The organism is Escherichia sp. MOD1-EC7011 (assembly GCF_002965005.1).
Classification (GTDB): Bacteria; Pseudomonadota; Gammaproteobacteria; order Enterobacterales; family Enterobacteriaceae; genus Escherichia; species Escherichia ruysiae.
Genome location: NZ_PTRD01000011.1, coordinates 1 through 53,138, shown reverse-complemented (window position 1 = coordinate 53,138; position 53,138 = coordinate 1). Strand labels below are relative to the sequence as shown.

The following is a 53,138-nucleotide window of genomic DNA, read 5'->3' as shown; positions in this document are numbered from 1 at the left end:
GCTACACGTTCTTGTTGGCTTTCATACATCGCCTGTTGCTGCGCCAGGCGGGTGGCGCGCTGCACTTCAAACGAGCTGTAGTTACCTGTGTACTCGAACATGCTTTGCTGTTCGATATGAATAATTTTATCGACGATCGGATCGAGGAAGTCGCGGTCGTGAGAGATCAGGATCAGCGTGCCCTGATAGCTCTTCAACCATTTTTCCAGCCAGATAACGGCATCGAGATCGAGGTGGTTAGTCGGTTCGTCGAGCAGCAGCAAATCTGAACGGCAAATCAGCGCCTGGGCGAGGTTAAGACGCATACGCCAGCCACCGGAGAAATCACTCACCGGGCGCTCCAGTTGTTCGTTGCTGAAACCGAGGCCGTGCAGCAGGCTGGCGGCGCGGGAGCGAATACTCCACGCGTCGATAGCATCCAGCTTGCCATGAATGGTGGCGATGGCGTGCCCGTCGTTACGTTCGTTGGCGTCGTGCAACTGCGCTTCCAGTTGGCGATATTCGCGGTCGCCATCAATGACATATTCCAGCGCAGGTTGCGGTAGCGCCGGCGTTTCCTGATTCACCCACGCCAGTTGCCAGTTACCAGGAAAGGTGTAGCTGCCGCCGTCGGCGCTGATTTCATTTTTCAGCAATGCCAGCAGGGTAGATTTACCACAGCCGTTTTTACCCACCAGGCCGACTTTCTGCCCTGGGTTGATGGTGGCGGTGGCATTATCCAGCAGGACGCGCACGCCGCGACGAATTTGTAACGAGGAGAAAACAATCATAAGGCGCCGTATGTTCAGACTATGTTAACTTATCATTATGATAATGTAATGTATGGGCGAGCTGCCGCACCGGGCGCAATGGTAGCCCAAAACAGCGACTATACACAAAAACCATACCGGGAGGGGGATGATGTCTCAGCCAGCGAAAGTTTTGCTGCTGTATGCCCATCCGGAATCTCAGGACTCGGTGGCAAACCGGGTACTGCTTAAACCGGCCACGCAGCTCAGCAATGTTACCGTGCACGACCTTTACGCGCACTATCCCGATTTTTTTATTGATATCCCCCGTGAGCAGGCATTACTGCGCGAGCACGAGGTGATTGTCTTTCAGCATCCTCTTTATACCTATAGCTGCCCGGCGCTACTGAAAGAGTGGCTGGACCGGGTATTAAGCCGTGGTTTTGCCAGCGGGCCGGGGGGAAACCAACTGGCGGGAAAGTACTGGCGTAGCGTGATCACCACTGGCGAGCCGGAAAGTGCTTACCGTTATGACGCGTTGAATCGCTACCCGATGAGCGATGTTCTGCGCCCCTTTGAACTGGCGGCGGGCATGTGCCGGATGCATTGGTTAAGCCCCATTATTATTTACTGGGCGAGACGGCAAAGCGCACAGGAGCTGGCGAGTCACGCCAGAGCCTACGGCGACTGGCTGGCAAATCCACTGCCCCCAGGAGGCCGCTGATGGAAGGTTCCGATTTTTTACTCGCGGGAGTGCTGTTTCTCTTCGCGGCGGTGGCTGCGGTGCCGCTGGCATCGCGGCTGGGTATTGGCGCTGTGTTGGGATATTTGCTGGCAGGGATTGCGATTGGCCCATGGGGGCTTGGGTTTATTAGCGACGTCGATGAGATCCTCCACTTTTCGGAACTCGGCGTGGTGTTCCTGATGTTTATCATTGGGCTGGAGTTGAATCCCTCCAAGCTTTGGCAATTGCGACGCTCGATTTTTGGCGTAGGCGCGGCACAGGTACTGTTAAGCGCGGCGTTGCTGGCGGGATTATTGATGCTGACGGATTTCGCCTGGCAGGCGGCGGTGGTGGGTGGCATTGGCCTTGCGATGTCCTCAACCGCAATGGCACTGCAACTGATGCGTGAGAAAGGGATGAATCGCAGCGAATCTGGCCAGTTAGGTTTCTCGGTACTGCTGTTTCAGGATCTGGCGGTGATCCCGGCACTGGCGTTAGTGCCGTTGTTGGCGGGGTCGGCAGACGAACATTTCGACTGGATGAAGATCGGCATGAAGGTGCTGGCGTTTGTCGGCATGCTGATTGGCGGGCGCTATTTACTGCGTCCGGTATTCCGTTTTATTGCAGCTTCTGGCGTGCGGGAAGTGTTCACCGCCGCGACGCTGCTGCTGGTGTTGGGTTCCGCATTGTTTATGGATGCGCTGGGGCTGTCGATGGCGCTCGGTACGTTTATTGCGGGCGTGCTGCTGGCGGAAAGTGAATATCGCCATGAACTGGAAACGGCTATCGATCCCTTCAAAGGCTTGCTGCTCGGTTTGTTCTTTATCTCTGTCGGCATGTCGCTCAACCTCGGGGTGCTTTATACCCATCTGTTGTGGGTAGTGATAAGCGTGGTTGTGCTGGTGGCGGTGAAAATTCTCGTGCTGTATCTGCTGGCGCGATTGTATGGCGTGCGTAGCTCAGAGCGGATGCAGTTTGCTGGCGTGTTGAGTCAGGGCGGTGAGTTTGCCTTTGTCCTCTTTTCTACCGCTTCTTCACAACGCTTATTCCAGGGCGACCAGATGGCGCTGTTACTGGTGACGGTCACGCTTTCCATGATGACCACGCCGCTGCTGATGAAGCTGGTGGATAAATGGCTATCCCGCCAGTTTAACGGAACGGAAGAAGAAGATGAAAAACCGTGGGTCAACGATGATAAACCGCAGGTCATTGTCGTGGGCTTTGGGCGTTTTGGTCAGGTGATTGGTCGTTTGTTGATGGCGAATAAAATGCGCATTACCGTGCTGGAGCGGGACATCAGCGCCGTGAACCTGATGCGCAAATATGGCTACAAAGTTTATTACGGCGACGCTACGCAGGTAGATCTTTTACGTTCTGCGGGTGCAGAGGCCGCTGAGTCTATCGTCATTACCTGTAACGAGCCGGAAGACACCATGAAGCTGGTGGAAATATGCCAGCAGCACTTCCCGCATTTGCATATTCTTGCGCGAGCGCGCGGACGTGTCGAAGCACATGAGTTATTACAAGCCGGGGTGACACAGTTTTCCCGTGAAACATTCTCCAGTGCGTTAGAGCTGGGGCGCAAGACGTTAGTGTCGCTAGGTATGCATCCACACCAGGCGCAGCGGGCGCAACTGCATTTTCGTCGCCTGGATATGCGAATGCTGCGGGAACTTATCCCGATGCACGCTGATACCGTACAAATTTCTCGCGCCAGGGAAGCCCGACGCGAACTGGAAGAGATTTTCCAGCGTGAAATGCAACAAGAACGACGCCAAATGGATGGCTGGGATGAATTTGAGTAGAGGGTGAAGATGGCAATCCGAAAACGTTTTATTGCTGGCGCGAAATGCCCGGCCTGTCAGGCACAGGATTCAATGGCGATGTGGCGCGAAAATAATATTGATATTGTTGAATGTGTTAAGTGCGGACATCAGATGCGTGAAGCCGATAAAGAAGCCCGCGATCACGTTCGCAAAGATGAGCAAGTGATTGGGATTTTTCATCCGGACTAGCGATATGCGCCGAGTTTTTTTAAGCTAGTGAGTACACGGCAGCAGAATTCCGATACAATCTGCGCCACTATTCTTCCCATGCTCAGGAGATATCATGAAAGTAGCAAAAGACCTGGTGGTCAGCCTGGCCTATCAGGTACGTACAGAAGACGGTGTGTTGGTTGATGAGTCTCCGGTGAGTGCGCCGCTGGACTACCTGCATGGTCACGGTTCCCTGATCTCTGGCCTGGAAACGGCGCTGGAAGGTCATGAAGTTGGCGACAAATTTGATGTAGCTGTTGGCGCGAACGACGCTTACGGCCAGTACGACGAAAACCTGGTGCAGCGCGTTCCTAAAGACGTATTTATGGGCGTTGATGAACTGCAGGTAGGTATGCGTTTCCTGGCTGAAACCGACCAGGGCCCGGTGCCGGTTGAGATCACTGCTGTTGAAGACGATCACGTCGTGGTTGATGGTAACCACATGCTGGCGGGTCAGAACCTGAAATTCAACGTTGAAGTTGTGGCGATTCGCGAAGCGACTGAAGAAGAACTGGCTCATGGTCACGTTCATGGCGCGCACGATCATCACCACGATCACGACGGTTGCTGCGGCGGTCATGGTCACGATCACGGTCATGAACACGGTGGCGAAGGCTGCTGTGGTGGTAAAGGTAACGGCGGTTGCGGTTGCCACTAATACCGTAACGGTATCAAAAAAGCGGGAATTACCCGCTTTTTTTTCGCCTCAGTAATGTGGCGGTGGCGTTTCTTCAGCCTGCGACGCGATGTTCGACGGCTGGCTGGCTTTTAACTTCTCAGTAAGCAGACGCAGATGATCGCGCAGTTTTGCCATCTCCATTTCATGAGCGGTCACCGTGACGTTCAGTTCTTCAATGGTGATTTCCTGAAAAGCCAGTCGGCTCTCCAGCTCTGCCAGGCGTGCTTCCATCGATAAATCCTGCATGGTTCACCTCTTTGGTCGAATGATCGCTGCGGATTCTACTTAACTTTGCTGCCAGAGACAGCACTCATTTCGCGACATCGAAACTAATTTAAACAAAAAGAGTCTGAAAATAGATGATAATAGGGCGTGTCTGTATGTAGATTTATCCGACAACGCTTTATAGTACCCTTCTGATAATAGTTAACCCTGGGGTGAGATGCCCCGAGCCTGGAGATATGGATGAAATCACTGTTTAAAGTAACGCTGCTGGCGACCACAATGGCCGTTGCCCTGCATACACCAATTACTTTTGCTGCCGAAGCGGCGAAACCTGCCACAACTGCTGACAGCAAAGCAGCGTTCAAAAATGACGATCAGAAATCAGCTTACGCACTGGGTGCTTCGCTGGGTCGTTACATGGAAAATTCTCTGCAAGAACAAGAAAAGTTGGGCATTAAGCTGGATAAAGATCAGCTGATCGCCGGTGTCCAGGATGCGTTTGCCGATAAGAGCAAACTTTCCGATCAAGAGATCGAACAGACTCTGCAAGCATTCGAAGCTCGCGTGAAGTCTTCTGCTCAGGCGAAGATGGAAAAAGACGCGGCTGATAACGAAGCTAAAGGCAAAGAGTACCGCGAGAAATTTGCTAAAGAGAAAGGTGTGAAAACCTCTTCGACTGGCCTGGTTTATCAGGTAGTAGAAGCCGGTAAAGGCGAAGCACCGAAAGACAGCGATACTGTTGTAGTGAACTACAAGGGTACGCTGATCGACGGTAAAGAGTTCGATAACTCTTACACCCGTGGTGAACCGCTCTCTTTCCGTCTGGACGGCGTTATCCCAGGCTGGACCGAAGGCCTGAAGAACATCAAGAAAGGTGGCAAGATCAAATTGGTTATTCCACCAGAGTTGGCTTACGGTAAAGCGGGTGTTCCGGGGATCCCACCAAACTCTACTCTGGTATTTGACGTAGAGTTGCTGGATGTGAAACCAGCGCCGAAGGCTGATGCGAAGCCAGAAGCCGATGCGAAAGCCGCAGATTCTGCTAAAAAATAAGCATTAAGAACCGCCGCCTGACCAGGCGGCGGTTTTTTTTATTACAGGCCGGATATAATTAGTGCTGGAAAGCGGAACCTCCGCTGTATTAATTTAGTTACCCGCATCATTAATGAGCCTGCCCTGAAAAGTTAACGACAGGCTCCTGAAAAGGAGTGTTTTTTTTCATGTCCAGGTCGCTTTTAACCAATGAAACCAGTGAGTTGGATTTACTGGATCAACGTCCTTTCGACCAGACCGATTTTGATATTCTGAAATCCTACGAAGCTGTGGTGGACGGGTTAGCGATGCTCATTGGCTCCCACTGTGAAATCGTTTTGCACTCTTTGCAGGATTTGAAATGTTCAGCCATTCGTATTGCCAACGGTGAACATACAGGCCGGAAGATTGGTTCGCCGATTACCGATCTGGCGCTGCGTATGCTGCACGATATGACGGGGGCGGATAGCAGCGTTTCTAAATGCTATTTTACTCGCGCCAAAAGCGGTGTATTAATGAAGTCCCTGACTATCGCCATTCGTAACCGCGAACAGCGTGTAATTGGTCTGCTGTGCATCAATATGAATCTTGATGTTCCCTTCTCGCAGATCATGAGTACCTTTGTGCCGCCAGAAACCCCGGATGTCGGTTCAAGCGTCAACTTTGCGTCTTCTGTCGAAGATCTGGTTACCCAAACGCTGGAGTTCACCATCGAAGAAGTGAATGCCGATCGCAATGTTGCCAATAACGCCAAAAATCGTCAGATCGTGCTGAATCTCTACGAGAAAGGGATCTTCGATATTAAAGACGCGATCAACCAGGTTGCAGATCGTCTGAACATCTCCAAGCACACTGTTTATCTCTATATCCGTCAGTTCAAGAGCGGTGATTTCCAGGGGCAAGAGAAGTGATGCGTTTTGCCATCGTGGTAACCGGGCCAGCATACGGTACGCAACAGGCGAGTAGTGCTTTTCAGTTTGCGCAGGCGCTGATAGCAGAAGGCCATGAGTTAAGCAGCGTCTTTTTCTATCGTGAAGGGGTCTATAACGCTAACCAATTGACCTCACCGGCAAGCGATGAATTTGACCTTGTGCGTGGCTGGCAACAACTGAATACACAACATGGTGTGGCGCTGAACATTTGCGTGGCGGCAGCATTACGTCGCGGTATCGTCGATGAAACTGAAGCTGGAAGACTCGGTCTGGAATCTGCAAATCTCCAGCCGGGCTTTACCTTAAGTGGTCTTGGCGCTCTGGCTGAAGCCTCGCTGACTTGCGACAGGGTGGTACAGTTCTGATGAAACGAATTGCGTTTGTTTTTTCTACTGCACCTCATGGTACAGCTGCTGGCCGTGAAGGATTAGATGCTTTATTGGCGACTTCCGCATTAACTGACGAGCTCGCCGTCTTCTTTATTGCCGATGGCGTTTTTCAGCTTCTGCCTGGGCAAAAGCCCGATGCGGTGCTGGCGCGTGATTATATCGCAACCTTTAAACTGCTGGGGCTGTATGATATTGAACAGTGCTGGGTTTGTGCGGTGTCACTACGTGAACGTGGGTTAGATCCGCAGATCCCCTTTGTTGTCGACGTCACTCCGCTCGAAGCAGAAGCATTACGTCGGGAACTCGGCAACTACGATGTTATTTTGAGATTTTGAGGCTTACATGCTGCATACATTACATCGCTCACCCTGGCTGACGGATTTTCCTGCGCTGCTGCGTCTGCTCAGCGAGGGGGATGAACTGCTGTTATTGCAGGATGGCGTAACTGCCGCAGCTGATGGTAACCGCTACCTTGAAAGTTTGCGTAATGCCCCCATTAAGGTCTATGCCCTGAACGAAGACCTCATCGCTCGTGGTTTGGTTGGTCGAATTTCGAACGATATCACTCCCATTGACTATACTGATTTCGTCAGACTTACGGTTAAGCACACCAGCCAGGTCGCCTGGTAACGGTGGGATCGTTGTATATTTCTTGACACCTTTTCGGCATCGCCCTAAAATTCGGCGTCCTCATATTGTGTGAGGACGTTTTATTACGTGTTTACGAAGCAAAAGCTAAAACCAGGAGCTATTTAATGGCAACAGTTAACCAGCTGGTACGCAAACCACGTGCTCGCAAAGTTGCGAAAAGCAACGTGCCTGCGCTGGAAGCATGCCCGCAAAAACGTGGCGTATGTACTCGTGTATATACTACCACTCCTAAAAAACCGAACTCCGCACTGCGTAAAGTATGCCGTGTTCGTCTGACTAACGGTTTCGAAGTGACTTCCTACATCGGTGGTGAAGGTCACAACCTGCAGGAGCACTCCGTGATCCTGATCCGTGGCGGTCGTGTTAAAGACCTCCCGGGTGTTCGTTACCACACCGTACGTGGTGCGCTTGACTGCTCCGGCGTTAAAGACCGTAAGCAGGCTCGTTCCAAGTATGGCGTGAAGCGTCCTAAGGCTTAATGGTTCTCCGTTAAGTAAGGCCAAACGTTTTAACTTAAATGTCAAACTAAACTCGTAGAGTTTTGGACAATCCTGAATTAACAACGGAGTATTTCCATGCCACGTCGTCGCGTCATTGGTCAGCGTAAAATTCTGCCGGATCCGAAGTTCGGATCAGAACTGCTGGCTAAATTTGTAAATATCCTGATGGTAGATGGTAAAAAATCTACTGCCGAATCTATCGTATACAGCGCGCTGGAGACCCTGGCTCAGCGTTCTGGTAAATCTGAACTGGAAGCATTCGAAGTAGCTCTCGAAAACGTGCGCCCGACTGTCGAAGTTAAGTCTCGCCGCGTTGGTGGTTCTACTTATCAGGTACCAGTTGAAGTCCGTCCGGTTCGTCGTAATGCTCTGGCAATGCGTTGGATCGTTGAAGCTGCTCGTAAACGCGGTGATAAATCCATGGCTCTGCGCCTGGCGAACGAACTTTCCGATGCTGCAGAAAACAAAGGTACTGCAGTTAAGAAACGTGAAGACGTTCACCGTATGGCCGAAGCCAACAAGGCGTTCGCACACTACCGTTGGTAATCCCTTCGGAGTTTTAGTCACCAGGCGGGCGCTTCCAGTAAGCAGCCCGCTTTGGGCTACTTAAATTGAACGCCTAAAAGATAAACGAGGAAACAAATGGCTCGTACAACACCCATCGCACGCTACCGTAACATCGGTATCAGTGCGCACATCGACGCCGGTAAAACCACTACTACCGAACGTATTCTGTTCTACACCGGTGTAAACCATAAAATCGGTGAAGTTCATGACGGCGCTGCAACCATGGACTGGATGGAGCAGGAGCAGGAACGTGGTATTACCATCACTTCCGCTGCGACTACTGCATTCTGGTCTGGTATGGCTAAGCAGTATGAGCCGCATCGCATCAACATCATCGACACCCCGGGGCACGTTGACTTCACAATCGAAGTAGAACGTTCCATGCGTGTTCTCGATGGTGCGGTAATGGTTTACTGCGCAGTTGGTGGTGTTCAGCCGCAGTCTGAAACCGTATGGCGTCAGGCAAACAAATATAAAGTTCCGCGCATTGCGTTCGTTAACAAAATGGACCGCATGGGTGCGAACTTCCTGAAAGTTGTTAACCAGATCAAAACCCGTCTGGGCGCGAACCCGGTTCCGCTGCAGCTGGCGATTGGTGCTGAAGAACATTTCACCGGTGTTGTTGACCTGGTGAAAATGAAAGCTATCAACTGGAACGACGCTGACCAGGGCGTAACCTTCGAATACGAAGATATCCCGGCAGACATGGTTGAACTGGCTAACGAATGGCACCAGAACCTGATCGAATCCGCAGCTGAAGCTTCTGAAGAGCTGATGGAAAAATACCTGGGTGGTGAAGAACTGACTGAAGCAGAAATCAAAGGTGCTCTGCGTCAGCGCGTTCTGAACAACGAAATCATCCTGGTAACCTGTGGTTCCGCGTTCAAGAACAAAGGTGTTCAGGCGATGCTGGATGCGGTAATTGATTACCTGCCATCCCCGGTTGACGTACCTGCGATCAACGGTATCCTGGACGACGGTAAAGACACTCCGGCTGAGCGTCACGCAAGTGATGACGAGCCGTTCTCTGCACTGGCGTTCAAAATCGCTACCGACCCGTTTGTTGGTAACCTGACCTTCTTCCGTGTGTACTCCGGTGTGGTTAACTCTGGTGATACCGTACTGAACTCCGTGAAAGCTGCACGTGAGCGTTTCGGTCGTATCGTTCAGATGCACGCTAACAAACGTGAAGAGATCAAAGAAGTTCGCGCGGGCGACATCGCTGCTGCAATCGGTCTGAAAGACGTAACTACGGGTGACACCCTGTGTGACCCGGATGCGCCGATCATTCTGGAACGTATGGAATTCCCTGAGCCGGTAATCTCCATCGCAGTTGAACCGAAAACCAAAGCTGACCAGGAAAAAATGGGTCTGGCTCTGGGCCGTCTGGCTAAAGAAGACCCGTCTTTCCGTGTATGGACTGACGAAGAATCTAACCAGACCATCATCGCGGGTATGGGTGAGCTGCACCTCGACATCATCGTTGACCGTATGAAGCGTGAATTCAACGTTGAAGCGAACGTAGGTAAACCGCAGGTTGCTTACCGTGAAACTATCCGCCAGAAAGTTACCGATGTTGAAGGTAAACACGCGAAACAGTCTGGTGGTCGTGGTCAGTATGGTCATGTTGTTATCGACATGTACCCGCTGGAGCCGGGTTCTAACCCGAAAGGCTACGAGTTCATCAACGACATTAAAGGTGGTGTAATCCCTGGCGAATACATCCCGGCCGTTGATAAAGGTATCCAGGAACAGCTGAAAGCAGGTCCGCTGGCAGGCTACCCGGTAGTAGACATGGGTATTCGTCTGCACTTCGGTTCTTACCATGACGTTGACTCCTCTGAACTGGCGTTTAAACTGGCTGCTTCTATCGCCTTTAAAGAAGGCTTTAAGAAAGCGAAACCAGTTCTGCTTGAGCCGATCATGAAGGTTGAAGTAGAAACTCCGGAAGAGAACACCGGTGACGTTATCGGTGACTTGAGCCGTCGTCGTGGTATGCTCAAAGGTCAGGAATCTGAAGTTACTGGCGTTAAGATCCACGCTGAAGTACCGCTGTCTGAAATGTTCGGATATGCAACTCAGCTGCGTTCTCTGACCAAAGGTCGCGCATCATACACTATGGAATTCCTGAAGTATGATGAAGCGCCGAGTAACGTTGCTCAGGCCGTAATTGAAGCCCGTGGTAAATAAGCCTCAGGGTTAATACCAAAGTCCCGTGCTCTCTCCTGAAGGGGAGAGCACTATAGTAAGGAATATAGCCGTGTCTAAAGAAAAATTTGAACGTACAAAACCGCACGTTAACGTTGGTACTATCGGCCACGTTGACCACGGTAAAACTACTCTGACCGCTGCAATCACCACCGTACTGGCTAAAACCTACGGCGGTGCTGCTCGTGCATTCGACCAGATCGATAACGCGCCGGAAGAAAAAGCTCGTGGTATCACCATCAACACTTCTCACGTTGAATACGACACCCCGACCCGTCACTACGCACACGTAGACTGCCCGGGGCACGCCGACTATGTTAAAAACATGATCACCGGTGCTGCGCAGATGGACGGCGCGATCCTGGTTGTTGCTGCGACTGACGGCCCGATGCCGCAGACTCGTGAGCACATCCTGCTGGGTCGTCAGGTAGGCGTTCCGTACATCATCGTGTTCCTGAACAAATGCGACATGGTTGATGACGAAGAGCTGCTGGAACTGGTTGAAATGGAAGTTCGTGAACTTCTGTCTCAGTACGACTTCCCGGGCGACGACACTCCGATCGTTCGTGGTTCTGCTCTGAAAGCGCTGGAAGGCGACGCAGAGTGGGAAGCGAAAATCCTGGAACTGGCTGGCTTCCTGGATTCTTACATTCCGGAACCAGAGCGTGCGATTGACAAGCCGTTCCTGCTGCCGATCGAAGACGTATTCTCCATCTCCGGTCGTGGTACTGTTGTTACCGGTCGTGTAGAACGCGGTATCATCAAAGTTGGTGAAGAAGTTGAAATCGTTGGTATCAAAGAGACTCAGAAGTCTACCTGTACTGGCGTTGAAATGTTCCGCAAACTGCTGGACGAAGGCCGTGCTGGTGAGAACGTAGGTGTTCTGCTGCGTGGTATCAAACGTGAAGAAATCGAACGTGGTCAGGTACTGGCTAAGCCGGGCACCATCAAGCCGCACACCAAGTTCGAATCTGAAGTGTATATTCTGTCCAAAGATGAAGGCGGCCGTCATACTCCGTTCTTCAAAGGCTACCGTCCGCAGTTCTACTTCCGTACTACTGACGTGACTGGTACTATCGAACTGCCGGAAGGCGTAGAGATGGTAATGCCGGGCGACAACATCAAAATGGTTGTTACCCTGATCCACCCGATCGCGATGGACGACGGTCTGCGTTTCGCAATCCGTGAAGGCGGCCGTACCGTTGGCGCGGGCGTTGTAGCTAAAGTTCTGAGCTAATTACTCGTTAATTAGTTTTGAATTGAAAAGGGCGCTTCGGCGCCCTTTTTGCATATGAAAGCTGGGACGCGAATATTCGTAATTTTATCTGTGCTAAATATCGAATTCATAAATATTACCAGATGCACATATTTTTAATGCAAATATATTAAATTCAATAAAACTTTATTTATTCAGGCTTTTTTCTGATTTTTATTTCTTTGTTTTATTCTATGTTGAAGCGTTCCATTAAAAAGTAAATAATTTCATTGAAGGACTTAATGTCTTGAAGTATTTTTTAATACGTCAAAAGGGATAATAATGAAATTAAATATATTTACCAAATCAATGATTGGTATGGGGTTGATTTGCTCCTCTTTACCAGCATTTGCTTTGGAAGCATGGAATAACCAACAAGGTGGAAGTAAATATCAGGTTATTTTCGATGGTAAGGTTTATGAAAATGCCTGGTGGGTTTCTTCTACAAATTGCCCCGGTAAAGCGAAAGCAAATGATGCAACTAACCCGTGGCGTTTAAAGCGTACGGCAACGGCTGCTGAAATTAGCCAGTTTGGCAATACGCTTTCCTGCGAAAAGAGCAGTAGCTCATCTTCTTCAACTTCAAATACGCCTGCATCCAATACGCCAACTAATGGTGGTTCAACTACACCAGCACAAGGTACTGTTCCATCAAATTCATCTGTAGTTGCCTGGAATAAACAGCAGGGCGGTCAGACCTGGTATGTCGTCTTTAATGGCGCGGTATATAAAAATGCCTGGTGGGTAGCTTCTTCTAACTGTCCGGGCGATGCGAAAGGCAATGATGCCAGCAATCCATGGCGTTATGTCCGTGCCGCTACGGCAACGGAAATCACGCAAACCAGTAATCCACAGTCCTGTACTTCAGCACCACAGCCTGCACCGGATGTGAAACCAGCACCGGACGTTAAACCGGCTCCTGATGTTCAGCCAGCCCCAGCTGATAAGCCAAACGACAACTATGCTGTCGTAGCCTGGAAAGGTCAGGAAGGTTCGTCTACATGGTACGTTATCTACAACGGCGGCATTTATAAGAACGCCTGGTGGGTAGGCGCGGCAAATTGCCCAGGCGATGCGAAAGAAAACGACGCCAGCAATCCATGGCGCTATGTTCGTGCGGCAACGGCAACAGAAATCACTCAGTATGGCAATCCAGGCTCCTGCTCTGTTAAGCCGGACAATGGTGGTGCTGTGACTCCGGTTGATCCAGCGCCGGTAACACCAGATACTCCAGTTACTCCAACTCCGGATAATAACGAGCCATCAACACCAGCGGATAGCAGTAACGATTACTCATTACAGGCATGGAGTGGTCAGGAAGGTAGCGAAATTTACCATGTTATCTTCAATGGTAATGTCTATCAGAATGCCTGGTGGGTTGGTTCTAAAGATTGCCCGCGTGGCACCAGCGCTGAGAACTCCAATAACCCATGGCGTCTCGTGCGTACAGCTACCGCTGCGGAAATGAGTCAGTACGGTAACCCGACTACCTGTGAAATTGATAACGGCGGCGTTATCGTTGCAGATGGCTTCCAGGCCAGTAAAGCGTACAGTGCGAACAGCATCGTAGATTATAATGATGCGCATTATAAAACGTCAGTGGATCAGGACGCGTGGGGCTTTGTTCCTGGCGGCGATAACCCGTGGAAGAAATACGAATCGGCAAAAGCGTGGTCTGCATCGACAGTCTACGTGAAAGGCGATCGTGTGGTGGTTGATGGTCAGGCATATGAAGCCTTGTTCTGGACACAAAATGATAACCCTGCGCTGGTTGCGAACCAGAACGCCACCGGTAGCAATAGCCGCCCGTGGAAGCCATTGGGTAAAGCACAGAGCTATAGCAGCGACGAGCTGAAAAATGCGCCAGAGTTTAATCCAGCGACGCTTTATGCCAGCGATACGCTGATTCGCTTCAATGGCGTGAACTATATTTCTCAAAGTAAAGTGCAGAAGGTTTCACCATCTGACAGCAACCCGTGGCGTGTCTTTGTTGACTGGACCGGAACCAAAGAGCGCGTAGGTACGCCGAAGAAAGCGTGGCCGAAACACGTATATGCACCGTATGTCGACTTTACGCTGAATACAATCCCGGATCTGGCTGCGCTGGCTAAGAATCATAACGTCAACCACTTCACGCTGGCGTTTGTGGTGAGTAAAGATGCGAACACCTGTCTGCCGACATGGGGTACTGCTTACGGTATGCAGAATTACGCTCAGTACAGCAAAATTAAAGCTCTGCGTGAAGCAGGCGGCGATGTGATGCTGTCTATCGGTGGTGCTAATAACGCTCCGCTGGCGGCTTCCTGTAAGAACGTTGACGATCTGATGCAGCATTATTATGACATCGTTGATAACCTGAATCTCAGAGTCCTGGACTTCGATATCGAAGGCACCTGGGTTGCGGATCAGGCATCTATTGAACGTCGTAACCTTGCCGTGAAGAAGGTGCAGGATAAATGGAAGTCAGAAGGCAAAGATATTGCTATCTGGTACACCTTGCCAATTCTGCCGACTGGCTTGACGCCGGAAGGGATGAACGTCCTGAGCGATGCCAAAGCGAAAGGTGTTGAGCTGGCGGGTGTGAACGTGATGACGATGGACTACGGTAACGCAATTTGTCAGTCTGCAAATACCGAAGGCCAGAACATCCACGGTAAGTGTGCAACGTCGGCGATTGCCAACCTGCATTCACAATTGAAAGGCCTCCATCCCAACAAGAGCGATGCAGAAATTGACGCCATGATGGGCACCACGCCGATGGTTGGCGTGAACGACGTTCAGGGTGAAGTTTTCTATCTCTCTGATGCTCGTCTGGTCATGCAGGATGCGCAAACTCGCAACCTCGGCATGGTGGGTATCTGGTCAATCGCGCGTGATCTGCCGGGCGGCACTAACCTGTCTCCGGAATTCCACGGTCTGACTAAAGAACAAGCTCCGAAGTACGCATTCAGTGCGATCTTCGCGCCGTTTACTAAGCAGTAAATTTGCTGGCGATACTTTCTGGTATCGCCGCATTTTTTGTCAATGGGCTACATTTTTGTAGCCCATTATTTTTATTCATATTTCTATTTTTTGATTAAAAAAGAGTCTTTTCGTAATTGAAATAAGAACTATTTTCATTTATTTTTGAAGAAAGTATACGGGAGTCTCTATGTACGTTTGTCTTTGTAATGGTATCAGTGATAAAAAAATTCGTCAGGCTGTGCGCCAGTTTTCTCCCCACTCGTTCCAGCAATTAAAAAAATTTATTCCGGTTGGAAACCAGTGCGGTAAATGTGTCAGAGCCGCACGTGAGGTGATGGAGGATGAATTAATGCAGCTGCCGGAGTTTAAGGAGTCCGCATAAAACGGAGTGTGTTTTTTGACTTACTCGTAAGCCGTTCTACGCTTCAAAGAGTGGAAGCGAAGGAGTCAAAAAATGAAAGGTGATACTAAAGTTATAAATTATCTCAACAAACTGTTGGGAAATGAGCTTGTCGCAATCAATCAATACTTTCTCCATGCCCGGATGTTTAAAAACTGGGGGCTCAAACGTCTCAATGATGTGGAGTACCATGAATCCATTGATGAGATGAAACACGCCGATCGTTATATAGAGCGCATTCTTTTTCTGGAAGGTCTTCCAAATTTACAGGATCTGGGAAAACTAAACATTGGTGAAGATGTTGAGGAAATGCTGCGTTCTGATCTGGCACTTGAGCTGGGTGGCGCGAAGAATTTGCGTGAGGCAATTGGTTATGCCGATAGCGTTCATGATTACGTCAGCCGCGATATGATGATAGAAATTCTGCGTGATGAAGAAGGCCATATTGACTGGCTGGAAACGGAACTTGATTTGATTCAGAAAATGGGCCTGCAAAATTATTTGCAAGCACAGATTCGCGAAGAAGGCTAAGCCATGTCGGGAGGGACATTCCTCCCGGTTAATAAGAGATCCAGACCAGATACGTCAGGTTTATCATACTACCGAGCGCAAGCCACGGGCCGAATGCAATTGTGGTGATGGTCTGACGCTGCCACAGTTGTGATGCGATGGCGTAAAAAATGCCTCCCAGCGAGGCAATAAGTAATATCATTGGTAGCGTTTGCCAACCACACCACGCCCCTGCTGCGGCCAGTAGCTTGAAATCACCGTAACCTAATCCCTCTTTGTGGCATACAAACCACACCCCCCAGAAAACACACCACAGTACCCCATATCCAGCTACCGCGCCGTAAATCGCATCATGTAAATCAACTAATCCAGACTGCGCATTAAATAACAAGCCAAGCCAGAGCAGTGGCAAGGTGAGTTTGTCGGGCAGGAGCTGGGTACGAAAATCAATAACACTGAGCGTGAGTGCGAAGCAGAAGTAGAGAAAGAGTGCGCCAGTCACGATCGGCATGAAAGGTGCCAGGGCGCAGGCGATTGCCGCAACCACGCAAAGTGCCATAGGCAACGTGTCATGCCAGACATATTTTTTTTGCCTGAAATGAACCAAAACCTGGCGAAAAGTTAACGCCGTTTTATCCTCCAAAGGCGAGAGGTGATAGGCCACGGCATTCACCAGGTAACCAGCAATAAAGCCAGCCAGAATGAAGAGCGGCAGTAGCATTGTCATTATTGTTGCCCTCTGAAGGATAAATGCCTGAGGGTGATCTCTTCGTTTCCGGCAAGGGTAAATTGAAGATCCTCAATAACAATACCGTATGTTATCTGTGCCGTAGTCAGCCAGCGGGAGACGTTTTCGAGGGGGAATGTGGCAGGATGAATTGTCAGCGTATCGTCCGGGCCATTCTCTAGCGTAATAGCTAAATTCTCACGCTTTGCTTCCTCAAGAAGGATATTTTTGACCGATTGTCTGAGCGTGGGATGGTCAAGTAACCCATGTGCACTCGCCTGGTCTTGCATCCATTTAATATCCTTTTTAATTTTTTGTATGCGGGATTGATGATCCGCAATGTAGTTATCGATAGGTTTTATTACCGCAAGCCAGCAGAAAACGCAGAGCGAGAGAATCGCCAGCCCCATAATAATTTGTTTTTCCGATGGGGATTTTTCAGCCCACCATAATTTAATCATTTCCCTGTGCTCCTTACTGTCCATACACCACTGACCGGATCTTTTTCTGTTTTTTCCATCGGAAGCCAGGACTGTGTTAACTCACAGAAACGATCAATATTGCCTTCGTTTTTCGAACTTATTTTCAAAATCAGTGATTTTTGCTTCTGACTGTAATTGGCTTCCATTAATTGCAGTTCAGGATGTTCCAGTAAGAGTGTTTGCAAATGATGGAGCAATGGCACCGCTTCAGGATATTGCTGGGCGAGTTGCTGCTTGAAGTAAAAACGAAAGTTGTGCGTTCGTTTGATCTGCGGGAAATATTGTTGCCAGGTTTCCTGCTGTTGTTGCTGAAGCTGGTCTTCAATCCCAAGCGTCTGCCATAGAACGATTCCCCGACTACCAGCAAAAGAGAGAATGGCAAAAATGAGACTGCTTACTGCCAGCCTGGCGAGCCATTTTCCCGATCTGCTGACAGTTTTCTGTTTGCGAAAAACACCATGCAGCATGTCGTAGTGCTGGAGAGAATGATTGGCAGAATAAAAACGTAATGCTGGAGATTCTGCATGTTGGATAAGCGAATCGACCGGCACGATATCTGGAGCCGCTGTGCCAAAACAGATGACATTTTCAGGAGAAAACTGGGTGGCAAGATGCTGTAACCAGCGTTCATCAAGCTCGTTGAAGGCATGTGCAGCACTGCGAATCAGCCAGCTCGTTTGCTGGTTAACCAGAGTCCAGGAGCCTTCTTTCCAGGGAAGGTAACAACCATCTGGCAAAACCCGCGTCACGTTTAGTCCGGCAGTGTGTAAACGGTCAAGATAACGACTGAGTTTTTCCGACTGGATACCTATCACTTCCACTCGGTCATTTTGTTTATCAACAACCGTCCAGTGCCAGTTTTGGCTGGCGTCGGGTAACGTCTCCTCCGCCAGCCACTGTAATGTTTGCGCGGTGAGTTTGTATTTGGCGTTGGGCAACGTGAGTGAACGATATAAAAGACCTTCCGGTGGGATCAGAAGATGAACATTTCCTGCACCGGGCTGATCGGCCAGCGACTCCAGCGGAAGATCGTCTGTGAGCGTATGTACTGAAGATACGCTATCTGCGGAGTATGTCATCCACTCCCATTGCTTACGTAGCGTCGAGGAAGAACGTATTACCATCAACGATTCAGGCATCACGATCCTTATGATTAATAGAGTTGCAGCGTACGCCGATAGATTTGGGCGCTCTGCTGTTTACGGTTGAAGAAAATATGGCTCTGCCATCCCTGGGATTGCTCGTCGCTGATACTTTCCGTATTCAGCGTAAAATAGCGGCTATAGGGAAAGAGATGTTCTTTCACCTGAGAAACCAAGGGCTTCACGCCGGAGAAATCCTGCTGTGCCCAGTAGAGAAATGCATCTGTGGTTAACCAGCCTTCCTTTGGTCGCTTTTGTAATAAGACCTGTGCGTCCGCGTCCGTGATATTGTTGAGAAATAATGCTCTTAATAACGGGATATCATTCTCAGTTAACATATTAAGATTAATGTTGAGTTCAGTGGTTGGGAGGACGCAGACATAAGGAATAATTCGCTGGTAGGCGTTCTCGGTTATTCCTTTTATCTGACGGAGTTCACCAGTCAGAAAAAGCATCTGATTGGCGCTATGGCGAGGTGGTATCTGGCTTTGGTAAAAGTTGTCTTCTGCGCCGTGAAAGCGTGGTGAATCATCAGCGTCGATATAGTCGGCGATAGATTGCATGATCTCATCGGTGTTTGCGCGATCGATTCCCGCGTTGATCAGCAAAGCGCCGAAAACCTGCGCGGGGAAATCCGGGATTGCCAGTGGATCGTCGGAGACTTTTGCCAGGGCATTGAGATTGAAACAGTGCTGAGCATCGTGTAGCTGCCACTTCACCGTATTGCCATTGTCCAGCTGTATCTGTTGTGGCTGCGCCCAGTACTGCTGCAACGTGGTCTGTCTGTCGTTATCTTTAACATCCTGAGTGAGGCTGGCAAGAGCGAGTTTCTCCGCCAGTTCAATATCATATTGTCGTTGCAGGTGATGGTTTACCTGGCGAGTTCGCTGAAGCTGGTTGTGAAAACTCAGTGTCATATCCGCAGCCAGAGCGGACATGAGCGCCAGTAACATGAGTACGATGAGCAGCGCGACGCCACGTTGTTCAATATTCATGTTATTCGCCCCTGGCCTGGTTTTGCTGCGGAGACTCTTCTCTTGTTAATAGCTCCGGCAAAGCAAAACGACGCTGTAACGCGCCATACTGCGGGGTATTCAGATGAAGAGTGACGGAGAGGGGAAGCTCCTCGCTTTCCCCGATGTTACTTTCCAGAAGGAAGCCTTCGACATTTTCCAGCATTGCCTGGGCGGGTTGATCCTTCATGCTATCGACAGAGGTACGAACCGCGCGGTAGAGCGTATGATTTCGTAGATACCAGTGAACTGTTTGTAAGGTTTGCGCTTCATTGAGAGGAGCCTGTGGATCGCGACTCTGCGTGGTGAAAATGGCCTCTTCACCCAAAACTATGATTTTGTCCGTTCCCCGATTCCGGCGAATGACAAGTTGCAGGAGATCGTTATCAAGAATGGTGATGGCGCGCTGAAGCTGATTGAACTGCTGGATTTCTTTCTGTGAGCGTTGATGCAACTCGGAAGCTTGCGAAAAAATCATAAACGCCAGCATGCTAAGCATTGAGAAAATCGCCAGCGCCGCCATGACTTCCAGCAATGTGAAACCCTGCTGGCTATTAATCATCTTGCGCCTGCCCGGATTTATTATCGATATTTTGATAACGCGTAAGAGAGGTTGTCTGACCGCTGGGTAATGTAACGGTTATGGTGCGTTCCAGAAGCGTACCATCTTTGCTTGAGTGGATATCGCTGCGCCAGTTCCACTCTTCGCCATTTATTATCTCTTTGCCAGAACTGGACGTGTTTTCCTCGTCGAATGTATCTTGCAACTGAAGTTGGTTATCCGCTATCCACAACGCCAGCGTCTCGTTACGCATCCGCTCGATGGCATTTCTTTGCCCTTGCATACTGCTCATTAAGGTCAAAGCAACTGCGGTGAAAATGCTCATCGCCAGTAAGACTTCAAGTAATGTCATCCCTGATTGTCTGTTCATGGTCGGGTATCTCTGGCAAGCGTTTGATCCAGTGGCCATGTCCCTGAGCATACCAGTGTCAGGAGTGGATCACCGGTCTCCTGGTTAGCAATCAATATGGAGAATGGGGTGATTTGCCCATCGGCCAGAATCACCACCTGCGGTTGGCTGCTGTCATCCGATTTAAATGGCTGGGTGTGAATCGCAATTTCATCACTCCAGTGATTTTCGCTATCGTCATCCGCATCCTCTTTGAGCGGGATCCAGAGCCAACTTGACGAATTTCTGGTTGGTGCCATAAGACGCCAGCCTGAATCAGAGAAATGGATGCCGACCGGCTGCCCGTGAAGCGTGGCGCGGTCGATGGCTAATTCAAGTGCAGCGGTAAACCGCGCCGCTGTTTCGCGCGCACGAGTGTTGGTGGCAGCCTCCCGACCATATGTGAAGAGCACCACACTTGCCGTGATAGCGACCAGCGCCAGCACCAGCATCATCTCCAGCAGGGTAAACCCGCGTTGCTGATTCATCGCTGACTTACTTTTTCTTCTTGCTCAAACCCCAGTTGGTGATGTCGTCCTCGGTTCCCATTTCACCATCGGGCCCTGCTGAAAGCAGATCGTATGCACCATGTTCACCAGGATTAACGAGGACATAATCATTGCCCCAGGGATCGGCAGGCAGACGCTTGATATAACCTTCCTTGTTATAGTTTGCGGCCAGCGGTGGCAGCGTCGGTGCTTCGACTAAGGATTCAAGCCCCTGATTTGTGGTTGGATAGCGATGATTGTCGAGCTTGTACATATCCAGGGCGTTTTCCAGTGCCACAATATCGCTGACGGCTTTTTGCTTATCCGCCTTTTCTTTATTGCCCATCAGGTTGGGAACTACCAGGCTGGCAAGCACGCCAATGATGACAATAACCACCATAATTTCCAGTAATGTAAAACCGCGTTGCTTATCCGTTGCGTGCATATATTTTCCTTAATTAATCATTGAGTTAAGTTGAAGAAGAGGTTGGAGTACCGAGACGACGATAAACAGGACGATCAGTGCCATCGTAATAATGAGTGCAGGTTCGAAGATGGAGAGCGTTAAGGCGATTCGGTTTTGTTGCAGCGTCTCCTGGTTGTCCGCTGCCCTGACCATTAATGTGCCGAGCTGCCCGCTTTTTTCGCCAGAGGCCACCATGTAGAGCATCATTGGCGGGAAGATTGCGGTTTGCTCCAGCGAAAGATGAATGCTGTTACCCTGGCGAACGTTCTCTGCCGCATTTGCCAGGCGTTGGCGAATTTCGAGGTTGCTGAGGCTTTCGGTGGATAAATTCATCCCATCAAGCAGAGGGACTCCGCTGGATTGCAAAATACTTAAAGTGCGGAGATAGCGTGCACTGTTTATGGCGCAAATCAGTGGACCAATGAGCGCAACACGCAGCAGCATGGCATGAAAACGATGGCGGTTATTGCCGCGTTTTAACCAGAGCCAGAAACCTACAGCGACAATAAACACCGTCGCTAATAATGTCGGGCCGGTACGTTGCAACGTGTCGCTCAGACCTAAAAGAATGCGGGTACTCAGCGGCAGTTGCTGCTTCATATGCACGAACTGTTCGGTAATTTTGGGCACGACAGCAGTGAGGAGAATAATCACAACCACAATCGCCACGGTGGTGAGCATGCAGGGGTAGATCAGCGACTGAATGAGTTTGCTGCGGATTTTCTGCCGGTTTTCATTGTAATCAGCCAGTTTTTCCAACACCGGAGCCAGAAGCCCGCTCTTTTCGCCCGCTTTGACCAGGGTACGGTAGAGCGAATCGAAAAGCGTGGGAAAATGCTGTAATGCATCGGAAAGGGGATGCCCTTCAAGGATGGCGCTACGTACCTGATTTAACACGTCAGTCAGTCGTTTATTACTGCTTTGCTGACCGATTACGGCAAGGCTCTCTTCCAGGGGTAATGCTGCCGCGCTTAAGGTTGCCAACTGCCGGGTGAAAAGCGTCAGTTCACTATGGCTAATCCTCGGGCGATGCGTTTTTACTCCCGAACTTTTTTGGGGGCGAATATCCAGCAGGAAAAGCCCTTCTTCACGCAGCCGCAGCCGCGCCTGACGTTCATCGTTAGCATCAATGATCCCTTGCAATTTTTGACCATCCTGGGTCATGGCGCGATAGCGATAATTCATGCTTCGCTCTCCAGCGTGGCACTGGCGACGCGCATAACCTCATCCCAGGAGGTGTCACCGCTTATCACTTTTTGCAGGCCATTTTTGATTAAGGCGTTGTGTTGTTGCCGGACCAGTCGCTCCAGTGTTTGTTCATCCACATTTTCATGAATAGCGGCCCGCAATTCCGGCGTCACCACCATCATTTCGTGGATTGCCATGCGCCCCTGATAGCCGGATTGATGGCAGTGAGGACAGCCTACGGGAGTGCCAATCGTAGTAACAGTTAGCTGGTGATGTGTAAACATCTGCGCTTGTTGGGGGGATACTGGAGTGAATTGTCGGCATTGTGGACAAAGACGACGAACCAGCCGTTGCGCGATAATTCCTGCCAGGGAAGACGAAAGTAGAAATGATTCGACGCCCATGTCGCGGAGCCGGGTCACTGCGCCTGATGCGCTGTTAGTGTGGAGTGTTGAGAGCACCAGATGGCCGGTGAGCGAAGCCTGAACAGCAATCTGCGCGGTTTCTGTATCACGAATTTCCCCAACCATCACAACATCCGGATCCTGGCGAAGAATGGCGCGCAAGCCGCGAGCGAAAGACATATCCACTCGGGTATTCACCTGCGTTTGTCCTATGCCTTCCAGTTCATATTCCACGGGATCTTCTACCGTCAGAATATTGCGACCAGGGGTATTAAGCGCCGAAAGAATGGCGTAGAGCGTGGTGCTTTTACCGGAACCTGTCGGCCCGGTCACCAGGATAATACCGTGCGGAAGCTGAATGAGATTTTCTAAATCCTGCTTATCCGCAGCCGCCATCCCCAGATTGTTCAATGAAAGCTGGAGGCTGTTTTTATCCAGCAGGCGGAGCACGGCGCGTTCACCATAGATGGACGGCAGTGTGGATACGCGGACATCTATGTTACGTCGCCCGATACGCAAACTGATTCTTCCATCCTGCGGAATACGTTTTTCGGCGATATCAAGCCGAGCCATGACCTTTATTCGGGAGATAAGCAACGCTGCCAGTTTTTTGTTTGGCTGTAAAATTGTCCGCAGAACGCCGTCAATGCGAAAACGGATCGACATTGTTTTTTCATAGGTTTCAATGTGGATGTCGGAGGCGGTTTCTTTAATAGCCTCACTTAAAATGGCGTTGATTAAACGGATAACCGGTGCGGCTGAATCTTCATTCAGTAGATCTTCATTCGCAGGCATTTCTTCTGAGAGGGAGAGGAGATCGACGGATTGATCAATATCCTGCGCAATCTGTTGCGACTCACCAGTGTTCTGATGGAATACCGCTTCCAGCCGTGCTTCAAAATCAGCCTGCGACAAGCGGGTCATGGTATGGCACTGACCAACCTGGCGCTGAATATCGAGTAACTGCTCGAATGGCGTACCGGCGAGATAAATAATCTCCCCCTCTGAATAGAGATAACCGACTCTTTGTGCCATTGCCCAACTGGCAGGATATGGTGAGTGAATTCTCATGTGAATGCCTCACCGCGACGATGACACAGGGGGGGGACTGTTGAACGTGTTTTCATCCAGCACCGGTAAATCTTCAGAGCCAACCAGTGCTTTTGATTTCGCGTCTATTCGTTGTTGTTGCTCCTGACGGTAGCGGGTGTATTTATCTTTCGACAGTGAGCGATAAACATCATCGTCACGGATAATCGTCGGTCGGATAAATACCATCAGGTTGCGTTTGGCGCGCTCGGTCGAGGTATAGCGGAAGAGTTGCCCCACTAAAGGAATATCGCCAAGTAAAGGAACCTTTGACACTTGCTCTTTAGAAAAATCATCCAGCAATCCGCCTAGGACTACCGTTTCACCGGTTTTGACCAGCACGGCGTTTTGAATAGTTCGGGTGTTAAATGTCGGGCCGAGCGTCGAATTAGACGAAGAGTCAACGCTGGAAACCTCCTGCTCTATTTCGAGCAGTACCGCGTCGCCTTCATTGACCTGCGGAGTGACTTTGAGTTTTGTGCCCACCGTTTTGCGTTCGACGGTATTAAAGACGTTATCCCCAGAAGTGGTCTGGGAGCCGGATAGCACCGGCACATCCTGACCAACGTTGAAGGACGCGAGTTTATTATCCAGCGTTACGATGCTCGGGGTGGCGAGGATATCATTTTTATTGTTACTAGCCAGCGCAGTCAGCAATACGCCCCAGTCGCCATTGAAGAAGCCTGCGGCCATGCCATTGTAGGCGCTAAACATATCCCAGGCAGGATTCGCGCTGGTGATCCCGCCATTCTTTTTATAATCAGCCACACCTTGCGCAGCGTTAAATATCGGTAATCCTGTATTGGTAAATTGCTGTGCGCCAACGTTTTTGTTCGCCCATTGCACGCCGAGGTTAAGTCCATTTCCATCCTGAACTTCGACGATGATCGCCTCAACCAGCACCTGTGCACGACGAATATCCAGACGCGCAATTACCGTGGCGAGTTTTTCCTGGACGGACTGGTCAGCGGTAATGACCAACGAGTTGGTCTGTTCATCGGCGGTAATGGCAACATTATCCATCGCAGAAGAAGACGAAGGCTTACGCGCATTTCCTTTTTCATCTTTCAGCTTTTCGGAAACGCCGGTCAATACTTCGACCAGATTTGTGGCTTTAGCATATTTCAGGTAATAGACCCGGGTATTTCCTTCCTCGCTCTCTTCTACATCAAGTGTTTTCAGTAATGAAGTGATGCGCTGGCGTGCTTTTTCCGGCCCGCTGATGATAAGAGAGTTGGTTCGCTTATCCGCCACAATCTTCGCGGAAAGGAGGGCAGGCATCTGGCTTTTACCGTGGCTTTCGCTGATTAATTGATTAAGAATCTCGGCGAGATCTTCCGCTGACGCGTATTCCAGATGAATAATTTGCTGCTTCTCTGTGCCGATGACATCAACGCGCTTTATCACTTCAATCAGTTTATTAATGGTGGAGGCACGACCGGTCAGAATGAGAACGTTGGAGGGTTCATAATGCACAACGTTACCGACGCTGCCGCCATCCATCATTTGACGCAGCAGGGGAGCCAGGTCACGAGCAGGAACGTTCTCAAGCGGTACGATTCGGGTGACCAACTCATCACCTATGCCTGGACGATAACTGTCAGCAATCATTCCTGGCGATGTTTTTACATTAGCTGAGCGCACCACTTTCAGAAAACCATTGTCCAGCGTGATCACGGAATAGCCGTAAAGATCAAGAATGCTCAAAAAGAACTGGTAGTACTCTTGCTGACTAAACGTATCATTGCTGCGTACGGAAATGGTTCCTTGAACCGAGGGATCAATCAGAATTGTTTTACCCAGATGCTGGCTTACAATTTCCACGAACTGACGGATATCAGCATTATTGAAATTAGCCCCGTATTGTTCGTTCTCAGTATGCCCGACGGAAGGCATAAGTAGCTCCGCCAACAGGCAACATGTGATTTTATTTAATCCCTTCATCACTCTGTCCATTCATTCCAGTAAGTTCCCTGACGGAAACATTTATCAAGCGGGGTACGCCGTTGCGACGAATTGTAAACTGAGCGCTCTGTTGGGTTAGCAATAAACTTAATGCCTGGGAAACCTCATCAGGGAGGGTCAGTGAAAGATTGTTGATTCTAAGGGCGACATCGCCAGGTTGCAGTAAGCTGGTAGCAAATGCATCGCGCCCTTTACGCGGATTCAATCGAAGGCCAAATAATTGATCCCCGTCACGAATAGGCGTCGCGATAATAAAATCTGCGAGCACACTTTGAGTATCAGAGTCAGGTTGCTCGATAACGTCCGGTAATCCCGGATGAAGCGTGACTTTTTCGAACTGTCCGTGAGTTTCAAAAACCACGCTGGTTTTATTTATTTTTCGGATGAATGTTGCCGGTGCTGACTCCAGGGCATCGTTCAGAGCATATCGCTTTTGTTCTGCGCCTTCATTAACTAAAACATAAGATGTCTCATCATTAGACGTCAGAATGATACCACTGAGTACGACAGAAAGCTTTGGCGTTTCTTGTTGGGCAGAAATCAGATGCGTGTCTTTTATACCCGCGTTACTGCCATTACGCCATAAACCCGCAAGGTTGAAATCAGATTTAAATGCGCCACCTGGTTGGTTAATGATTTGTGCATTTTTGACCAGGTTTGTGTGGAAATAATTTATATTAAAAATAACCGCCACCACACTTATGGATATCATCAATATATAAATGACTGTGCGTCTATTATGAATTGCCAGATGGAAGGAGAAAGGTAGGGTTGGCACGATATATATTCTAATAAAATAAATTGGGTGGGTTGTATATTGACGTTACTATAAATAGTATTAATGCTGGTTGAATGAATCAAGCAAAATTTATTTATATTCAGTTAACGCATTAATATCAATAAATGCATTCGTTATTTTTATGATTAAGGATAATCGATTATTAATACAGGAAGTATTATGTCTACAAGAAGAGAAGTTATCCTTGCCTGGCTTCGTGAGGAGAATCGATCCTGGCGGATATGCTATCTGTCGGGCGAGGCCGGAAGTGGAAAATCCTGGTTAGCGAAGCAATTGCAAAATGATACCCATCGTCGAGTGATTACTTTAAGCCTTGTCGTGTCCTGGCAAGGTAAAGCTGCATGGGTTGTTATTGACGATAACGCAAATAAAGAAGGAAGCCGCGATCTCGCCTGGAGGCGAGATGAGATGGGCGTGGAATTACTGCGGACGTTCCAGCAAGTGGAAAGCCGTAATCCTCTTATTATTGTTGAAAATGCTCATCTGAATCACCGCTGTGTTCTCGATGATATCCAACGCGCGAGGAGCCTTATTCCCGATTGTCAGTTTTTGCTCGTTGGCAGATCAAATCGAAAAGTTGAACGTTACGTTGAAGCCAGAGGCATTGAAATAATTACGTCAGGAGCACTGACAGAACACGAACTTCGACAAAGTATCCTTGAGGGACACCACATCGACCAGCCCGATGCCCTGTTAACAAGTAAGGTACTGAAGCGGATCGCTGCACTTTGCAAAGGCGATCGCAGAAGGCTGGCGCAGGCAGGCGAAACAATTTGCTTATTACAACAAAGCGAGCAGACCAGCGCATTCACGGCAAAACAATGGCGAACAATTTACCGGGCATTGGGTGATAAGCGGAGCCGGAAAATGTGTTGGGCTGGGGGGATGAGTGGAACCGTAATTGCTCTTGTCGGTGGTTGGCTGATGCTGTCCTCGTTTATATCTCCCTTACCGATTCCTTCGTGGTTGATGCCAGTAGCGCCATCAATAAAAGAAGAGATGACACAGGATATTTTCCGTACAGTGATGCGCGATAGTGATGCGCTAAGCGTGTTATATGGTGTGTGGGGGTACGATGTTCCGGCCGATTCAGCCTGGTGCGACCACGCTGTTAGAGCAGGCCTGACTTGTAAAAGTGGTAAGGCGTCACTTCAGGCGTTAATAGATCAGAACCTGCCCTGGATAGCGTCGCTTAATGTCGCAAATAAAAAATTGCCCGTCGTCGTCATTCGGGTCGGCGATGACTCTATAGATGTACTTATAGGGCAGCAGACCTGGACGCTAACGCGTAAATGGTTTGAGACGGTGTGGGCGGGTGATTATCTCCTGCTATTGAAAATGTCTCCGGAAGGTGAAAGCACAATTACGCGCGACAGTAGCGAGGAAGAGATTCTTTGGCTGGAAACAATGTTGAATCGTGCTCTCCATATTTCGACTGAACCCTCGACAGAATGGCGACCGCTGCTGGTAGAAAAAATTAAGCAATTTCAGAAGATTAATCACTTAAAAGCTGACGGCGTTGTTGGCTCTTCAACATTGGTGCATCTCTGGCAGGTGGCAGGGGAGAGCGCGTATCTATATCGGGATGAAGCCAATATTTCCCCGGACGAAACAGGGAAGGGAAAATAAGATGTTTGAATTCTATTTTGCCGCACATCAGCAGCGAGAAAGTGGTCAGCGAGTAACTGTCCAGCTACAAAAACATGGCAAAACGAAGTATGCCATTTGGGCGCTGGTGACAAGCCTTTGGTTCGCAGGAATGGTGTTGGCTGGGGGGTATGCCCAGCAGTTATGGGCGATATGGATAGTTAAAACGGAAAATTCAGTAGAAGAAGCACCACCTTATAAACAATCAACACAACATTATTTCTTCAAAAAACAGCCATTGCCTGTCGTCGTCGAACCTGCCGAGGATGACGCGGACGAAGATGCCACGATAGAAAATGAGGCGTCGTCTTCAGAGGATGAAGGTACAGCTACAGGAGAAAGCGAGGAAAAAGCCGGTTTAAGAGAGCGAGTGAAAAATGCACTCAATGAGTTACAGCAATAATCTGCCCGTTGTTTACTTTACTAGCAATACGCTTGCGTTCGATGGTTAAGTATGTATAATGCGCGGGCTTGTCGTAGTTGACAGCAGGTTCAATCTGAACCTCAGTTAGCCGAATTTGGCTACCTAACAATGCTCCCAATCGGGGAGCTACGTAAGAACGGTTACACTCTCCCATCAATCGTAATGGGTCTGAGGAGTAATCATTTTCGTTTATAAAATAATTGGAGCTCTGGTCTCATGCAGAACCAAAGAATCCGTATCCGCCTGAAAGCGTTTGATCATCGTCTGATCGATCAAGCAACCGCGGAAATCGTCGAGACTGCCAAGCGCACTGGTGCGCAGGTCCGTGGTCCGATCCCGCTGCCGACACGCAAAGAGCGCTTCACTGTTCTGATCTCTCCGCACGTCAACAAAGACGCGCGCGATCAGTACGAAATCCGTACTCACTTGCGTCTGGTTGACATCGTTGAGCCAACCGAGAAAACCGTTGATGCTCTGATGCGTCTGGATCTGGCTGCCGGTGTAGACGTGCAGATCAGCCTGGGTTAATCAGGTCATTGAGCGATTGAGAGGTTGAAACAATGATTGGTTTAGTCGGTAAAAAAGTGGGTATGACCCGTATCTTCACAGAAGACGGCGTTTCTATCCCAGTAACCGTAATCGAAGTTGAAGCAAACCGCGTTACTCAGGTTAAAGACCTGGCTAACGATGGCTACCGTGCTATTCAGGTAACCACCGGTGCTAAAAAAGCTAACCGTGTGACCAAGCCTGAAGCTGGCCACTTCGCTAAAGCTGGCGTAGAAGCTGGCCGTGGTCTGTGGGAATTCCGCCTGGCTGAAGGCGAAGAGTTCACTGTAGGTCAGAGCATTAGCGTTGAACTGTTTGCTGACGTTAAAAAAGTTGACGTAACTGGCACCTCTAAAGGTAAAGGTTTCGCAGGTACCGTTAAGCGCTGGAACTTCCGTACCCAGGACGCTACTCACGGTAACTCCTTGTCTCACCGCGTTCCGGGTTCTATCGGTCAGAACCAGACTCCGGGCAAAGTGTTCAAAGGCAAGAAAATGGCAGGTCAGATGGGTAACGAACGTGTAACCGTTCAGAGCCTTGACGTAGTACGCGTTGACGCTGAGCGCAACCTGCTGCTGGTTAAAGGTGCTGTCCCGGGTGCAACCGGTAGCGACCTGATCGTTAAACCAGCTGTGAAGGCGTAAGGAGATAGCAATGGAATTAGTATTGAAAGACGCGCAGAGCGCGCTGACTGTTTCCGAAACTACCTTCGGTCGTGATTTCAACGAAGCGCTGGTTCACCAGGTTGTTGTTGCTTATGCAGCTGGTGCTCGTCAGGGTACTCGTGCTCAGAAGACTCGTGCTGAAGTAACTGGTTCCGGTAAAAAACCGTGGCGCCAGAAAGGCACCGGCCGTGCGCGTTCTGGTTCTATCAAGAGCCCGATTTGGCGTTCTGGTGGCGTGACCTTCGCTGCTCGTCCGCAGGACCACAGTCAAAAAGTTAACAAGAAGATGTACCGCGGCGCGCTGAAAAGCATTCTGTCCGAACTGGTACGTCAGGATCGTCTGATCGTTGTCGAGAAGTTCTCTGTAGAAGCGCCGAAAACTAAGCTGCTGGCACAGAAACTGAAAGACATGGCTCTGGAAGATGTGCTGATCATCACCGGTGAGCTGGACGAAAACCTGTTCCTGGCTGCGCGCAACCTGCACAAGGTTGACGTACGCGATGCAACTGGTATCGACCCGGTTAGCCTGATCGCCTTCGACAAAGTCGTAATGACTGCTGATGCTGTTAAGCAAGTTGAGGAGATGCTGGCATGATTCGTGAAGAACGTCTGCTGAAGGTGCTGCGTGCACCGCACGTTTCTGAAAAAGCGTCTACTGCGATGGAAAAATCCAACACCATCGTACTCAAAGTTGCTAAAGACGCGACCAAAGCAGAAATCAAAGCTGCTGTGCAGAAACTGTTTGAAGTCGAAGTCGAAGTCGTTAACACCCTGGTAGTTAAAGGGAAAGTTAAACGTCACGGACAGCGTATCGGTCGTCGTAGCGACTGGAAAAAAGCTTACGTCACCCTGAAAGAAGGCCAGAATCTGGACTTCGTTGGCGGCGCTGAGTAAGTCGGAGGAGTAATACAATGGCAGTTGTTAAATGTAAACCGACATCTCCGGGTCGTCGCCACGTTGTTAAAGTGGTTAACCCTGAGCTGCACAAGGGCAAACCTTTTGCTCCGTTGCTGGAAAAAAACAGCAAATCCGGTGGTCGTAACAACAATGGCCGTATCACCACTCGTCATATCGGTGGTGGCCACAAGCAGGCTTACCGTATTGTTGACTTCAAACGCAACAAAGACGGTATCCCGGCAGTTGTTGAACGTCTTGAGTACGATCCGAACCGCTCCGCGAACATCGCGCTGGTTCTGTACAAAGACGGTGAACGCCGTTACATCCTGGCCCCTAAAGGCCTGAAAGCTGGCGACCAGATTCAGTCTGGCGTTGATGCTGCAATCAAACCAGGTAACACCCTGCCGATGCGCAACATCCCGGTTGGTTCTACTGTTCACAACGTAGAAATGAAACCAGGTAAAGGCGGTCAGCTGGCACGTTCCGCTGGTACTTACGTTCAGATCGTTGCTCGTGATGGTGCATATGTCACCCTGCGTCTGCGTTCTGGTGAAATGCGTAAAGTCGAAGCAGACTGCCGTGCAACTCTGGGCGAAGTTGGCAATGCTGAGCATATGCTGCGCGTTCTGGGTAAAGCAGGTGCTGCACGCTGGCGTGGTGTTCGTCCGACCGTTCGCGGTACCGCGATGAACCCGGTAGACCACCCACATGGTGGTGGTGAAGGTCGTAACTTTGGTAAGCACCCGGTAACCCCGTGGGGCGTTCAGACCAAAGGTAAGAAGACCCGCAGCAACAAGCGTACTGATAAATTTATCGTACGTCGCCGTAGCAAATAATTTTAGAGGATAAGCCATGCCACGTTCTCTCAAGAAAGGTCCTTTTATTGACCTGCACTTGCTGAAGAAGGTAGAGAAAGCGGTGGAAAGCGGAGACAAGAAGCCCCTGCGCACTTGGTCCCGTCGTTCAACGATCTTTCCTAACATGATCGGTTTGACCATCGCTGTCCATAATGGTCGTCAGCACGTTCCGGTATTTGTAACCGACGAAATGGTTGGTCACAAACTGGGTGAATTCGCACCGACTCGTACTTATCGCGGCCATGCTGCTGATAAAAAAGCGAAAAAGAAATAAGGTAGGAGGAAGAGATGGAAACTATCGCTAAACATCGCCATGCTCGTTCTTCTGCTCAGAAGGTTCGCCTTGTTGCTGACCTGATTCGCGGTAAGAAAGTGTCGCAGGCTCTGGATATTCTGACCTACACCAACAAGAAAGCGGCTGTACTGGTTAAGAAAGTTCTGGAATCTGCCATTGCTAACGCTGAACACAACGATGGCGCTGACATTGACGATCTGAAAGTTACGAAAATTTTCGTAGACGAAGGCCCGAGCATGAAGCGCATTATGCCGCGTGCAAAAGGTCGTGCAGATCGCATCCTGAAGCGCACCAGCCACATCACTGTGGTTGTGTCCGATCGCTGAGACTCTGGAGACTAGCAATGGGTCAGAAAGTACATCCTAATGGTATTCGCCTGGGTATTGTAAAACCATGGAACTCTACCTGGTTTGCGAACACCAAAGAATTCGCTGACAACCTGGACAGCGATTTTAAAGTACGTCAGTACCTGACTAAGGAACTGGCTAAAGCGTCCGTATCTCGTATCGTTATCGAGCGTCCGGCTAAGAGCATCCGTGTAACCATTCACACTGCTCGCCCGGGTATCGTTATCGGTAAAAAAGGTGAAGACGTAGAAAAACTGCGTAAGGTCGTAGCGGACATCGCTGGCGTTCCTGCACAGATCAACATCGCCGAAGTTCGTAAGCCTGAACTGGACGCAAAACTGGTTGCTGACAGCATCACTTCTCAGCTGGAACGTCGCGTAATGTTCCGTCGTGCTATGAAGCGTGCTGTACAGAACGCAATGCGTCTGGGCGCTAAAGGTATTAAAGTTGAAGTTAGCGGCCGTCTGGGCGGCGCGGAAATCGCACGTACTGAATGGTACCGCGAAGGTCGCGTACCGCTGCACACTCTGCGTGCTGACATCGACTACAACACCTCTGAAGCGCACACCACTTACGGTGTAATCGGCGTTAAAGTGTGGATCTTCAAAGGCGAGATCCTGGGTGGTATGGCTGCTGTTGAACAACCGGAAAAACCGGCTGCGCAACCTAAAAAGCAGCAGCGTAAAGGCCGTAAATAAGGAGCGTCGCTGATGTTACAACCAAAGCGTACAAAATTCCGTAAAATGCACAAAGGCCGTAACCGCGGTCTGGCGCAGGGTACGGATGTTAGCTTCGGCAGCTTCGGTCTGAAAGCTGTTGGCCGTGGTCGTCTGACTGCCCGTCAGATCGAAGCAGCACGTCGTGCTATGACCCGTGCAGTTAAGCGTCAAGGTAAGATCTGGATCCGTGTGTTCCCGGACAAACCGATCACTGAAAAGCCGCTGGCAGTGCGTATGGGTAAAGGTAAAGGTAACGTGGAGTATTGGGTTGCCTTGATTCAGCCGGGTAAAGTCCTGTATGAAATGGACGGTGTTCCGGAAGAGCTGGCCCGTGAAGCATTCAAGCTGGCAGCAGCGAAACTGCCGATTAAAACCACCTTTGTAACTAAGACGGTGATGTAATGAAAGCAAAAGAGCTGCGTGAGAAGAGCGTTGAAGAGCTGAACACCGAGCTGCTGAACCTGCTGCGTGAGCAGTTCAACCTGCGTATGCAGGCTGCAAGTGGCCAGCTGCAACAGTCTCACCTGTTGAAGCAAGTGCGTCGCGATGTCGCACGCGTTAAGACTTTACTGAACGAGAAGGCGGGTGCGTAATGACCGATAAAATCCGTACTCTGCAAGGTCGCGTTGTTAGCGACAAAATGGAGAAATCCATTGTTGTTGCTATCGAACGTTTTGTGAAACACCCGATCTACGGTAAATTCATCAAGCGTACGACCAAACTGCACGTACATGACGAGAACAACGAATGCGGTATCGGTGACGTGGTTGAAATCCGCGAATGCCGTCCGCTGTCCAAGACTAAATCCTGGACGCTGGTTCGCGTTGTAGAGAAAGCGGTTCTGTAATACAGTACACTCTCTCGATACGAATAAACGGCTCAGAAATGAGCCGTTTATTTTTTCTACCCATATCCTTGAAGCGGTGTTATAATGCCGCGCCCTCGATATGGGGATTTTTAACGACCTGATTTTCGGGTCTCAGTAGTAGTTGACATTAGCGGAGCACTAAAATGATCCAAGAACAGACTATGCTGAACGTCGCCGACAACTCCGGTGCACGTCGCGTAATGTGTATCAAGGTTCTGGGTGGCTCGCACCGTCGCTACGCAGGCGTAGGCGACATCATCAAGATCACCATCAAAGAAGCAATTCCGCGTGGTAAGGTCAAAAAAGGTGATGTGCTGAAGGCGGTAGTGGTGCGCACCAAGAAGGGTGTTCGTCGCCCGGACGGTTCTGTCATTCGCTTCGATGGTAATGCTTGTGTTCTTCTGAACAACAACAGCGAGCAGCCTATCGGTACGCGTATTTTTGGGCCGGTAACTCGTGAGCTTCGTAGTGAGAAGTTCATGAAAATTATCTCTCTGGCACCAGAAGTACTCTAAGGAGCGAATCATGGCAGCGAAAATCCGTCGTGATGACGAAGTTATCGTGTTAACCGGTAAAGATAAAGGTAAACGCGGTAAAGTTAAGAATGTCCTGTCTTCCGGCAAGGTCATTGTTGAAGGTATCAACCTGGTTAAGAAACATCAGAAGCCGGTTCCGGCCCTGAACCAACCGGGTGGCATCGTTGAAAAAGAAGCCGCTATTCAGGTTTCCAACGTAGCAATCTTCAATGCGGCAACCGGCAAGGCTGACCGTGTAGGCTTTAGATTCGAAGACGGTAAAAAAGTCCGTTTCTTCAAGTCTAACAGCGAAACTATCAAGTAATTTGGAGTAGTACGATGGCGAAACTGCATGATTACTACAAAGACGAAGTAGTTAAAAAACTCATGACTGAGTTTAACTACAATTCTGTCATGCAAGTCCCTCGGGTCGAGAAGATCACCCTGAACATGGGTGTTGGTGAAGCGATCGCTGACAAAAAACTGCTGGATAACGCAGCAGCAGACCTGGCAGCAATCTCCGGTCAAAAACCGCTGATCACCAAAGCACGCAAATCTGTTGCAGGCTTCAAAATCCGTCAGGGCTATCCGATCGGCTGTAAAGTAACTCTGCGTGGCGAACGCATGTGGGAGTTCTTTGAGCGCCTGATCACTATTGCTGTACCTCGTATCCGTGACTTCCGTGGCCTGTCCGCTAAGTCTTTCGACGGTCGTGGTAACTACAGCATGGGTGTCCGTGAGCAGATCATCTTCCCAGAAATCGACTACGATAAAGTCGACCGCGTTCGTGGTTTGGATATTACCATTACCACTACTGCGAAATCTGACGAAGAAGGCCGTGCTCTGCTGGCTGCCTTTGACTTCCCGTTCCGCAAGTAAGGTAGGGTTACTAAATGGCTAAGCAATCAATGAAAGCACGCGAAGTAAAACGCGTAGCTTTAGCTGATAAATACTTCGCGAAACGCGCTGAACTGAAAGCGATCATCTCTGATGTGAACGCTTCCGACGAAGATCGTTGGAACGCTGTTCTCAAGCTGCAGACTCTGCCGCGTGATTCCAGCCCGTCTCGTCAGCGTAACCGCTGCCGTCAAACAGGTCGTCCGCATGGTTTCCTGCGGAAGTTCGGGTTGAGCCGTATTAAGGTCCGTGAAGCCGCTATGCGCGGTGAAATCCCGGGTCTGAAAAAGGCTAGCTGGTAATTGTCACCAATTGAATCACGGGAGTAAAGACAGATGAGCATGCAAGATCCGATCGCGGATATGCTGACCCGTATCCGTAACGGTCAGGCCGCGAACAAAGCTGCGGTCACCATGCCTTCCTCCAAGCTGAAAGTGGCAATCGCCAACGTGCTGAAGGAAGAAGGTTTTATTGAAGATTTTAAAGTTGAAGGCGACACCAAGCCTGAACTGGAACTTACTCTGAAGTATTTCCAGGGCAAAGCTGTTGTAGAAAGCATTCAGCGTGTCAGCCGCCCAGGTCTGCGCATCTATAAACGTAAAGATGAGCTGCCGAAAGTTATGGCGGGTCTGGGTATCGCAGTTGTTTCTACCTCTAAAGGTGTTATGACTGATCGTGCAGCGCGCCAGGCTGGTCTTGGTGGCGAAATTATCTGCTACGTAGCCTAATCGGAGGAAAAAATGTCTCGTGTTGCTAAAGCACCGGTCGTTGTTCCTGCCGGCGTTGACGTAAAAATCAACGGTCAGGTTATTACGATCAAAGGTAAAAACGGCGAGCTGACTCGTACTCTCAACGATGCTGTTGAAGTTAAACATGCAGATAATACCCTGACCTTCGGTCCGCGTGATGGTTACGCAGACGGTTGGGCACAGGCTGGTACCGCGCGTGCCCTGCTGAACTCAATGGTTATCGGTGTTACCGAAGGCTTCACTAAGAAGCTGCAGCTGGTTGGTGTAGGTTACCGTGCAGCGGTTAAAGGCAATGTGATTAACCTGTCTCTGGGTTTCTCTCATCCTGTTGACCATCAGCTGCCTGCGGGTATCACTGCTGAATGTCCGACTCAGACTGAAATCGTGCTGAAAGGCGCTGATAAGCAGGTGATCGGCCAGGTTGCAGCGGATCTGCGCGCCTACCGTCGTCCTGAGCCTTATAAAGGCAAGGGTGTTCGTTACGCCGACGAAGTCGTGCGTACCAAAGAGGCTAAGAAGAAGTAAGGTAACACTATGGATAAGAAATCTGCTCGTATCCGTCGTGCGACCCGCGCACGCCGCAAGCTCCAGGAGCTGGGCGCAACTCGCCTGGTGGTACATCGTACCCCGCGTCACATTTACGCACAGGTAATTGCACCGAACGGTTCTGAAGTTCTGGTAGCTGCTTCTACTGTAGAAAAAGCTATCGCTGAACAACTGAAGTACACCGGTAACAAAGACGCGGCTGCAGCTGTGGGTAAAGCTGTCGCTGAACGCGCTCTGGAAAAAGGCATCAAAGATGTATCCTTTGACCGTTCCGGGTTCCAATATCATGGTCGTGTCCAGGCACTGGCAGATGCTGCCCGTGAAGCTGGCCTTCAGTTCTAAGGTAGAGGTGTAAGATGGCTCACATCGAAAAACAAGCTGGCGAACTGCAGGAAAAGCTGATCGCGGTAAACCGCGTATCTAAAACCGTTAAAGGTGGTCGTATTTTCTCCTTCACAGCTCTGACTGTAGTTGGCGATGGTAACGGTCGCGTTGGTTTTGGTTACGGTAAAGCGCGTGAAGTTCCAGCAGCGATCCAGAAAGCGATGGAAAAAGCCCGTCGCAATATGATTAACGTCGCGCTGAATAACGGCACTCTGCAACACCCTGTTAAAGGTGTTCACACGGGTTCTCGCGTATTCATGCAGCCGGCTTCCGAAGGTACCGGTATCATCGCCGGTGGTGCAATGCGCGCCGTTCTGGAAGTCGCTGGGGTTCATAACGTTCTGGCTAAAGCATATGGTTCCACCAACCCGATCAACGTGGTTCGTGCAACTATTGATGGCCTGGAAAATATGAATTCTCCAGAAATGGTCGCTGCCAAGCGTGGTAAATCCGTTGAAGAAATTCTGGGGAAATAAACCATGGCAAAGACTATTAAAATTACTCAAACCCGCAGTGCAATCGGTCGTCTGCCGAAACACAAGGCAACGCTGCTTGGCCTGGGTCTGCGTCGTATTGGTCACACCGTAGAGCGCGAGGATACTCCTGCTATTCGCGGTATGATCAACGCGGTTTCCTTCATGGTTAAAGTTGAGGAGTAAGAGATGCGTTTAAATACTCTGTCTCCGGCCGAAGGCTCCAAAAAGGCGGGTAAACGCCTGGGTCGTGGTATCGGTTCTGGCCTCGGTAAAACCGGTGGTCGTGGTCACAAAGGTCAGAAGTCTCGTTCTGGCGGTGGCGTACGTCGCGGTTTCGAGGGTGGTCAGATGCCTCTGTACCGTCGTCTGCCGAAATTCGGCTTCACTTCTCGTAAAGCAGCGATTACAGCCGAAGTTCGTCTGTCTGACCTGGCTAAAGTAGAAGGCGGTGTAGTAGACCTGAACACGCTGAAAGCGGCTAACATTATCGGTATCCAGATCGAGTTCGCGAAAGTGATCCTGGCTGGCGAAGTAACGACTCCGGTAACTGTTCGTGGCCTGCGTGTTACTAAAGGCGCTCGTGCTGCTATCGAAGCTGCTGGCGGTAAAATCGAGGAATAAGTAGCAGATGGCTAAACAACCGGGATTAGATTTTCAAAGTGCCAAAGGTGGCTTAGGCGAGCTGAAACGCAGACTGCTGTTTGTTATCGGTGCGCTGATTGTGTTCCGTATTGGCTCTTTTATTCCGATCCCTGGTATTGATGCCGCTGTACTTGCCAAACTGCTTGAGCAACAGCGAGGCACCATCATTGAGATGTTTAACATGTTCTCTGGTGGTGCTCTCAGCCGTGCTTCTATCTTTGCTCTGGGGATCATGCCGTATATTTCGGCGTCGATCATTATCCAGCTGCTGACGGTGGTTCACCCAACGTTGGCAGAAATTAAGAAAGAAGGGGAGTCTGGTCGTCGTAAGATCAGCCAGTACACCCGCTACGGTACTCTGGTGCTGGCAATATTCCAGTCGATCGGTATTGCTACCGGTCTGCCGAATATGCCAGGTATGCAAGGCCTGGTGATTAACCCGGGCTTTGCATTCTACTTCACCGCTGTTGTAAGTCTGGTCACAGGAACGATGTTCCTGATGTGGTTGGGCGAACAGATCACTGAACGAGGTATCGGCAACGGTATTTCAATCATTATCTTCGCCGGTATTGTCGCGGGACTCCCGCCAGCCATTGCCCATACTATCGAGCAAGCGCGTCAAGGCGACCTGCACTTCCTCGTGTTGCTGTTGGTTGCAGTATTAGTATTTGCAGTGACGTTCTTTGTTGTATTTGTTGAGCGTGGTCAACGCCGCATTGTGGTAAACTACGCGAAACGTCAGCAAGGTCGTCGTGTCTATGCTGCACAGAGCACACATTTACCGCTGAAAGTGAATATGGCGGGGGTAATCCCGGCAATCTTCGCTTCCAGTATTATTCTGTTCCCGGCGACCATCGCGTCATGGTTCGGGGGCGGTACTGGTTGGAACTGGCTGACAACAATTTCGCTGTATTTGCAGCCTGGGCAACCGCTTTATGTGTTACTCTATGCGTCTGCAATCATCTTCTTCTGTTTCTTCTACACGGCGTTGGTTTTCAACCCGCGTGAAACAGCAGATAACCTGAAGAAGTCCGGTGCATTTGTACCAGGAATTCGTCCGGGAGAGCAAACGGCGAAGTATATCGATAAAGTAATGACCCGCCTGACCCTGGTTGGTGCGCTGTATATTACCTTTATCTGCCTGATCCCGGAGTTCATGCGTGATGCAATGAAAGTACCGTTCTACTTCGGTGGGACCTCACTGCTTATCGTTGTTGTCGTGATTATGGACTTTATGGCTCAAGTGCAAACTCTGATGATGTCCAGTCAGTATGAGTCTGCATTGAAGAAGGCGAACCTGAAAGGCTACGGCCGATAATTGGTCGCCCGAGAAGTTACGGAGAGTAAAAATGAAAGTTCGTGCTTCCGTCAAGAAATTATGCCGTAACTGCAAAATCGTTAAGCGTGATGGTGTCATCCGTGTGATTTGCAGTGCCGAGCCGAAGCATAAACAGCGCCAAGGCTGATTTTTTCGCATATTTTTCTTGCAAAGTTGGGTTGAGCTGGCTAGATTAGCCAGCCAATCTTTTGTATGTCTGTGCGTTTCCATTTGAGTATCCTGAAAACGGGCTTTTCAGCATGGAACGTACATATTAAATAGTAGGAGTGCATAGTGGCCCGTATAGCAGGCATTAACATTCCTGATCATAAGCATGCCGTAATCGCATTAACTTCGATTTATGGCGTCGGCAAGACCCGTTCTAAAGCCATCCTGGCTGCAGCGGGTATCGCTGAAGATGTTAAGATCAGTGAGCTGTCTGAAGGACAAATCGACACGCTGCGTGACGAAGTTGCCAAATTTGTCGTTGAAGGTGATCTGCGCCGTGAAATCAGCATGAGCATCAAGCGCCTGATGGATCTTGGTTGCTATCGCGGTTTGCGTCATCGTCGTGGTCTCCCGGTTCGCGGTCAGCGTACCAAGACCAACGCACGTACCCGTAAGGGTCCGCGCAAACCGATCAAGAAATAATCGGGGTGATTGAATAATGGCAAAGGCACCAATTCGTGCACGTAAACGTGTAAGAAAACAAGTCTCTGACGGCGTGGCTCATATCCATGCTTCTTTCAACAACACCATCGTGACTATCACTGATCGTCAGGGTAACGCGTTGGGTTGGGCAACAGCCGGTGGTTCCGGTTTCCGTGGTTCTCGCAAATCCACTCCGTTTGCAGCTCAGGTTGCAGCAGAGCGTTGCGCTGACGCCGTGAAAGAATACGGCATCAAGAATCTGGAAGTTATGGTTAAAGGTCCGGGTCCAGGCCGCGAATCTACTATTCGTGCTCTGAACGCCGCAGGTTTCCGCATCACTAACATTACTGATGTGACTCCGATCCCTCATAACGGTTGTCGTCCGCCGAAAAAACGTCGCGTATAACGCCTCGTTTTCCAGGTTTGTTGGAGAAAGAAAATGGCAAGATATTTGGGTCCTAAGCTCAAGCTGAGCCGTCGTGAGGGCACCGACTTATTCCTTAAGTCTGGCGTTCGCGCGATCGATACCAAGTGTAAAATTGAACAAGCTCCTGGCCAGCACGGTGCGCGTAAACCGCGTCTGTCTGACTATGGTGTGCAGTTGCGTGAAAAGCAAAAAGTTCGCCGTATCTATGGTGTGCTGGAGCGTCAGTTCCGTAACTACTACAAAGAAGCAGCACGTCTGAAAGGCAACACCGGTGAAAACCTGTTGGCTCTGCTGGAAGGTCGTCTGGACAACGTTGTATACCGTATGGGCTTCGGTGCCACTCGTGCAGAAGCACGTCAGCTGGTTAGCCATAAAGCAATTATGGTAAACGGTCGTGTTGTTAACATCGCTTCTTATCAGGTTAGTCCGAATGACGTTGTAAGCATTCGTGAGAAAGCGAAGAAGCAGTCTCGCGTGAAAGCCGCTCTGGAGCTGGCTGAGCAGCGTGAAAAGCCAACCTGGCTGGAAGTTGATGCTGGCAAGATGGAAGGTACGTTTAAGCGTAAGCCGGAGCGTTCTGATCTGTCTGCGGACATTAACGAACACCTGATCGTCGAGCTTTACTCCAAGTAAAGCTTAGTACCAAAGAGAGGACACAATGCAGGGTTCTGTGACAGAGTTTCTAAAACCGCGCCTGGTTGATATCGAGCAAGTGAGTTCGACGCACGCCAAGGTGACCCTTGAGCCTTTAGAGCGTGGCTTTGGCCATACTCTGGGTAACGCACTGCGCCGTATTCTGCTCTCATCGATGCCGGGTTGCGCGGTGACCGAGGTTGAGATTGATGGTGTACTACATGAGTACAGCACCAAAGAAGGCGTTCAGGAAGATATCCTGGAAATCCTGCTCAACCTGAAAGGGCTGGCGGTGAGAGTTCAGGGCAAAGATGAAGTTATTCTTACCTTGAATAAATCTGGCATTGGCCCTGTGACTGCAGCCGATATCACCCACGACGGTGATGTCGAAATCGTCAAGCCGCAGCACGTGATCTGCCACCTGACCGATGAGAACGCGTCTATTAGCATGCGTATCAAAGTTCAGCGCGGTCGTGGTTATGTGCCGGCTTCTACCCGAATTCATTCGGAAGAAGATGAGCGCCCAATCGGCCGTCTGCTGGTCGACGCATGCTACAGCCCTGTGGAGCGTATTGCCTACAATGTTGAAGCAGCGCGTGTAGAACAGCGTACCGACCTGGACAAGCTGGTCATCGAAATGGAAACCAACGGCACAATCGATCCTGAAGAGGCGATTCGTCGTGCGGCAACCATTCTGGCTGAACAACTGGAAGCTTTCGTTGACTTACGTGATGTACGTCAGCCTGAAGTGAAAGAAGAGAAACCAGAGTTCGATCCGATCCTGCTGCGCCCTGTTGACGATCTGGAATTGACTGTCCGCTCTGCTAACTGCCTTAAAGCAGAAGCTATCCACTATATCGGTGATCTGGTACAGCGTACCGAGGTTGAGCTCCTTAAAACGCCTAACCTTGGTAAAAAATCTCTTACTGAGATTAAAGACGTGCTGGCTTCCCGTGGACTGTCTCTGGGCATGCGCCTGGAAAACTGGCCACCGGCAAGCATCGCTGACGAGTAACCGGATCACAGGTTAAGGTTTTACTGAGAAGGATAAGGTCATGCGCCATCGTAAGAGTGGTCGTCAACTGAACCGCAACAGCAGCCATCGCCAGGCTATGTTCCGCAATATGGCAGGTTCACTGGTTCGTCATGAAATCATCAAGACGACTCTGCCTAAAGCGAAAGAGCTGCGCCGCGTAGTTGAGCCGCTGATTACTCTTGCCAAGACTGATAGCGTTGCTAATCGTCGTCTGGCATTCGCCCGTACTCGTGATAACGAGATCGTGGCAAAACTGTTTAACGAACTGGGCCCGCGTTTCGCGAGCCGTGCCGGTGGTTACACTCGTATTCTGAAGTGTGGCTTCCGTGCAGGCGACAACGCGCCGATGGCTTACATCGAGCTGGTTGATCGTTCAGAGAAAGCAGAAGCTGCTGCAGAGTAATCTGAAGCAACGTAAAAAAACCCGCCCCGGCGGGTTTTTTTATACCCGTAGCATCCCCACTTATCTACAATAGTTGTACTCTTTTTGTTCATCCCCTGGAGTATTTATGTGGTTACTTGACCAGTGGGCAGAGCGTCATATAGCAGAAGCGCAAGCGAAAGGTGAGTTTGATAACCTGACAGGTAGCGGCGAACCATTGATACTGGATGATGATTCTCATGTGCCACCGGAATTACGTGCGGGGTATCGCTTGCTGAAGAATGCCGGTTGCTTACCGCCAGAACTTGAGCAACGGAGGGAAGCAATTCAGCTTCTGGATATCCTCAAAGGTATCCGTCACGATGATCCGCAATATCAAGAGGTTAGCCGTCGATTGTCATTACTGGAATTGAAGCTGCGACAAGCTGGATTGAGTACCGATTTTTTACGCGGCGATTATGCTGACAAGTTGTTGAATAAAATCAACGATAACTAGTGGAGTATGTATGTATCGCATTGGTGAGCTGGCAAAAATGGCGGAAGTAACACCCGACACGATTCGTTATTACGAAAAGCAGCAGATGATGGAGCATGAAGTGCGTACTGAAGGTGGGTTTCGCCTGTATACCGAAAGCGATCTCCAGCGATTGAAATTTATCCGCCATGCCAGACAACTAGGTTTCAGTCTAGAGTCGATCCGCGAGTTGCTGTCGATCCGTATCGATCCTGAACACCATACCTGTCAGGAGTCAAAAGGCATTGTGCAGGAAAGATTGCAGGAAGTCGAAGCACGGATAGCCGAGTTGCAGAGTATGCAGCGTTCCTTGCAACGCCTTAACGATGCCTGTTGTGGGACCGCCCATAGCAGTGTTTATTGCTCGATTCTTGAAGCTCTTGAACAAGGGGCGAGTGGCGTTAAGAGCGGCTGTTGATTTTTTGCACTGGCAGGATTACACTCGCGCCGTTAAATAACCAACTGGAGTTTTTATGAGCCGATATCAGCATACTAAAGGGCAGATAAAGTATAATGCGATAGAAGCATTACTACATGATCCCTTATTCCGACAGCGAGTAGAGAAAAATAAGAAAGGGAAAGGCAGTTACATGCGAAAAGGAAAACATGGCAATCGGGGGAACTGGGAGGCCAGTGGCAAGAAAGTAAATCACTTTTTTACCACTGGCCTTCTGCTTTCAGGTGTTTGTTAAGAGCGGTTATTCTGCTCTTTCAGCAAATCACGAATTTCTGTCAGTAATACTTCTTCTTTAGTTGGTGCTGGTGCGGCTGCTGGTTCTTCTTTTTTCCGATTCAGTTTGTTGATTAGCTTAATCGCCATAAAGATGGCAAAGGCCACAATCAGAAAATCAAAGACGTTTTGAATGAAGACACCGTAATGCATCACAACAGCAGGGATATCCCCCTGCGCATCGCGTAGCGTGACAGCAAACTGTTTAAAGTCGATCCCGCCAATTAATAAGCCCAGTGGTGGCATGATGATATCGGCAACCAGTGAAGATACAATCTTCCCGAATGCCGCACCGATAATGACACCCACCGCCAAATCCACCACGTTCCCGCGCATCGCAAATTCGCGAAATTCTTTAATAATGCTCATGTTATTCTCCCTATGAAGCCGACAAACATAAGTCTAACAAATGTTAAGCCATTTTCCTGCCAGGAATGAATTTAATTAATCCTTGATAATCAAAGGGAAATAATAAGGCGTCATTAGACGCCTTATTAATTACAAGAAGAAAGGGCTTGGCTGGAAGAGTCTTTCGACGTCGGTAATAAATTTTTTATCTGTGAGGAACATAATTACGTGATCGCCTTGCTCAATGCGCAGATTGTCATTGGCAATCATCACGTCGTTTCCACGTACCACCGCTCCAATAATCGTTCCTGGCGGTAGCTTGATTTCGTCAATGACTCTGCCGACAACGCGTGAGGTGCTTTCATCACCATGAGCAACGGCTTCAATAGCTTCTGCTACGCCGCGGCGCAATGAGGAAACACCAACAATATCTGCTTTTCGCACATGGCTAAGCAACGCAGAAATAGTTGCTTGTTGTGGTGAAATCGCAATATCGATCACGCTCCCCTGAACCAGATCCACATAAGCGCGACGCTGGATCAATACCATCACCTTTTTCGCACCCATACGTTTGGCAAGCATGGCGGACATGATATTGGCCTCGTCATCGTTGGTGACGGCAATAAACAGATCAACTTGATCGATATGTTCTTCGGCCAGCAGTTCTTGATCCGACGCATCACCAAAAAAGACGATCGTATTCTGCAACTTTTCCGCCAGTTCGGCAGCGCGCTGCTGATTACGTTCGATGAGTTTAACGCTGTAATCTTTTTCCAGACGACGCGCCAGCCCTGCACCGATATTACCGCCACCAACCAGCATGATCCGCTTATACGGTTTTTCCAGTCGCTGTAATTCACTCATCACCGCGCGGATATGCTGTGAAGCGGCAATAAAGAACACTTCATCACCAGCCTCAACAATGGTCGAACCTTGCGGACGAATGGGGCGATCGTGGCGGAAAATTGCTGCCACACGAGTATCGATATGTGGCATATGTTCGCGCATGGTCGAAAGTGCATTACCAATCAGCGGGCCGCCATAATAGGCTTTAACCACAGCGAGGCTGACTTTACCCTCAGCGAAGTTCACCACCTGCAATGCGCCGGGATACTCAATCAGTCGGTAAATATTATCGATAACCAACTGCTCTGGTGCGATCAGATGATCAATCGGTACAGCATCTGAATGAAATAGCTTATCGGCATCGCGTACGTAGTCTGGTGAGCGGATACGAGCGATGCGATTAGGGGTGTTGAAAAGTGAGTAGGCTACCTGGCAGGCAACCATATTGGTTTCATCTGAACTGGTTACAGCAACCAGCATATCGGCGTCGTCGGCACCTGCCTCCCGCAATACGCGTGGATGAGAGCCATGCCCCTGCACGACTCGCAGGTCAAATTTATCCTGCAAGGTTCGCAGACGCTCACCGTTGGTATCGACAACAGTGATATCGTTGTTCTCGCCAACCAGGTTTTCCGCCAGTGTGCCGCCAACCTGGCCGGCACCCAGAATGATAATTTTCATCAGTCGCGACCCGTTATCTCATCACTTTTTGATTAGCTTAGCGTAAAAGAAGCCGTCGCCCTCTTCGGCACCAGGCAGATTTTGTTTACCCGGTTGCTCTGGTGTTCCTGTTTCGCAAAGTTCGGCATCAGCGGTACGTTGCAAAAAGGCTTTAATCTGCAGGCTATTCTCTTCCGGTAACACCGAACAGGTGGCATAGACCAGGGTTCCACCGGATTTTAAATGCGGCCAAATGGCGTCGAGAATTTCAGACTGCAATTGCGCGAGTTCTGGGATATCGCGATCGCGACGTAACCATTTAATATCCGGATGGCGACGAATCACACCGGTTGCTGAACAAGGCGCATCTAATAAAATGCGATCAAACTGTTGCTCGCCACACCATTGGGAAGGGTAACGGCCATCACCTTGTTTCACGGTTGCCTTCATACCAAGGCGTTTTAAATTGTCGTAAACGCGAGAGAGGCGCTGTTCGTCAATATCAACCGCAACAACCTGCGCTTCTGGTGCCACCTCAAGGATATGCGTTGTTTTACCGCCGGGGGCGGCACAAAGATCCAGAATGTGTTCACCGTTTTGTGGCGCAAGCCAGGTCATGCAACCTTGTGCTGATGCATCCTGAACGGTAACCCATCCGTCTTCAAAACCAGGTAGCGCATGAACAGGTGCAGGTGTTTCCAGCCGTACAGCATCAGGGTAATCCGCATGCGGGAAACCTTTCATTCCTGCTTCATCCAGCAATGCAAGCCAGCTGTCGCGGGAATGATGCGTACGATTAATACGCAGCCACATTGGCGGACGCTGGTTATTGGCTTCGACGATGGATTGCCACTGCTCTGGATACGCTTTTTGCAGACGCTTCAGCAACCAGGAAGGATGCAGATAACGTGCATCACTGGTATTAAACTCGGCTAATAACTCTTCTTGCTGACGCTGGAACTGGCGTAATACACCGTTAATCAACCCTTTAAGTTGCGGACGCTTAATTGCGATAGCGCCTTCAACCGTTTCAGCCAGCGCAGCATGAGGTGGAATGCGGGTATAAAGCAGTTGATACAAACCAACCATAATCAGGTAATGCACGGTCCGCTGTTTGCCGGTCATCGGACGGGCCATTAACTTATTAATCAGCCAGTCTAACTGCGAAAGCGTACGCAGTACGCCAAAGCACAACTCTTGAAGAAGTGCTTTGTCTTTATCGGAAACTTTTTGCTGGAGCGGTGGCAGAATGTTGCTTAATGATTGCCCTTGCTCGACGACTTGTTCAACGGCCTGGGCCGCCATGCTACGTAAATTACGTTGTTTTTTCATAAGTATAAAAATGCCCGGCAAGACCGGGCTTAGAAGAGTGGACTATCAGACCAGACGGTTGCCCGGAACAAACCATTCCCGACGAGAGTTCAGGAGGTCTTGCGCGCTCATCGCTTTCTTACCCGCAGGTTGTAACGAGAGCAGGTTCAGGATGCCATCACCAGTCGCAACCTGAATGCCTTGTTTGTTGGCTTCAAGGATCGTTCCTGGTGCAGCGTTGGTTGCCGTATCAATGACCGATGCTTTCCAGACTTTAACCGGCTGTCCTTCAATTTCCACCCAGCTCATTGGCCATGGATTGAAAGCGCGAATGCAGCGTTCAAGCTGTGCTGCCGAAAGTGACCAGTCAATACGCGCTTCTTCTTTACTCAACTTCTCGGCGTAAGTGACAAGAGTTTCGTCCTGAACTTCTGGTTTCGCCGTGCCGTCTGCCAATTGTTTCAACGTGGTGATAAGCCCTTGTGGGCCAAGCTCTGCCAGCTTGTCGTACAGCGTACCACTGGTATCTTCTGCAGTAATCGGGCAGGAGAGCTTATAGAGCATGTCACCGGTGTCTAAACCAACATCCATTTGCATAATGGTCACACCAGTTTCTGCATCACCCGCCCATAGTGAGCGTTGGATTGGTGCAGCACCGCGCCAGCGTGGCAGCAGTGAACCATGAACGTTGATACAGCCAAGACGCGGCATCTCCAGCACTGCTTTAGGCAGAATTAAGCCATAGGCGACGACAACCATAACATCAGCCTGTAGATCGGCGACCAGTTGCTGGTTTTCTTGTGGACGCAGGGAAACAGGTTGAAAAACGGGCAGACCTTTTTCCTCAGCCAGAACTTTAACCGGGCTGGGCATCAGTTTTTTACCGCGTCCTGCCGGTCGGTCTGGCTGGGTGAACACGCCAACGACGTTATGACCAGAAGACAACAGCGCGTCGAGATGACGCGCTGCAAAGTCAGGTGTACCCGCAAAAATAATACGTAGTGATTCTGACACGTTAGTTCTTATCCTTAAGCCCGGGCTTTCAGACGATCCAGTTTTTCAACTTTCTGACGAATACGTTGTTGTTTCAGCGGTGACAGATAATCCATAAACAGTTTGCCGACCAGGTGATCCATCTCATGCTGAATACAGATGGCTAACAGACCATCTGCTTCCAGTTCAAATGGTTTACCGTCGCGGTCCAGGGCGCGAATTTTAACTTTCTCTGCGCGTGGCACTAAAGCACGTTGTTCAGGGATCGACAGGCATCCTTCTTCAATGCCTGTTTCGCCGCTTTTTTCTAAAAGCTCCGGATTGATTAACACCAGCCGTTCGTCACGGTTTTCCGAAACATCAATAACAATGATACGTTGATGGATATCAACCTGGGTTGCCGCCAGGCCAATACCTTCTTCTGCGTACATCGTCTCGAACATATCATCGACGATACGCTGAATTTCTGCATTCACTTCTTCTACCGGTTTAGCAACTTTGCGAAGCCGCTCGTCCGGAATATGTAACACTTGCAAAACTGACATAAATCTCCAGAGATGTGTTCAGGAGTTAGAAAGATTATTTCTTCTATTCTAGACAAATCCCCCTCTGATTGACAGCATCACTGACCAATCGCAAAGATTGCTAAGGCTGCTTATGGCAGGGAGATAAGGATGGTCGATACAGAAATTTGGCTGCGTTTAATGAGCATCAGCAGCTTGTACGGCGATGATATGGTCCGTATCGCTCACTGGGTGGCAAAACAGTCGCATATTGATGCGGTTGTATTGCAGCAAACAGGGCTTACATTGCGGCAGGCACAACGCTTTCTTTCATTTCCACGAAAGAGTATCGAAAGCTCACTTTGTTGGTTGGAGCAACCCAACCATCATTTAATCCCTGCGGACAGCGAATTTTATCCTCCTCAACTTCTGGTGACGACAGATTACCCCGGCGCACTGTTTGTTGAAGGAGAACTGCACGCGCTGCATTCATTTCAGCTTGCCGTAGTGGGGAGTCGGGCGCATTCATGGTATGGCGAGCGATGGGGACGATTATTTTGCGAAACTCTGGCGAAGCGTGGAGTGACAATTACGAGTGGACTGGCGCGTGGAATCGATGGTGTGGCGCATAAAGCGGCCTTACAGGTAAATGGCGTCAGCATTGCTGTATTGGGGAACGGACTTAATACCATTCATCCCCGCCGCCATGCCCGACTGGCTACCAGTTTGCTTGAACATGGTGGGGCACTTGTCTCGGAATTTCCCCTCGATGTTCCACCCCTTGCTTACAATTTCCCACGAAGAAATCGCATTATCAGTGGTCTAAGTAAAGGTGTACTGGTGGTGGAAGCGGCTTTGCGCAGTGGTTCGTTGGTGACAGCACGTTGTGCGCTTGAGCAGGGGCGTGAAGTTTTTGCCTTGCCAGGACCAATAGGGAATCCGGGAAGCGAAGGGCCTCACTGGTTAATAAAACAAGGTGCGATTCTTGTGACGGAACCGGAAGAAATTCTGGAAAACTTGCAATTTGGATTGCACTGGTTGCCAGACGCCCCTGAAAATTCATTTTATTCACCAGATCAGGAAGACGTGGCATTGCCATTTCCTGAGCTCCTGGCTAACGTAGGAGATGAGGTAACACCTGTTGACGTCGTCGCTGAACGTGCCGGCCAACCTGTGCCAGAGGTAGTTACTCAACTACTCGAACTGGAGTTAGCAGGATGGATCGCAGCTGTACCCGGCGGCTATGTCCGATTGAGGAGGGCATGCCATGTTCGACGTACTAATGTATTTGTTTGAAACCTATATTCACACAGAAGCTGAGTTGCGTGTGGATCAAGACAAACTTGAACAGGATCTTACCGACGCAGGATTTGATCGAGAAGATATCTACAATGCCCTGCTTTGGCTGGAAAAGCTTGCGGATTATCAGGAAGGACTGGCAGAACCGATGCAACTGGCCTCTGATCCACTCTCCATGCGTATTTATACCCCTGAAGAGTGTGAAAGACTGGATGCCAGCTGTCGTGGTTTTCTGCTTTTCCTTGAGCAAATTCAGGTGCTTAACCTTGAAACCCGTGAAATGGTGATAGAGCGAGTGCTCGCGCTGGATACCGCAGAGTTCGACCTGGAAGACCTGAAATGGGTAATCCTGATGGTGTTGTTCAATATTCCGGGCTGCGAAAATGCGTACCAGCAAATGGAAGAATTACTCTTTGAAGTGAATGAAGGTATGCTGCATTAATCATTTCTTTAATTCAGCATAAGTTGTTATGGCGAAATCAGCACTGTTCACGGTGCGTAATAATGAGTCCTGCCCAAAGTGCGGGGCTGAACTGGTTATTCGATCCGGGAAACACGGTCCGTTTCTTGGATGCTCACAGTATCCGGCGTGTGACTACGTCCGTCCTCTGAAATCTTCAGCAGATGGACATATCGTCAAAGTTCTGGAGGGGCAGGTTTGCCCTGCATGTGGCGCAAATCTGGTATTACGCCAGGGACGCTTTGGTATGTTTATTGGTTGCATTAACTACCCTGAATGCGAACATACCGAACTTATCGATAAACCGGACGAAACAGCAATTACATGCCCCCAATGTCGGACGGGCCATCTGGTCCAGCGCCGCTCCCGTTATGGCAAAACATTTCACTCTTGTGATCGCTACCCGGAGTGTCAATTTGCCATTAACTTCAAACCCATAGCCGGAGAGTGTCCTGAGTGTCACTATCCGCTACTCATCGAAAAGAAAACCGCGCAGGGTGTTAAACATTTCTGTGCCAGTAAACAATGTGGAAAGCCGGTTTCGGCGGAATAATAACGTGAATAATAACCTGCAAGGAGACGCTATCGCGGCTGCGGTAGATGTCCTCAATGAAGAACGTGTCATCGCCTATCCAACGGAAGCTGTTTTCGGTGTCGGGTGCGATCCTGATAGCGAAACTGCAGTGATGCGACTGTTGGAGTTAAAACAGCGTCCGGTTGATAAGGGGCTGATTTTAATCGCAGCAAATTACGAGCAGCTCAAACCTTATATCGATGACAGCATGCTGACGGACGCGCAGCGTGAAACCATTTTTTCCCGCTGGCCAGGTCCTGTCACCTTTGTCTTTCCCGCGCCTGCGACAACACCGCGCTGGTTGACGGGGCGCTTTGATTCGCTTGCTGTACGAGTCACCGACCATCCGTTGGTGATTGCTTTGTGCCAGGCTTATGGTAAACCGCTGGTTTCTACTAGTGCCAACTTGAGTGGATTGCCACCTTGCCGGACAGTAGACGAAGTTCGCGCACAATTTGGCGCGGCGTTCCCGGTTGTGCCTGGTGAAACGGGGGGGCGTTTAAATCCTTCAGAAATCCGCGATGCCCTGACGGGTGAACTGTTTCGACAGGGGTAACATAATGGAAATCTATGCTGTTTTTGGTAATCCGATAGCCCACAGCAAATCGCCATTCATTCATCAGCAATTTGCTCAGCAACTGAATATTGAACATCCCTATGGGCGCGTGTTGGCACCCATCAATGATTTCATCAACACACTGAACGCTTTCTTTAGTGCTGGTGGTAAAGGTGCGAATGTGACGGTGCCTTTTAAAGAAGAGGCTTTTGCCAGAGCGGATGAACTCACTGAACGGGCAGCGTTGGCTGGTGCTGTTAATACCCTCAAGCAGTTAGAAGATGGGCGCCTGCTGGGTGACAATACCGATGGCGTAGGTTTGTTAAGCGATCTGGAACGTCTCTCTTTTATCCGCCCCGGGCTACGTATCCTGCTCATTGGCGCTGGCGGGGCATCTCGCGGTGTACTACTGCCACTTCTTTCCCTGGACTGTGTGGTGACAATCACTAATCGGACGGTTTCCCGCGCGGAAGAGTTGGCTAAATTGTTTGCGCATACTGGCAGTATTCAGGCGTTGGGTATGGATGAACTGGAAAGTCATGAGTTCGATCTCATTATTAATGCAACATCCAGTGGCATCAGTGGTGATATTCCCGCGATCCCAGCATCGCTCATCCATCCAGGTATTTGTTGTTATGACATGTTCTATCAGAAAGGAAAAACACCTTTTCTGGCATGGTGTGAGCAGCGAGGCTCAAAGCGTAATGCTGATGGTTTAGGGATGCTGGTGGCACAGGCGGCTCATGCCTTCCTTCTTTGGCATGGCGTTCTGCCTGATGTAGAACCGGTCATCAAACAATTGCAACAGGAGCTGGCGGTGTGAATCAGGCCATCCAGTTTCCAGACAGGGAAGAGTGGGACGAGAATAAAAAATGTGTATGTTTTCCCGCTCTGGTGAATGGTATGCAACTGACATGTGCGATCTCTGGCGAGAGCCTGGCGTATCGCTTTACTGGAGATACGCCAGAACAGTGGTTAGCGAGTTTTCGTCAGCATCGCTGGGACCTGGAAGAAGAAGCGGAAAACTTAATTCAGGAACAAAGTGAAGATGATCAAGGCTGGGTCTGGTTACCCTGATCCAGATATTCGTCTTTCCATTTGACGTAATTATTCGCGGAATAGCGTAACCCAGCCTTCTCTTCATCACTTAACGGGCGGATCTGTTTGACGGGGCTACCGAGATACAGATATCCGCTCTCCAGCCGTTTATTTTGTGGGACCAGGCTACCCGCACCAATCATCACATCATCTTCTACTATTGCGCCATCAAGTAAAATTGAGCCCATCCCAACCAAAACTCGATTGCCAATGGTGCAGCCGTGGAGCATCACTTTATGTCCAACCGTAACGTCTTCGCCGACGATTAACGGATTGCCTTGTGGATTAGCCGTTGATTTATGGGTCACGTGTAAGACGCTGCCATCCTGGATATTGGTTCGGGCGCCGATCTGAACATAATTAACATCACCACGAATTACAACAAGTGGCCAGATCCCCACATCATCGGCCAACCGAACATCACCAATAACCACACTGCTACTGTCAATCATGACTCGCTGACCGATTTGTGGAAAAAGATCCCGGTATGGGCGTAGAGTGTCTGACATACTTACCTCAACGAAAAATGATTTATCTATGACTTTGGGTGCTTTATTAGCCTTGCGCAAGTGTTTTGCTATGTAAAAATGCGCCATTTTGCATGTGAATGCAGCAAAGAGGCTGAAAAAAGAACAAACAGAAAAAAAGATCAAAAAAGTACTTGTGCAAAAAATTGGGATCCCTATAATGCGCCTCCGTTGAGACGACAACGTGAAACACTTCACAAGATGCTCGTAACAACGAAGAGTAAAATCCTGAAATTCAGGGTTGACTCTGAAAGAGGAAAGCGTAATATACGCCACCTCGCGACA

Annotated in this window: 75 protein-coding genes (1 of these 75 running past the window's edge); 55 read left to right on the top strand and 20 right to left on the bottom strand. The window is 49.7% G+C overall.

Annotated features, from left to right (window positions below):
- A protein-coding gene (locus A7098_RS05970; protein WP_105280494.1) for an ABC transporter ATP-binding protein crosses the window boundary here: on the bottom strand, window positions 1-770 show its 5' portion. The gene continues 1,144 nt to the left of window position 1, outside the view; only the first 770 of its 1,914 coding nucleotides appear in the window; its start codon is at window positions 768-770; its stop codon lies beyond the left edge, outside the window.
- Between the two features lie 130 nt (window positions 771-900).
- On the opposite strand from A7098_RS05970, the gene kefG reads away from it, so the two are divergent.
- The 4 genes from kefG to slyD all read left to right on the top strand — a co-directional run bounded on the left by kefG (window position 901) and on the right by slyD (window position 4,146).
- Complete coding sequence (kefG, locus tag A7098_RS05960) at window positions 901-1,452, top strand: glutathione-regulated potassium-efflux system ancillary protein KefG (RefSeq protein WP_001411441.1); 552 nt, start codon at window positions 901-903, stop codon at window positions 1,450-1,452.
- On the top strand, window positions 1,452-3,257 hold the full coding sequence (gene kefB / locus A7098_RS05955) for a glutathione-regulated potassium-efflux system protein KefB (protein ID WP_000399133.1): 1,806 nt from the start codon (window positions 1,452-1,454) through the stop codon (window positions 3,255-3,257). The genes kefG and kefB overlap by 1 nt, the downstream gene beginning before the upstream one ends.
- Window positions 3,258-3,266: 9 nt before the next feature.
- Window positions 3,267-3,467, top strand: coding sequence for a YheV family putative zinc ribbon protein (locus tag A7098_RS05950; protein ID WP_001007730.1), 201 nt, complete (start codon window positions 3,267-3,269; stop codon window positions 3,465-3,467).
- A gap of 94 nt (window positions 3,468-3,561) precedes the next feature.
- Window positions 3,562-4,146, top strand: a complete 585-nt coding sequence (gene slyD / locus A7098_RS05945) for a peptidylprolyl isomerase (protein ID WP_000861331.1) — start codon at window positions 3,562-3,564, stop codon at window positions 4,144-4,146.
- A 48-nt stretch (window positions 4,147-4,194) separates the two neighbouring features.
- Here the strand turns inward: slyD and A7098_RS05940 are convergent, their stop codons facing one another.
- The gene (locus A7098_RS05940; protein WP_001153620.1) at window positions 4,195-4,413 is read right to left on the bottom strand and encodes a protein SlyX; all 219 of its coding nucleotides are present in this window, start codon (window positions 4,411-4,413) and stop codon (window positions 4,195-4,197) included.
- 219 nt (window positions 4,414-4,632) lie between these two features.
- Here A7098_RS05940 and fkpA point away from each other — a divergent pair, with 219 nt between their 5' ends.
- From fkpA to bfr, 12 genes are all read left to right on the top strand, one after another.
- The gene (gene fkpA / locus A7098_RS05935) at window positions 4,633-5,445 is read left to right on the top strand and encodes an FKBP-type peptidyl-prolyl cis-trans isomerase (protein ID WP_000838278.1); all 813 of its coding nucleotides are present in this window, start codon (window positions 4,633-4,635) and stop codon (window positions 5,443-5,445) included.
- 167 nt (window positions 5,446-5,612) lie between these two features.
- Entirely contained in the window at window positions 5,613-6,335 is a 723-nt protein-coding gene (locus tag A7098_RS05930) for a transcriptional regulator (RefSeq protein ID WP_010348315.1), read from the top strand.
- Window positions 6,335-6,721, top strand: coding sequence for a sulfurtransferase complex subunit TusD (gene tusD, locus A7098_RS05925; protein ID WP_032226630.1), 387 nt, complete (start codon window positions 6,335-6,337; stop codon window positions 6,719-6,721). Before A7098_RS05930 ends, tusD begins: the two co-directional genes overlap by 1 nt.
- A complete protein-coding gene (gene tusC, locus A7098_RS05920) occupies window positions 6,721-7,080 on the top strand; it encodes a sulfurtransferase complex subunit TusC (protein WP_105280493.1) in 360 nt (119 codons plus the stop codon). Before tusD ends, tusC begins: the two co-directional genes overlap by 1 nt.
- Before the next feature lie 7 nt (window positions 7,081-7,087).
- Window positions 7,088-7,375 carry a sulfurtransferase complex subunit TusB gene (gene tusB, locus A7098_RS05915; protein WP_000903390.1) on the top strand — a complete coding sequence of 96 codons (288 nt, stop codon included), beginning with the start codon at window positions 7,088-7,090 and terminating at the stop codon, window positions 7,373-7,375.
- A 125-nt stretch (window positions 7,376-7,500) separates the two neighbouring features.
- Window positions 7,501-7,875 (top strand): 30S ribosomal protein S12, encoded by a 375-nt coding sequence (rpsL, locus tag A7098_RS05910; RefSeq protein ID WP_000246815.1) that lies wholly within the window; start codon window positions 7,501-7,503, stop codon window positions 7,873-7,875.
- 96 nt (window positions 7,876-7,971) lie between these two features.
- The gene (rpsG, locus tag A7098_RS05905) at window positions 7,972-8,442 is read left to right on the top strand and encodes a 30S ribosomal protein S7 (RefSeq protein ID WP_001138043.1); all 471 of its coding nucleotides are present in this window, start codon (window positions 7,972-7,974) and stop codon (window positions 8,440-8,442) included.
- A gap of 96 nt (window positions 8,443-8,538) precedes the next feature.
- A complete protein-coding gene (gene fusA, locus A7098_RS05900) occupies window positions 8,539-10,653 on the top strand; it encodes an elongation factor G (RefSeq protein WP_000124700.1) in 2,115 nt (704 codons plus the stop codon).
- Between the two features lie 70 nt (window positions 10,654-10,723).
- A complete protein-coding gene (gene tuf / locus A7098_RS05895; RefSeq protein WP_000031784.1) occupies window positions 10,724-11,908 on the top strand; it encodes an elongation factor Tu in 1,185 nt (394 codons plus the stop codon).
- 300 nt (window positions 11,909-12,208) lie between these two features.
- Window positions 12,209-14,908 carry a bifunctional chitinase/lysozyme gene (gene chiA / locus A7098_RS05890; RefSeq protein ID WP_105280492.1) on the top strand — a complete coding sequence of 900 codons (2,700 nt, stop codon included), beginning with the start codon at window positions 12,209-12,211 and terminating at the stop codon, window positions 14,906-14,908.
- 169 nt (window positions 14,909-15,077) lie between these two features.
- Window positions 15,078-15,272 carry a bacterioferritin-associated ferredoxin gene (gene bfd / locus A7098_RS05885; protein ID WP_000289085.1) on the top strand — a complete coding sequence of 65 codons (195 nt, stop codon included), beginning with the start codon at window positions 15,078-15,080 and terminating at the stop codon, window positions 15,270-15,272.
- 72 nt (window positions 15,273-15,344) lie between these two features.
- On the top strand, window positions 15,345-15,821 hold the full coding sequence (bfr, locus tag A7098_RS05880) for a bacterioferritin (RefSeq protein ID WP_105280491.1): 477 nt from the start codon (window positions 15,345-15,347) through the stop codon (window positions 15,819-15,821).
- Window positions 15,822-15,849: 28 nt separating this feature from the next.
- On the opposite strand, the gene A7098_RS05875 is transcribed toward bfr, so the two are convergent.
- Genes A7098_RS05875 through gspC form a run of 12 tightly spaced genes read right to left on the bottom strand, consistent with a single transcriptional unit; the run spans window position 15,850 to window position 26,492 of the window.
- On the bottom strand, window positions 15,850-16,527 hold the full coding sequence (locus A7098_RS05875; protein ID WP_000178153.1) for an A24 family peptidase: 678 nt from the start codon (window positions 16,525-16,527) through the stop codon (window positions 15,850-15,852).
- Complete coding sequence (locus A7098_RS05870) at window positions 16,527-16,988, bottom strand: type II secretion system protein M (protein WP_105280490.1); 462 nt, start codon at window positions 16,986-16,988, stop codon at window positions 16,527-16,529. The genes A7098_RS05875 and A7098_RS05870 overlap by 1 nt, the downstream gene beginning before the upstream one ends.
- Complete coding sequence (gspL, locus tag A7098_RS05865; RefSeq protein WP_105280489.1) at window positions 16,985-18,148, bottom strand: type II secretion system protein GspL; 1,164 nt, start codon at window positions 18,146-18,148, stop codon at window positions 16,985-16,987. Before gspL ends, A7098_RS05870 begins: the two co-directional genes overlap by 4 nt.
- Window positions 18,149-18,162: 14 nt before the next feature.
- On the bottom strand, window positions 18,163-19,146 hold the full coding sequence (gene gspK, locus A7098_RS05860; protein ID WP_105280488.1) for a type II secretion system minor pseudopilin GspK: 984 nt from the start codon (window positions 19,144-19,146) through the stop codon (window positions 18,163-18,165).
- Between the two features lies 1 nt (window position 19,147).
- A complete protein-coding gene (gene gspJ, locus A7098_RS05855) occupies window positions 19,148-19,726 on the bottom strand; it encodes a type II secretion system minor pseudopilin GspJ (protein ID WP_105280487.1) in 579 nt (192 codons plus the stop codon).
- A complete protein-coding gene (gene gspI, locus A7098_RS05850; RefSeq protein WP_032226611.1) occupies window positions 19,719-20,096 on the bottom strand; it encodes a type II secretion system minor pseudopilin GspI in 378 nt (125 codons plus the stop codon). Before gspI ends, gspJ begins: the two co-directional genes overlap by 8 nt.
- Entirely contained in the window at window positions 20,093-20,602 is a 510-nt protein-coding gene (gene gspH, locus A7098_RS05845) for a type II secretion system minor pseudopilin GspH (RefSeq protein ID WP_105280486.1), read from the bottom strand. Before gspH ends, gspI begins: the two co-directional genes overlap by 4 nt.
- A 7-nt stretch (window positions 20,603-20,609) precedes the next feature.
- Window positions 20,610-21,047: a type II secretion system major pseudopilin GspG gene (gspG, locus tag A7098_RS05840; RefSeq protein ID WP_000543367.1), complete on the bottom strand. Its 438-nt coding sequence runs from the start codon at window positions 21,045-21,047 to the stop codon at window positions 20,610-20,612.
- 9 nt (window positions 21,048-21,056) lie between these two features.
- Window positions 21,057-22,253 carry a type II secretion system inner membrane protein GspF gene (gspF, locus tag A7098_RS05835; protein WP_105280485.1) on the bottom strand — a complete coding sequence of 399 codons (1,197 nt, stop codon included), beginning with the start codon at window positions 22,251-22,253 and terminating at the stop codon, window positions 21,057-21,059.
- Entirely contained in the window at window positions 22,250-23,731 is a 1,482-nt protein-coding gene (gene gspE / locus A7098_RS05830; RefSeq protein WP_105280484.1) for a type II secretion system ATPase GspE, read from the bottom strand. The genes gspF and gspE overlap by 4 nt, the downstream gene beginning before the upstream one ends.
- 9 nt (window positions 23,732-23,740) lie before the next feature.
- Window positions 23,741-25,693, bottom strand: coding sequence for a type II secretion system secretin GspD (gspD, locus tag A7098_RS05825; RefSeq protein ID WP_105280483.1), 1,953 nt, complete (start codon window positions 25,691-25,693; stop codon window positions 23,741-23,743).
- On the bottom strand, window positions 25,677-26,492 hold the full coding sequence (gspC, locus tag A7098_RS05820) for a type II secretion system protein GspC (protein WP_001142681.1): 816 nt from the start codon (window positions 26,490-26,492) through the stop codon (window positions 25,677-25,679). Before gspC ends, gspD begins: the two co-directional genes overlap by 17 nt.
- Window positions 26,493-26,672: 180 nt before the next feature.
- Here gspC and A7098_RS05815 point away from each other — a divergent pair, with 180 nt between their 5' ends.
- The 33 genes from A7098_RS05815 to arfA all read left to right on the top strand — a co-directional run bounded on the left by A7098_RS05815 (window position 26,673) and on the right by arfA (window position 43,640).
- Complete coding sequence (locus A7098_RS05815) at window positions 26,673-28,142, top strand: peptidoglycan-binding protein (RefSeq protein ID WP_032226604.1); 1,470 nt, start codon at window positions 26,673-26,675, stop codon at window positions 28,140-28,142.
- Between the two features lies 1 nt (window position 28,143).
- Window positions 28,144-28,563 carry a general secretion pathway protein GspB gene (locus tag A7098_RS05810; RefSeq protein WP_032226603.1) on the top strand — a complete coding sequence of 140 codons (420 nt, stop codon included), beginning with the start codon at window positions 28,144-28,146 and terminating at the stop codon, window positions 28,561-28,563.
- Window positions 28,564-28,800: 237 nt separating this feature from the next.
- Window positions 28,801-29,112: a 30S ribosomal protein S10 gene (rpsJ, locus tag A7098_RS05805; RefSeq protein WP_001181004.1), complete on the top strand. Its 312-nt coding sequence runs from the start codon at window positions 28,801-28,803 to the stop codon at window positions 29,110-29,112.
- Window positions 29,113-29,144: 32 nt separating this feature from the next.
- Window positions 29,145-29,774, top strand: coding sequence for a 50S ribosomal protein L3 (rplC, locus tag A7098_RS05800; RefSeq protein WP_000579833.1), 630 nt, complete (start codon window positions 29,145-29,147; stop codon window positions 29,772-29,774).
- A 10-nt stretch (window positions 29,775-29,784) separates the two neighbouring features.
- Complete coding sequence (rplD, locus tag A7098_RS05795) at window positions 29,785-30,390, top strand: 50S ribosomal protein L4 (RefSeq protein WP_000424395.1); 606 nt, start codon at window positions 29,785-29,787, stop codon at window positions 30,388-30,390.
- Window positions 30,387-30,689, top strand: coding sequence for a 50S ribosomal protein L23 (gene rplW / locus A7098_RS05790; protein ID WP_000617544.1), 303 nt, complete (start codon window positions 30,387-30,389; stop codon window positions 30,687-30,689). Before rplD ends, rplW begins: the two co-directional genes overlap by 4 nt.
- Window positions 30,690-30,706: 17 nt before the next feature.
- Window positions 30,707-31,528: a 50S ribosomal protein L2 gene (rplB, locus tag A7098_RS05785; RefSeq protein WP_000301864.1), complete on the top strand. Its 822-nt coding sequence runs from the start codon at window positions 30,707-30,709 to the stop codon at window positions 31,526-31,528.
- 16 nt (window positions 31,529-31,544) lie between these two features.
- Window positions 31,545-31,823 (top strand): 30S ribosomal protein S19, encoded by a 279-nt coding sequence (gene rpsS, locus A7098_RS05780; protein ID WP_001138117.1) that lies wholly within the window; start codon window positions 31,545-31,547, stop codon window positions 31,821-31,823.
- A 14-nt stretch (window positions 31,824-31,837) separates the two neighbouring features.
- Window positions 31,838-32,170 carry a 50S ribosomal protein L22 gene (rplV, locus tag A7098_RS05775; RefSeq protein WP_000447529.1) on the top strand — a complete coding sequence of 111 codons (333 nt, stop codon included), beginning with the start codon at window positions 31,838-31,840 and terminating at the stop codon, window positions 32,168-32,170.
- Between the two features lie 17 nt (window positions 32,171-32,187).
- Window positions 32,188-32,889, top strand: a complete 702-nt coding sequence (gene rpsC / locus A7098_RS05770; RefSeq protein ID WP_000529945.1) for a 30S ribosomal protein S3 — start codon at window positions 32,188-32,190, stop codon at window positions 32,887-32,889.
- Window positions 32,890-32,901: 12 nt separating this feature from the next.
- Window positions 32,902-33,312, top strand: coding sequence for a 50S ribosomal protein L16 (gene rplP, locus A7098_RS05765; protein ID WP_000941212.1), 411 nt, complete (start codon window positions 32,902-32,904; stop codon window positions 33,310-33,312).
- Window positions 33,312-33,503 carry a 50S ribosomal protein L29 gene (rpmC, locus tag A7098_RS05760; protein WP_000644741.1) on the top strand — a complete coding sequence of 64 codons (192 nt, stop codon included), beginning with the start codon at window positions 33,312-33,314 and terminating at the stop codon, window positions 33,501-33,503. Before rplP ends, rpmC begins: the two co-directional genes overlap by 1 nt.
- Window positions 33,503-33,757: a 30S ribosomal protein S17 gene (gene rpsQ / locus A7098_RS05755; RefSeq protein ID WP_000130100.1), complete on the top strand. Its 255-nt coding sequence runs from the start codon at window positions 33,503-33,505 to the stop codon at window positions 33,755-33,757. Before rpmC ends, rpsQ begins: the two co-directional genes overlap by 1 nt.
- A 164-nt stretch (window positions 33,758-33,921) precedes the next feature.
- Window positions 33,922-34,293 (top strand): 50S ribosomal protein L14, encoded by a 372-nt coding sequence (gene rplN, locus A7098_RS05750; RefSeq protein ID WP_000613955.1) that lies wholly within the window; start codon window positions 33,922-33,924, stop codon window positions 34,291-34,293.
- Between the two features lie 10 nt (window positions 34,294-34,303).
- On the top strand, window positions 34,304-34,618 hold the full coding sequence (gene rplX, locus A7098_RS05745; RefSeq protein WP_000729185.1) for a 50S ribosomal protein L24: 315 nt from the start codon (window positions 34,304-34,306) through the stop codon (window positions 34,616-34,618).
- Window positions 34,619-34,632: 14 nt separating this feature from the next.
- The gene (gene rplE, locus A7098_RS05740; RefSeq protein ID WP_001096200.1) at window positions 34,633-35,172 is read left to right on the top strand and encodes a 50S ribosomal protein L5; all 540 of its coding nucleotides are present in this window, start codon (window positions 34,633-34,635) and stop codon (window positions 35,170-35,172) included.
- A 14-nt stretch (window positions 35,173-35,186) separates the two neighbouring features.
- A complete protein-coding gene (gene rpsN, locus A7098_RS05735; RefSeq protein ID WP_001118930.1) occupies window positions 35,187-35,492 on the top strand; it encodes a 30S ribosomal protein S14 in 306 nt (101 codons plus the stop codon).
- A gap of 33 nt (window positions 35,493-35,525) precedes the next feature.
- Window positions 35,526-35,918 carry a 30S ribosomal protein S8 gene (rpsH, locus tag A7098_RS05730; RefSeq protein ID WP_000062611.1) on the top strand — a complete coding sequence of 131 codons (393 nt, stop codon included), beginning with the start codon at window positions 35,526-35,528 and terminating at the stop codon, window positions 35,916-35,918.
- A 12-nt stretch (window positions 35,919-35,930) separates the two neighbouring features.
- Complete coding sequence (rplF, locus tag A7098_RS05725; RefSeq protein ID WP_000091945.1) at window positions 35,931-36,464, top strand: 50S ribosomal protein L6; 534 nt, start codon at window positions 35,931-35,933, stop codon at window positions 36,462-36,464.
- Window positions 36,465-36,473: 9 nt separating this feature from the next.
- Window positions 36,474-36,827: a 50S ribosomal protein L18 gene (rplR, locus tag A7098_RS05720; protein ID WP_000358960.1), complete on the top strand. Its 354-nt coding sequence runs from the start codon at window positions 36,474-36,476 to the stop codon at window positions 36,825-36,827.
- Window positions 36,828-36,841: 14 nt separating this feature from the next.
- A complete protein-coding gene (gene rpsE, locus A7098_RS05715) occupies window positions 36,842-37,345 on the top strand; it encodes a 30S ribosomal protein S5 (protein WP_000940121.1) in 504 nt (167 codons plus the stop codon).
- A 3-nt stretch (window positions 37,346-37,348) separates the two neighbouring features.
- Window positions 37,349-37,528 (top strand): 50S ribosomal protein L30, encoded by a 180-nt coding sequence (rpmD, locus tag A7098_RS05710; protein WP_001140433.1) that lies wholly within the window; start codon window positions 37,349-37,351, stop codon window positions 37,526-37,528.
- Between the two features lie 3 nt (window positions 37,529-37,531).
- Window positions 37,532-37,966 carry a 50S ribosomal protein L15 gene (gene rplO / locus A7098_RS05705; RefSeq protein WP_001238917.1) on the top strand — a complete coding sequence of 145 codons (435 nt, stop codon included), beginning with the start codon at window positions 37,532-37,534 and terminating at the stop codon, window positions 37,964-37,966.
- A gap of 7 nt (window positions 37,967-37,973) precedes the next feature.
- On the top strand, window positions 37,974-39,305 hold the full coding sequence (gene secY / locus A7098_RS05700; RefSeq protein ID WP_001118861.1) for a preprotein translocase subunit SecY: 1,332 nt from the start codon (window positions 37,974-37,976) through the stop codon (window positions 39,303-39,305).
- A gap of 31 nt (window positions 39,306-39,336) precedes the next feature.
- Window positions 39,337-39,453 (top strand): 50S ribosomal protein L36, encoded by a 117-nt coding sequence (gene rpmJ / locus A7098_RS05695; RefSeq protein ID WP_000868187.1) that lies wholly within the window; start codon window positions 39,337-39,339, stop codon window positions 39,451-39,453.
- Between the two features lie 146 nt (window positions 39,454-39,599).
- Window positions 39,600-39,956, top strand: coding sequence for a 30S ribosomal protein S13 (rpsM, locus tag A7098_RS05690; protein WP_000090775.1), 357 nt, complete (start codon window positions 39,600-39,602; stop codon window positions 39,954-39,956).
- A 16-nt stretch (window positions 39,957-39,972) separates the two neighbouring features.
- The gene (gene rpsK, locus A7098_RS05685; protein WP_001029684.1) at window positions 39,973-40,362 is read left to right on the top strand and encodes a 30S ribosomal protein S11; all 390 of its coding nucleotides are present in this window, start codon (window positions 39,973-39,975) and stop codon (window positions 40,360-40,362) included.
- A gap of 33 nt (window positions 40,363-40,395) precedes the next feature.
- Window positions 40,396-41,016 (top strand): 30S ribosomal protein S4, encoded by a 621-nt coding sequence (rpsD, locus tag A7098_RS05680; RefSeq protein WP_000135224.1) that lies wholly within the window; start codon window positions 40,396-40,398, stop codon window positions 41,014-41,016.
- A gap of 25 nt (window positions 41,017-41,041) precedes the next feature.
- The gene (gene rpoA, locus A7098_RS05675; protein WP_001162094.1) at window positions 41,042-42,031 is read left to right on the top strand and encodes a DNA-directed RNA polymerase subunit alpha; all 990 of its coding nucleotides are present in this window, start codon (window positions 41,042-41,044) and stop codon (window positions 42,029-42,031) included.
- A gap of 40 nt (window positions 42,032-42,071) precedes the next feature.
- On the top strand, window positions 42,072-42,455 hold the full coding sequence (gene rplQ, locus A7098_RS05670) for a 50S ribosomal protein L17 (RefSeq protein ID WP_001216368.1): 384 nt from the start codon (window positions 42,072-42,074) through the stop codon (window positions 42,453-42,455).
- A 106-nt stretch (window positions 42,456-42,561) separates the two neighbouring features.
- On the top strand, window positions 42,562-42,930 hold the full coding sequence (locus A7098_RS05665) for a DUF1992 domain-containing protein (RefSeq protein WP_000266502.1): 369 nt from the start codon (window positions 42,562-42,564) through the stop codon (window positions 42,928-42,930).
- 10 nt (window positions 42,931-42,940) lie between these two features.
- On the top strand, window positions 42,941-43,366 hold the full coding sequence (gene zntR / locus A7098_RS05660; protein WP_000285607.1) for a Zn(2+)-responsive transcriptional regulator: 426 nt from the start codon (window positions 42,941-42,943) through the stop codon (window positions 43,364-43,366).
- Window positions 43,367-43,421: 55 nt separating this feature from the next.
- A complete protein-coding gene (arfA, locus tag A7098_RS05655) occupies window positions 43,422-43,640 on the top strand; it encodes an alternative ribosome-rescue factor ArfA (protein ID WP_032226602.1) in 219 nt (72 codons plus the stop codon).
- Here arfA and mscL read toward each other — a convergent pair.
- The 5 genes from mscL to def all read right to left on the bottom strand — a co-directional run bounded on the left by mscL (window position 43,637) and on the right by def (window position 48,381).
- Window positions 43,637-44,047: a large-conductance mechanosensitive channel protein MscL gene (mscL, locus tag A7098_RS05650; protein WP_000022442.1), complete on the bottom strand. Its 411-nt coding sequence runs from the start codon at window positions 44,045-44,047 to the stop codon at window positions 43,637-43,639. The genes arfA and mscL overlap by 4 nt on opposite strands.
- Before the next feature lie 129 nt (window positions 44,048-44,176).
- Complete coding sequence (gene trkA, locus A7098_RS05645; protein WP_000691382.1) at window positions 44,177-45,553, bottom strand: Trk system potassium transporter TrkA; 1,377 nt, start codon at window positions 45,551-45,553, stop codon at window positions 44,177-44,179.
- 21 nt (window positions 45,554-45,574) lie between these two features.
- The gene (rsmB, locus tag A7098_RS05640) at window positions 45,575-46,864 is read right to left on the bottom strand and encodes a 16S rRNA (cytosine(967)-C(5))-methyltransferase RsmB (protein WP_001411437.1); all 1,290 of its coding nucleotides are present in this window, start codon (window positions 46,862-46,864) and stop codon (window positions 45,575-45,577) included.
- Between the two features lie 45 nt (window positions 46,865-46,909).
- Entirely contained in the window at window positions 46,910-47,857 is a 948-nt protein-coding gene (gene fmt / locus A7098_RS05635) for a methionyl-tRNA formyltransferase (protein WP_000004459.1), read from the bottom strand.
- A 14-nt stretch (window positions 47,858-47,871) separates the two neighbouring features.
- A complete protein-coding gene (gene def / locus A7098_RS05630; protein ID WP_000114984.1) occupies window positions 47,872-48,381 on the bottom strand; it encodes a peptide deformylase in 510 nt (169 codons plus the stop codon).
- Between the two features lie 129 nt (window positions 48,382-48,510).
- Here def and dprA point away from each other — a divergent pair, with 129 nt between their 5' ends.
- Genes dprA through A7098_RS05600 form a run of 6 tightly spaced genes read left to right on the top strand, consistent with a single transcriptional unit; the run spans window position 48,511 to window position 52,305 of the window.
- Window positions 48,511-49,635, top strand: a complete 1,125-nt coding sequence (dprA, locus tag A7098_RS05625) for a DNA-protecting protein DprA (RefSeq protein ID WP_105280482.1) — start codon at window positions 48,511-48,513, stop codon at window positions 49,633-49,635.
- Window positions 49,607-50,080 (top strand): DUF494 family protein Smg, encoded by a 474-nt coding sequence (smg, locus tag A7098_RS05620; protein ID WP_000460672.1) that lies wholly within the window; start codon window positions 49,607-49,609, stop codon window positions 50,078-50,080. Before dprA ends, smg begins: the two co-directional genes overlap by 29 nt.
- A 28-nt stretch (window positions 50,081-50,108) precedes the next feature.
- A complete protein-coding gene (locus A7098_RS05615; protein WP_001129722.1) occupies window positions 50,109-50,651 on the top strand; it encodes a type I DNA topoisomerase in 543 nt (180 codons plus the stop codon).
- Between the two features lie 4 nt (window positions 50,652-50,655).
- Window positions 50,656-51,228, top strand: a complete 573-nt coding sequence (tsaC, locus tag A7098_RS05610) for an L-threonylcarbamoyladenylate synthase type 1 TsaC (protein ID WP_010346162.1) — start codon at window positions 50,656-50,658, stop codon at window positions 51,226-51,228.
- Between the two features lie 4 nt (window positions 51,229-51,232).
- Window positions 51,233-52,051, top strand: a complete 819-nt coding sequence (aroE, locus tag A7098_RS05605; protein ID WP_105280481.1) for a shikimate dehydrogenase — start codon at window positions 51,233-51,235, stop codon at window positions 52,049-52,051.
- Window positions 52,048-52,305, top strand: coding sequence for a DUF1488 domain-containing protein (locus tag A7098_RS05600; protein ID WP_001070563.1), 258 nt, complete (start codon window positions 52,048-52,050; stop codon window positions 52,303-52,305). The genes aroE and A7098_RS05600 overlap by 4 nt, the downstream gene beginning before the upstream one ends.
- On the opposite strand, the gene A7098_RS05595 is transcribed toward A7098_RS05600, so the two are convergent.
- Window positions 52,281-52,835: a gamma carbonic anhydrase family protein gene (locus A7098_RS05595; RefSeq protein WP_001285642.1), complete on the bottom strand. Its 555-nt coding sequence runs from the start codon at window positions 52,833-52,835 to the stop codon at window positions 52,281-52,283. The two genes, A7098_RS05600 and A7098_RS05595, sit on opposite strands and share 25 nt — an antisense overlap.
- Between the last annotated feature and the right edge of the window lie 303 nt (window positions 52,836-53,138).

Coding starts and splice junctions, on each gene's coding strand:
- kefG (WP_001411441.1), top strand. CDS start 901: ATGTCTCAGCCAGCGAAAGTTTTGCTGCTGTATGCCCATCCGGAATCT.
- kefB (WP_000399133.1), top strand. CDS start 1,452: ATGGAAGGTTCCGATTTTTTACTCGCGGGAGTGCTGTTTCTCTTCGCG.
- A7098_RS05950 (WP_001007730.1), top strand. CDS start 3,267: ATGGCAATCCGAAAACGTTTTATTGCTGGCGCGAAATGCCCGGCCTGT.
- slyD (WP_000861331.1), top strand. CDS start 3,562: ATGAAAGTAGCAAAAGACCTGGTGGTCAGCCTGGCCTATCAGGTACGT.
- A7098_RS05940 (WP_001153620.1), bottom strand. CDS start 4,413: ATGCAGGATTTATCGATGGAAGCACGCCTGGCAGAGCTGGAGAGCCGA.
- fkpA (WP_000838278.1), top strand. CDS start 4,633: ATGAAATCACTGTTTAAAGTAACGCTGCTGGCGACCACAATGGCCGTT.
- A7098_RS05930 (WP_010348315.1), top strand. CDS start 5,613: ATGTCCAGGTCGCTTTTAACCAATGAAACCAGTGAGTTGGATTTACTG.
- tusD (WP_032226630.1), top strand. CDS start 6,335: ATGCGTTTTGCCATCGTGGTAACCGGGCCAGCATACGGTACGCAACAG.
- tusC (WP_105280493.1), top strand. CDS start 6,721: ATGAAACGAATTGCGTTTGTTTTTTCTACTGCACCTCATGGTACAGCT.
- tusB (WP_000903390.1), top strand. CDS start 7,088: ATGCTGCATACATTACATCGCTCACCCTGGCTGACGGATTTTCCTGCG.
- rpsL (WP_000246815.1), top strand. CDS start 7,501: ATGGCAACAGTTAACCAGCTGGTACGCAAACCACGTGCTCGCAAAGTT.
- rpsG (WP_001138043.1), top strand. CDS start 7,972: ATGCCACGTCGTCGCGTCATTGGTCAGCGTAAAATTCTGCCGGATCCG.
- fusA (WP_000124700.1), top strand. CDS start 8,539: ATGGCTCGTACAACACCCATCGCACGCTACCGTAACATCGGTATCAGT.
- chiA (WP_105280492.1), top strand. CDS start 12,209: ATGAAATTAAATATATTTACCAAATCAATGATTGGTATGGGGTTGATT.
- bfd (WP_000289085.1), top strand. CDS start 15,078: ATGTACGTTTGTCTTTGTAATGGTATCAGTGATAAAAAAATTCGTCAG.
- bfr (WP_105280491.1), top strand. CDS start 15,345: ATGAAAGGTGATACTAAAGTTATAAATTATCTCAACAAACTGTTGGGA.
- A7098_RS05875 (WP_000178153.1), bottom strand. CDS start 16,527: ATGACAATGCTACTGCCGCTCTTCATTCTGGCTGGCTTTATTGCTGGT.
- A7098_RS05870 (WP_105280490.1), bottom strand. CDS start 16,988: ATGATTAAATTATGGTGGGCTGAAAAATCCCCATCGGAAAAACAAATT.
- gspL (WP_105280489.1), bottom strand. CDS start 18,148: ATGCCTGAATCGTTGATGGTAATACGTTCTTCCTCGACGCTACGTAAG.
- gspK (WP_105280488.1), bottom strand. CDS start 19,146: ATGAATATTGAACAACGTGGCGTCGCGCTGCTCATCGTACTCATGTTA.
- gspJ (WP_105280487.1), bottom strand. CDS start 19,726: ATGATTAATAGCCAGCAGGGTTTCACATTGCTGGAAGTCATGGCGGCG.
- gspI (WP_032226611.1), bottom strand. CDS start 20,096: ATGAACAGACAATCAGGGATGACATTACTTGAAGTCTTACTGGCGATG.
- gspH (WP_105280486.1), bottom strand. CDS start 20,602: ATGAATCAGCAACGCGGGTTTACCCTGCTGGAGATGATGCTGGTGCTG.
- gspG (WP_000543367.1), bottom strand. CDS start 21,047: ATGCACGCAACGGATAAGCAACGCGGTTTTACATTACTGGAAATTATG.
- gspF (WP_105280485.1), bottom strand. CDS start 22,253: ATGAATTATCGCTATCGCGCCATGACCCAGGATGGTCAAAAATTGCAA.
- gspE (WP_105280484.1), bottom strand. CDS start 23,731: ATGAGAATTCACTCACCATATCCTGCCAGTTGGGCAATGGCACAAAGA.
- gspD (WP_105280483.1), bottom strand. CDS start 25,693: ATGAAGGGATTAAATAAAATCACATGTTGCCTGTTGGCGGAGCTACTT.
- A7098_RS05815 (WP_032226604.1), top strand. CDS start 26,673: ATGTCTACAAGAAGAGAAGTTATCCTTGCCTGGCTTCGTGAGGAGAAT.
- A7098_RS05810 (WP_032226603.1), top strand. CDS start 28,144: ATGTTTGAATTCTATTTTGCCGCACATCAGCAGCGAGAAAGTGGTCAG.
- rpsJ (WP_001181004.1), top strand. CDS start 28,801: ATGCAGAACCAAAGAATCCGTATCCGCCTGAAAGCGTTTGATCATCGT.
- rplC (WP_000579833.1), top strand. CDS start 29,145: ATGATTGGTTTAGTCGGTAAAAAAGTGGGTATGACCCGTATCTTCACA.
- rplD (WP_000424395.1), top strand. CDS start 29,785: ATGGAATTAGTATTGAAAGACGCGCAGAGCGCGCTGACTGTTTCCGAA.
- rplW (WP_000617544.1), top strand. CDS start 30,387: ATGATTCGTGAAGAACGTCTGCTGAAGGTGCTGCGTGCACCGCACGTT.
- rplB (WP_000301864.1), top strand. CDS start 30,707: ATGGCAGTTGTTAAATGTAAACCGACATCTCCGGGTCGTCGCCACGTT.
- rpsS (WP_001138117.1), top strand. CDS start 31,545: ATGCCACGTTCTCTCAAGAAAGGTCCTTTTATTGACCTGCACTTGCTG.
- rplV (WP_000447529.1), top strand. CDS start 31,838: ATGGAAACTATCGCTAAACATCGCCATGCTCGTTCTTCTGCTCAGAAG.
- rpsC (WP_000529945.1), top strand. CDS start 32,188: ATGGGTCAGAAAGTACATCCTAATGGTATTCGCCTGGGTATTGTAAAA.
- rplP (WP_000941212.1), top strand. CDS start 32,902: ATGTTACAACCAAAGCGTACAAAATTCCGTAAAATGCACAAAGGCCGT.
- rpmC (WP_000644741.1), top strand. CDS start 33,312: ATGAAAGCAAAAGAGCTGCGTGAGAAGAGCGTTGAAGAGCTGAACACC.
- rpsQ (WP_000130100.1), top strand. CDS start 33,503: ATGACCGATAAAATCCGTACTCTGCAAGGTCGCGTTGTTAGCGACAAA.
- rplN (WP_000613955.1), top strand. CDS start 33,922: ATGATCCAAGAACAGACTATGCTGAACGTCGCCGACAACTCCGGTGCA.
- rplX (WP_000729185.1), top strand. CDS start 34,304: ATGGCAGCGAAAATCCGTCGTGATGACGAAGTTATCGTGTTAACCGGT.
- rplE (WP_001096200.1), top strand. CDS start 34,633: ATGGCGAAACTGCATGATTACTACAAAGACGAAGTAGTTAAAAAACTC.
- rpsN (WP_001118930.1), top strand. CDS start 35,187: ATGGCTAAGCAATCAATGAAAGCACGCGAAGTAAAACGCGTAGCTTTA.
- rpsH (WP_000062611.1), top strand. CDS start 35,526: ATGAGCATGCAAGATCCGATCGCGGATATGCTGACCCGTATCCGTAAC.
- rplF (WP_000091945.1), top strand. CDS start 35,931: ATGTCTCGTGTTGCTAAAGCACCGGTCGTTGTTCCTGCCGGCGTTGAC.
- rplR (WP_000358960.1), top strand. CDS start 36,474: ATGGATAAGAAATCTGCTCGTATCCGTCGTGCGACCCGCGCACGCCGC.
- rpsE (WP_000940121.1), top strand. CDS start 36,842: ATGGCTCACATCGAAAAACAAGCTGGCGAACTGCAGGAAAAGCTGATC.
- rpmD (WP_001140433.1), top strand. CDS start 37,349: ATGGCAAAGACTATTAAAATTACTCAAACCCGCAGTGCAATCGGTCGT.
- rplO (WP_001238917.1), top strand. CDS start 37,532: ATGCGTTTAAATACTCTGTCTCCGGCCGAAGGCTCCAAAAAGGCGGGT.
- secY (WP_001118861.1), top strand. CDS start 37,974: ATGGCTAAACAACCGGGATTAGATTTTCAAAGTGCCAAAGGTGGCTTA.
- rpmJ (WP_000868187.1), top strand. CDS start 39,337: ATGAAAGTTCGTGCTTCCGTCAAGAAATTATGCCGTAACTGCAAAATC.
- rpsK (WP_001029684.1), top strand. CDS start 39,973: ATGGCAAAGGCACCAATTCGTGCACGTAAACGTGTAAGAAAACAAGTC.
- rpsD (WP_000135224.1), top strand. CDS start 40,396: ATGGCAAGATATTTGGGTCCTAAGCTCAAGCTGAGCCGTCGTGAGGGC.
- rpoA (WP_001162094.1), top strand. CDS start 41,042: ATGCAGGGTTCTGTGACAGAGTTTCTAAAACCGCGCCTGGTTGATATC.
- rplQ (WP_001216368.1), top strand. CDS start 42,072: ATGCGCCATCGTAAGAGTGGTCGTCAACTGAACCGCAACAGCAGCCAT.
- A7098_RS05665 (WP_000266502.1), top strand. CDS start 42,562: ATGTGGTTACTTGACCAGTGGGCAGAGCGTCATATAGCAGAAGCGCAA.
- zntR (WP_000285607.1), top strand. CDS start 42,941: ATGTATCGCATTGGTGAGCTGGCAAAAATGGCGGAAGTAACACCCGAC.
- arfA (WP_032226602.1), top strand. CDS start 43,422: ATGAGCCGATATCAGCATACTAAAGGGCAGATAAAGTATAATGCGATA.
- mscL (WP_000022442.1), bottom strand. CDS start 44,047: ATGAGCATTATTAAAGAATTTCGCGAATTTGCGATGCGCGGGAACGTG.
- trkA (WP_000691382.1), bottom strand. CDS start 45,553: ATGAAAATTATCATTCTGGGTGCCGGCCAGGTTGGCGGCACACTGGCG.
- rsmB (WP_001411437.1), bottom strand. CDS start 46,864: ATGAAAAAACAACGTAATTTACGTAGCATGGCGGCCCAGGCCGTTGAA.
- def (WP_000114984.1), bottom strand. CDS start 48,381: ATGTCAGTTTTGCAAGTGTTACATATTCCGGACGAGCGGCTTCGCAAA.
- dprA (WP_105280482.1), top strand. CDS start 48,511: ATGGTCGATACAGAAATTTGGCTGCGTTTAATGAGCATCAGCAGCTTG.
- smg (WP_000460672.1), top strand. CDS start 49,607: ATGTTCGACGTACTAATGTATTTGTTTGAAACCTATATTCACACAGAA.
- A7098_RS05615 (WP_001129722.1), top strand. CDS start 50,109: ATGGCGAAATCAGCACTGTTCACGGTGCGTAATAATGAGTCCTGCCCA.
- aroE (WP_105280481.1), top strand. CDS start 51,233: ATGGAAATCTATGCTGTTTTTGGTAATCCGATAGCCCACAGCAAATCG.
- A7098_RS05595 (WP_001285642.1), bottom strand. CDS start 52,835: ATGTCAGACACTCTACGCCCATACCGGGATCTTTTTCCACAAATCGGT.